Origin of the sequence: Pseudomonas ogarae (genome assembly GCF_014268695.2) — a bacterium.
GTDB lineage: Bacteria > Pseudomonadota > Gammaproteobacteria > Pseudomonadales > Pseudomonadaceae > Aquipseudomonas > Aquipseudomonas kilonensis.
In genome coordinates, this window is the sequence record NZ_CP077086.1 from 5,591,949 (window position 1) to 5,648,026 (window position 56,078).

A 56,078-nucleotide genomic window follows, 5' to 3' on the forward strand; every position below is an offset into this window, starting at 1 on the left:
TGCGCTGCGACGAAGCGGTTGCCAACCTTCTGATCTCTGGCACTTATCCGTTGGACAACAGCGAACGAATCCTCGATCTGCTGGAAGTCAGCCTGCCAGTAACAGTGCGCCGCTTTACCCGCTATTGGGTCTCGGTCGAGGCTCGCACTTGAACCTTGGCCGCACACCTGAAAAAAGTGACGCGCCAGTGAGCCGTTTTCCACACCTCGGGTGACAGAGAAGGAAAGCACTTCGATACAACCTTCTCGGGATTCTCATCCATGTCGCAGCAACCCACCCGTCTCACCCCGCTCGCCCGTACCGCGCGTCAATTGCTCCTTGGGGCCAGCTTGAGTTTCGTCGCACTGCCTCCCGCACAGGCGGCAGATGCCAAGGCCTATCACATCGCGCCGTCGTCACTGGAGAATGCCCTCAATCAGTTCGGACGCGAGGCCGGGGTGTTGATTTCCTTCGGCTCGCAGACGACCGCAGGCCTGCAAAGTCGCGGTCTGGAAGGCAACTACAGCCCGGAGCAAGGGCTGAGCGCGCTGCTCGAAGGCACAGGCCTGCAAGCCCGGCCCGAGGGAGACAACGCCTTCAGCCTGCAACCGGCCGCCAGCACCGCGCTGGACATCGGCACCACCACCGTGGTCGGTGACTGGCTCGGCGATGCCGCGCAAGCCAACGTATTCGAACACCCCGGAGCCCGTGACGTCATCCGTCGTGAGATGTTCGAACGCCAGGGCGCAACCCAGGCGCGAGATGTGCTCAATCGCATTCCCGGCGTCAACGCACCGGAAAACAACGGCACTGGCAGCCATGACATGGCGCTGAACTTTGGTATCCGCGGGCTCAATCCACGCCTGGCCTCACGCTCCACGGTGCTGATGGACGGCATCCCGGTGCCTTTCGCACCGTACGGCCAACCGCAGCTATCGTTCGCGCCGGTCAGCATGGGCAACATGGACGCGGTGGATGTCGTGCGCGGCGGCGGCGCGGTGCGCTACGGTCCGCAGAACGTCGGCGGCGTGGTCAACTTCGTGACGCGGGCGATTCCCGATGCGCCGACGGTAAAGGGCGGTTTCCAGACCGAGACCAGCCCGTCCTCCAGCCATGACGGCTTCAAGACGTCCTCCAACCTGCTGGCCGGCGGCACCGCCGACAACGGCCTTGGCGGCGCCCTGTTGTACTCCGGCACCCGCGGCGGCGACTGGCGCGAACACAGCGACACGCAAATTGACGACCTGATCCTCAAGGGCAATTACCAGTTGGACGAGGCCAACAGTTTCAACGCCATGGCCCAGTACTACGAAGGTGAAGCCGACATGCCCGGCGGTCTGAATGTGGCCGACTACGACGCCAACCCGTATCAATCCACGCGTCCGAACGACCGCTTCTGGGGGCGTCGCACCCTGGTCAATTTCGGCTACCGCTACCAACAGGACCGTCGAGAATTCACCGCCAGCACCTTCTTCACCAAGACCTTGCGCAGCGGCTACCTGGACCAGGGCACCTTCCTGTCCCTGTCGCCGCGCGAATATTGGGTCCGCGGCCTGGAAACCCGTTTCGCCCAGGGCTTCGACCTTGGTCCGACCAGCCATGAGGTTGGCGTCGGCTATCGCTACATCAACGAGGCCGGCCACGAACTGCGTTACCGCACGCCGATCGCCAGCAACGAATTGCCGACAACCTCCAGCCGCAACGATCGTGATACGCGTGGCGGCACTGAGGCCAACGCATTTTTCATCGATGACCGGATCGACATCGGCAAATGGACCATCACGCCGGGTGTTCGCTACGAAATGATCGAATCGCAGCAGACAAACAATTTGACGAACGTGAAGTACAAGGGCGACTACAACACTGCCCTGCCAGCACTGAACGTGCTGTATCACCTGACCGACGAGTGGAATCTGTATGCCAATACCGAAGGTTCGTTCGGCAGTGTGCAGTACAGCCAGATGCCCAACCGTGTCAGCAGCGGCGAAGTGAAGCCGGAAAAGGCCCGCACCTGGGAACTGGGTACCCGCTATGACAATGGCAACCTGCGGGCGGAGATCGGCGCGTTTCTGATCAACTTCGACAACCAGTACGAAAGCAACCAGACCAACGACTCGGTGATCGCCCGAGGCGAGACCCGCCACCAGGGCATCGAAACCAGCATCAATTACGCCCTCGACGACCTGAGCCCGGCGCTGGCCGGTTTTGACGTGTATGCCACCTATGCCTTCGTCGATGCCACCATTCGTGAAGATGGACCGAACAAAGGCAACCGAGTGCCATTCTCATCGAAGCACAAAGGCACACTGGGCGTGGGTTACACGGACGGGCCATGGAAGCTGAACCTGGACAGCACCTATCAGAGCGCGCAGTTTGCCGACAACGCTAACACCCGCGCCGAAAGCGCCGACGGCAGTACCGGCAATATCCCAGGCTATATGCTGTTCAGCAGCCGCGCCGCGTATGATTTCGGCCCGAAACTGTCGGACCTGAACGTGGCTGTGGGCGTGAAGAACATCTTCAATACCCAGTACTTCACCCGTTCGTTCGATGACAACAACCGGGGCAAATATGTCGGTGAGCCGCGCACGTTGTATGTGCAGACATCCGTGGCCTTCTGATTCAGGATCGCTAAACAAGACGGGCCTGCGATTGCAGGCCCGTCTGTTCGGTGAGTAAGTTTAAGTGATCGCGCTTAGCCGTTGAGTGCGGCCCGTTCGTTCTCCAGGAATTCTTCTTCCAGCATGGCATCAGCCAGGGCAATCGACTCGGTCGGACCGTTGACGGCGGCGCGCTTGACGCGCAGTTTGCCAAACAAATGCTCCAGGGCATTTTCAAGTTTGCTCGCCGCGCCTTCGATCGCCAGTTCCAGCGATTCGGCCTTGTGCGTCACGGAAATCGGCTGATGGCCCTTCGGCCGTGCTTCAAGCTGGCAACGCAGATCATGGGGACCGGGCTTGTCGCCGTTCTCGTCCCGCAAATGAACCTCGACCCGTGTCAGGTCCTCTTCATAACGTTCGAGCGTGCTTTCGATGGTAGTACGTACCCACTCCTCCAGTCGGATGCTGCTTTGAATATGGTTATCGCTGTTGACTTGGATTTGCATAGTTCATCCCTTATTTCAGCTAGCTCGCCGGGGGCCGTCGACGTTGATGCAACGGCCCCTTGAATACAGAGTCGGGCTGGCGGAAGAACAATTCAACCCCTGGAAAAAGATAAATATTCATACGCAAATAAAGCCAGACAACGGGCAAAAGCGCTGTTAATGTCGGGAGTTGCCCCGCCCTGCTACCCCTACGCAAATCGCCCCCCTTCCTGCACCGTCAACGAACATCCGCACGTCATTGCCCCGAAACGGGCAGGCGCATTCCAGAGCGTTCCGCGCTTGGACGCCGGAATCATTGTCCGACATTTTTTCCGGCATGCCCCTTGCTAACTCCCTGTAGGAGCTGCCGCAGGCTGCGATCTTTTGATTTTTGAAGCCTGCCTGGTCCCAGGAATCTTGAGATGAACACGATCATGGAATGGCCGATGGTCTGGTGTTGCGAACTAATCCCGATCACGGCCGGTCAACAACTGCACGTTCAATCAGGCGGTGACGCATCATGGACAACCCTTTTCAGATCATTACCGACGCTTTTGCGCCGCATTATCAAATCAACCTGAGTATCCAGGGCCTGGATGGCAGCATCATGCTGACCCTGTCCAAGAGCGGGCGCGTCGTCGCCAAACGCATGATCAGCGCCCAGCAGCGCAACGACCCGGAACGGCTCAAGCGCCTGGTGCAAAGTATTCAGTTCGGGATCGCCATCGAGCAGGGCCACAGTGCCGTGGCCATCCTCGAAGCCATGACTGGCGGTGACAACATCAAGCTGCCACCACCGCACGCCCAGGGGCCGGCGTCCTCGGCCGTCGGGATCTAGATTTCTCCTTTCTCCACTTCGGCATGCTCGCTGGTACCCGCACCGACCTTGCGGTGCGGATGCTCGATCTTCACCGAAGGGAACTGCGACGAAGCGTAGCGCACCACCAGGATCGAAAACGCCAGCAGCAGGATGCCACCGCACAGGTAAATGATCCCCAGGTCGGGCGGGCTGTGGTGGGAGACGTTGGAAATCAGCAGCCGCGTCAGCGCCGTGATCGCCACATAGATCAGAAACCGTACCGGCATGTGGTTGGTCTTGAAGTAGATCCCGACCATGGCCCCCAGTTCCAGGTAGATGAACAGCAGCAGGATGTCATCGATCTTGATGTGTCCTGCCTCGATCATCTGCAAGAACTCCATCACCGCCGCCCACGCGGTCACCGCACCGATGGCGAACAGCGCCAGGTAGTGGAAGGTCTCGACGAACAGGTTTCCCAGGGACTCGGCCAGTTGATGGACGTTCTGGCGCAGGTTCTCGGCCCAGTTGATTTTCACGATGTAGTTTCCTTAGGTCGACTCGACCGGATGATGCGGGTTGGACGTGACGGTTGTTCTGCATGCAGAAAAAAGGCCAGCGACTGAGGGTGAGATGGCGATAGGCTGGCATCCGGCACTTTGGAGAGTTTCATGCGGCCTGATCGCGAGCAAGCTTTGCTCCCACACAAGCTTTGCTCCCGCAAACTTTTCACCCACAAGCTTTGCCCTCACATGCCGAAATCGGTCTACATTAAAAAGCCACTATCCAAAGCAACAGGATTCGCTTATCCTTTTGCCTGTATATAAATACAGTAGTCACAAAGACAACCAATGTGAAGGCATGTGAGGTGGTGAATGGCCGTCGAAGTGGTATACCGCAGCAGCCGAGATCTGGAGCGCTTGTTCATGGATAAAGCCGAAGCTGACCGTCATGACAAAATGCTGGAACTCGCCGAATTGCTGGCCGAGGTGTTGCAAAAAGCCGTTCCATCGCTGAGCGAGAAACAGGTCGAGGAGGCCGGGATCTACATGGCGAAGAATCGTGATGTGTTCGCCAAGGCATTCAAGAGCCAACCGGACGCCTTATCCGAACTGCTCAATCCGTCGGACGAATAACTAAAAAAGATCGCAGCCTTCGGCAGCGCCTACACCACGTAGGCGCTGCCGAAGGCTGCGATCTTTTTCAGTAATAACGACGTGGGTCTGAATCGATCAGGCTGGCCAGCTTGGTCAGGGCGAACCGCAGTTCGTCCTGGCTGGTGGGGGACATCAACACCAGCCGCACGCACCGAGTGGTACCTGAACGCTCAGCCTGGAACTGGGTGCCGCTGAGCACCAGTACGCCGTTGGCCCGGGCGAGCATGGTGAACTCGTCGCTGGTCCATGGCTCCGGCAGCGTCAACCAGACGTGATAGGAATATGGCTGGGTCTTGAGCTCGAAATTGGCAAAGATTTCCCGGGCAATGGCTTGCCGCCCCGCCGCCTCGTTGCGCTGGATGCGGATCAGTTTCTTGTCCAGGCCTTCGGTAATCACATTGCTGGCCAACTGCGCGGTCAACGGCGACGGCATCCAGACACTGCTGCGCACCATCGAGGTCAGGCGCGACAGCAGTTTCGGCGGGCTGTAGATGTAACCGACGCGAAGCGCAGGCATGACCGATTTCGACAGGCTGGTCAGGTACACCGAACGGTCCGGCGCAAAAGCCGACAGCGGCTTGATCGACGGATCGGTGGCGAGGAAGCCATAGATGTCATCGTCCAGGATGATGAAGTCGAACTCCTCGGCCAGCGCGGCGATCTGGGCCCGACGCTTCTGCGACATGATCGCCGCCGTCGGGTTCTGGCAGGTCGCCACGCAAACCAGCATCGCCGGCTTCTCGCGCAGGCACAGTTCGCGCAAGGCTTCGGGAATGATGCCTTCGTCATCCATCGGCACGCCACGCAGGCGGCGCTCCAGGCCATGGGCCAGGGAAATGATGCCGGGGTAGCAAAGCGCTTCGCAGAGCACCAGGTCACCCGCGTTGGTCAGGGCGCTCATCGCGACCATCAAGCCATGCTGGGCCCCTGCGGTGATCACCACTTGCTGCCATTGCGCGTCGGGCAATGAATGACGCAACCATTGCGCCCCCGCCTCGCGATGCGCCGGGTGCCCGCCATCTGGCGCGTAATCCAGTGCGCGAGCGAAATCGGTGCTTTTTGCCATGCCCACCAGTGCGCCGCGCAGCCAGTACTCCAGGGTTTCGCTGTAGGGCTTGATGATCGAAAGATCGAGCAGTTCGGATTGCCCCAGGTTCAGCGGCGCGGAGGCGCTGTTGCTGGCCGGCAGTTCCAGTTGCTTCTGGTTGAGCACGTACGTGCCACGCCCCACTTCCCCCTGCACCAACCGACGCCGATGAGCCTCGCTATAGGCCCGGCTGATGGTGCCCGGCGTGACATTCAAGGTGGTGGCCAGCTCCCGCAAGGTCGGCAGGCGATCGCCCTCGTTCAGCACGCCGTTGTTGATATCGCGCGCCAACGCATCGGCAATCGACAAATACATCGGCTGGCTGAACTCGCTTAGCTGGGGAACCCACATGAATGATCACTGCCCATCGTAGAAATGATGAATATCCGAGCATATCACATGGAGGTTAGGCAACTAATAATTCGACACAATCAACCCATTGAATCGATTGATACGATTATTGAATCGTTTCTCGATGCGACATGGAGAATTTTTTGCAATAAGTAATATCCATTTAAATCAAATAGTTAATTCTTTGAAGGAGCGAAAATAGCCCGTCAGAGCAGAAAAATATCTCGTAACAATCCCGCCCCCTATTGAATCAACTCAATCCATTCAAATACACTGATCTCGAATCGAAGCAATCGACTCAATCATTCACTGCGCGCTCCTGTCGCGCCAAGTCGAGACATCATGGACACATTCAGAAAGGATCTATCCCTGTCGGCGATCATCGCGGGCTTCATCGCCGTGATCATTTCCTACGCCGGCCCGCTCATCATCGTGTTCCAGGCAGCCAAGGAAGCGCACCTGCCCAACGACGTGGTGTCTTCATGGATCTGGGCCATTTCCATTGGCAGCGGGATTACCGGCCTGTTCCTGAGCTGGCGCCTGCGTGTTCCGGTCATCACCGCGTGGTCGACACCGGGGGCGGCGTTGCTGGTGTCGATGCTGCCTACCGTGACCCTGCCCCAGGCCATCGGTGCCTATGTGGTGGCGTCGGTGATCATCGCGCTGGTCGGCCTGTCCGGTGCGTTCGACAAATTGATGAGCCGCCTGCCCAAGGCCATTGCCGCCGCCATGCTCGCTGGCATCCTGTTCCGCTTCGGCGCCGAGCTGTTCACCTCGATCAAGCTGCAGCCGGCGCTGGTGTTGGCGATGATCGCGGCGTACCTGATCTTCAAGCGCTTTTCGCCACGCTACGCGATCCTGTCGGTGCTGATCGTCGGTTGCGCGGTGGCCGCCTCGTTCGGTGAACTCAACAGCACCTCGATCACCATCGCCGTGGCCCAGCCGGTCTTCATCGCCCCTGAATGGAACTGGCACGCAATCATCAACATCGGCCTGCCACTGGCGCTGGTGACCTTGACCGGCCAGTACGTGCCAGGCATGGCCGTGTTGCGCACCTCGGGCTACAACACGCCAGCACGCTCGATTATTTCGGTCACCGCGATTGGCTCGATCCTGATGGCCCCGTTCGGTTCCCACGGTTTGAACCTAGCGGCCATTACCGCAGCGATCTGCACTGGCCGCGAAGCCCACGAAGACCGCGATAAACGCTACATGGCCGGGATCGCCTGCGGGGTGTTCTACATTCTGATGGGTACCTTTGGCGCCACCCTGGCCTCGGTGTTCTCCGCACTGCCGAAAGAATTGATCGCCTCCCTCGCCGGCCTCGCCTTGTTTGGCGCGATCAGTGCCGGGCTGACCGGTGCCATGGCTGACGAGAAACAACGCGAAGCTGCCCTGATCACTTTCCTGGTGACGGCTTCGGGCATGAGTTACCTCGGCCTGGCCGCCGCGTTCTGGGGCTTGATCTTCGGCCTCGTGGCGCACTTCGTGCTGACCTACACCCGCGAACGCAAAGCCGCCGTTATCGCCGAGGGCAGCCGACCATGACCGCTCGTTACGACTTCATTGTGGTCGGCGGCGGCATCGCCGGCGTCTCAGCCGCTTATGAATTGGCAGCCCATGGCAGTGTCTGCCTGCTCGAACAGGAACAGCAACTGGCCTACCACACCACGGGGCGTTCAGCCGCGATCTCGATGGAAAGCTACGGCAACCAACAGATCCGCTCACTGACCTGCGCGTCCCGGCGCTTTTTCGAGAACCCGCCCGAGGGCCTGGCCGAGCATCCGCTATGGTCGCCCCGCGGCGCGCTGATCGTGGCCCAGGCGGCACGGGTGGACAAACTCAAAGCGCGTTTCAGCGCGGTCTTGGGGCAAGTGCCCACGGCCGAGCTGCTCGACGACAAGCAAGTGCAGGAGCTGGTGCCCTACCTCGCCGAAGGCGCCTGGAGCGCCGGGATCTACGAGCCCAGCGCCTTCGATCTGGATGTGCATGGCATCCACGGCGCCTACCTCGGTGGGCTGCGTGCCCGAGGTGGTGTGATCAAGCGCGAGACCGAAGTGCTGCGTGGCGAATATCGCGACGGGCACTGGCGCTTGCACACCCAGGACGGCCAGCAACTGCAAACAGCCATAGTGGTCAACGCCGCCGGTGCCTGGGCCGATGAATTGGCCGAGCGTTGCGGCGTGCCCAAGGTCGGTGTCCGACCGTTGCGGCGTACCGTGCTGGCGGTCGATCCACAGTGCGACGTGCACCACACGCCCTACCTGGGCACGGTCGACGAGGACATTTTCATCAAGCCTGAAGCCGGGCGGCTGATCGTCTCCCCCTGCGATGAAAGCCCTTCGTTGCCCTGCGACGCACTGCCGGAAGAACTTGACCTGGCCATCACCATGGATCGCCTGCAAAACACCACGCGCCTGCGCCCGCGCTCGATCATCAACAAATGGGCGGGCCTGCGAACCTTCGTCGCCGATCGCTCGCCGGTGCTCGGCCAGGACCCACAGCAAGAAAGTTTTATCTGGCTCGCCGCCCTCGGTGGCTACGGCATCCAGGCCGCGCCCGCCATTGCACGCCTGTGCAGCCATGCGGCGCTGGGCATCGCCATGCCGGACGACCTGGCGGCGCTGCAACTCAACTACCAGCATTTTTCCCCGGCCCGTTGCCGCGACGAGGAATTTTCCAGCCTGGCCGTCAAGCAGGTTGCCGATTTGCACTAACCCCCATCCACTTAACAAGGAACGTCACTATGCAAACCACCGCTCAAATCCAGCCCGCCGCCAAACCTTTCCTGGGCGAAGAGAACGTCATTTTCACCGACAAGGCGCCACTGCCGCTGGGCACCTATTCCCAGGGCATCAAGGTCAGCCACGGGCAGACCATCTACCTGTCGGCGCAGACCCCGGTCTCGGCGCTGAACAACGAAGTGCTGGCCAAGGATTTCGAAGGCCAACTGCGCCAGACCCTCGACAACCTGGTGCAAATGGCCGAAGCGGCAGGTGGCACCCTGGCGAACGTGGTCAAGGTCACAGCGTTCATCACTGACTTGAGTGAGTTCCCGACCCTCAATCGCGTCATGGAAGAGTACTTCACCAAGCCCTACCCGGCCCGCACCACCGCCGGCGCCAGTGCACTGGCACGCAACACGCTGGTTGCCATTGACGCAATCATGGTGATCTGAAACACCTTCTGTCAGCGGAGTGCCCGTCGGTCCGGTGAGCTGGACCGACGTTGGCAAGGAAAGCACCAGCACAGCGTACTTTCAGAGGGTGACCATGAAAAATTCGTACAGAGAGTATGTATTGCAGTGCCTGGTTTGCGATCGAAGCTACCAGCCCCATGAGGTCAGCTACTACTGCCCTCATTGCAAAGTCGATGGTGCACTGGACGCGCTTTATGATTACCCGACACTCAAGCGCGAATGGTCCCGGGACAGCCTGGCCCATGACCACGCCCGTGGCATGTGGCGCTATGACCGCTTGATGCCGTTGAGCTCGACGCGGTTCATTCCACCGTTACTGGTGGGCAACACGCCGCTGTACTCGCGCCCGGAATTGCTCGGCAAAGGTGCCCGGATCAAAGTCTTCGTAAAAGACGAATCGCGGCAACCGACCGGGTCGTTGAAGGATCGCGCCAGCGCCCTGGCGGTGGCCCACGCCATGCAATCCGGCGCACGCACCGTGGCGGTGGCCAGCACCGGCAATGCCGCTTCGGCATTGGCTGGGATGAGCGCCAGCCTGGGCTTGCACAACGTCATTTACCTGCCCAGGAGCGCGCCTCGCGAAAAGCTCGCGCAGATGCAGGGCTACGGCGCCGAGATCGTGCTGGTCGACGGGCAATATGACGAAGCCTTCGAACAATGCCTCAAGGCCTGCGAAGAGCACGGCTGGTACAACCGCACCACCGGGATCAACTCCTACATGAGCGAAGGCAAGAAAACCGTCGCCTTCGAGATGTGCGAACAACTCAACTGGCAAGTGCCGGACCTGGTGTTCGTGCCCGTTGGCAACGGCTGCATCCTGGGCTCGGTCTACAAAGGCTTTTTCGACTTGCTGCAGTTGGGCTGGATCGAACGCATCCCACGCCTGATCGGCGTGCAGGCCGAGCACAGCAACTTCATGTACCGCGCCTGGTGCAACGACCGCTCGATGCAGAAAACCGAACGCCGCCCCCCCACCAGCCTGGCCAGCAGCATCAATGTGGCGCTGCCGCGTGATCGCCTCAAGGCCATGCGTGCGGTCACCGCCAGCGACGGTGAGTTCATCTGTGTCAGCGACCCGAGCATTGTCGCCGCCGCCTCGAGATTGGCCGCCAGCACCGGCGTGTTTCCAGAAGCCGGCGCTGCCAGTGCCTTCGCCGGTCTGCTCAAGTACGCCGAAACCCACCCCGACACACCGCAAACCGCCGTGATCCTTATCACCGGCAGCGGTTTGAAAGACACCTCCATTTTTCTATCCGACTCGACCAAAAACCAGCCGCGGGTGTTGCCACATCATGTGACTGCGCCGCTGGCCGAAGCGCTTACCTAAGGAATCACACCATGAGCCTGCAAAATTTCGACCCCGCCATTGCCCGCCTGATCGACCGCGAGCGCAACCGCCAGGAAACCCACCTGGAGCTGATCGCTTCGGAAAACTATGTCAGCGAGGAAGTGCTCCAGGCCCAGGGTTCCGTGCTCACCAACAAATACGCCGAAGGCTATCCGGGCAAGCGTTACTACGGCGGCTGCAAGGTCGTCGATGAAATCGAGAACCTGGCCATCGAACGCGCTCGCAAGTTGTTCAACTGCGAATACGTCAACGTGCAGCCGCACTCCGGCTCCCAGGCCAACCAGGCGGTTTTCCTGGCGGTACTTGAACCCGGCGACACCATCCTGGGCATGTCCCTGGCCCATGGCGGCCACCTGACCCACGGCGCCTCGGTGAATTTTTCCGGCAAGATCTACCGGGCATTTTCCTATGGCCTGGACACGGAAACCGAAACCCTCGACTACGAAGAAATGGAAGCCCTGGCCAGGGAACACCGGCCGAAGATGATCATCGCCGGGGCCTCGGCCTATTCGCGGACCATCGACTTCCAGCGCTTTCGCAAGATCTGCGATGAAATCGGCGCCTACCTGATGGTGGACATGGCGCACTACGCCGGGTTGATCGCTGCCGGCGTGTACCCGTCGCCGGTTGGCATCGCCGACTTCATCACCTCTACCACCCACAAGACCTTGCGCGGCCCGCGCGGCGGTCTGATCCTGGCCAAGGCGCAATATGCCGCCCTGCTCGACAAGACGATTTTCCCGGTGTACCAGGGCGGCCCGCTGATGCACGTCATCGCCGCCAAGGCCGTGGCATTCAACGAAGCCTTGGGCGACGGGTTCAAGCATTACCAGCAGCGGGTGATCGACAACGCCCGCGTCATGGCCGACGTCCTGACCCGACGCGGCTTGCGGGTGGTGTCCGGCGGTACCGACTGCCACATGTTCCTGCTCGATCTGCGCTCGATGAACATCACCGGCAAAGACGCCGAGGCGCTGCTGGAAAGTGCCCACATCACCCTGAACAAAAACGCGATCCCCAACGATCCGCAGAAACCAGCCATCACCAGCGGCATTCGCATCGGCACGCCGGCACTGACCACGCGCGGCTTTGGCGAAGCGGAATGTGCCGAAGTGGCGAACTTGATCGCCGACCTGCTGGAACAGCCGGACAACGCGGCGCGTCTGGAAAACACCCGACGCCGAGTGATGCATCTGTGCGAGTGCTTTCCGGTGTATCTGTTGAGGTAATTGCATCTGTGGGAGCAAAGCTTGCTCGCGATGAACGATGACTCGGTTAGCCTGAACAGTCGCGGCGCCTGCATCGCGGGCAAGCCTTGCTCCCACAGATAGGCTGCTTCACTGCTACCCATTACTTCCTTTTGATTTTCAGCGGTACAACAAACGCTCCGCCAGCTCATCGGCCACCCGGGCCGGTGAGCGCTTCTCCGCCTGGGCATGGGCAAAGACTTCCGTGAGCCGGGCACCGATCTTCGACAAATGCGCAGTGATCGTCGACAGTTCTTCGCCGCGATGCTTCAGCGCGACGTAGATCAGCCCGCCGGAGTTGATCACGTAATCCGGCGCATAGAGAATTCCACGTCTTTCCAACTGGTCGGCCACTTGCAGGTTGCTCAACTGATTATGGGCCGAGCCGGCAACGGCCGAGCAGCGCAGTTGCGCCACGCTTTGGCTGTTGAGCACCCCACCCAGCCCGCAGGGGGCAAGGATGTCGCAGGGCGTGCTGAGCAACGCGTCGTTGGCGATCGGATGGGCGCCCAGTTGCTCCATCGCCAATTGCACCTTGCCGGGGTCGATGTCACTGACCAGCAGTTCGGCACCCGCCGCGTGCAGTTGTTCGGCCAGGGCATAACCGACATTGCCCAGGCCTTGGATCGCTACCCGCAGGCTTTCGAGGTTATCGCTGCCCAGACGGGCCATGGCGGTGGCACGGATACCGGCAAAAACCCCCATTGCCGCATGGGGCGCGGGGTCTCCCGAGGCCGTGGTACTGGTGACATGACGAGTCTGCTGGGCGATGCAATCCATGTCGGCCACCGACGTGCCGCTGTCGATGGCCGTGATGTAGCGTCCGTCCAATTGCTCGATACAACGGCCGAAGGCTTCGAACAGCGCCGCCCGACTCTCGACATGGGCCGGACGCATGATCACCGCCACCCCGCCGCCCACGGGCAAGCCGGCCAGCGCCGCCTTGTAGCTCATGCCCTGGGCCAGGCGCACGGCATCGACCACGGCACTTTCGTCGTCGGGGTAGGCAAGGTAACGACAGCCCCCCAGGGCGGGCCCCGGACGACTGCAATGAATGGCAATCACCGCCTTCAACCCGGTTGCCGGGTCTACGCTTAGGTGCAGCGATTCAAGGCGGGAGCTTTGCATGAGAGCAAACATCGAAAGGCTCCCGAATCACTTTTGTTTGTTTCGCCAGTATAGGCGTGCGGTCGAAATTTGCTGGAGCACGCCGGAATAAGTATCCAGGGTGGTCAGTCTTTTTCGGCATAACCTGTTACAGCCTCTTTCCGAGACTGGACGAAAATCCATGGCAGGGCTAAAACGGGAACATAGCCCGGAGAGTTTGATGAAACCGCGCCAAGCCTTTTTTGATTGTCTGCACCGCTCGCCACCGGCGCTGTTCGAAGCGGCGCTGTGGATCGCTGCCGAACATGATCGCGAGGTCGACGTACCGGCCTTGCTGAAGGATTTCAAGGAGCTGCAACAGCGGGTCAGCCATGACCTGCCGATGCTGCCTGTCAGCGAACTGGGCCAACCCTTGCTGCGACGACTCAATGACTTGGGCTTCGCCCAGGACGACTTCACGCCTCTGCGACCACGAGCGGCGTTGCTGGACAAAGTCCTGGCACGCAAACGCGGGCAACCCCTGGCCCTCGGCCTGATTGCCCTGGAACTGGCCCGAGGCCTGGAAATTCCGATGGTCGGTGTCAATTTCCCCGGGCATTTCCTGTTGAAGGTACCCGGTGCCGATCACCTGCTCGATCCGTGCGGTGGCCGCCGGTTGTACCCCAATGACTGCCGGGAACTGCTACAGCGCCAATACGGCGCGAACATGCCGCTCAAGGCTGAACACCTGGTCAACGCCGAGCCGATGCAGATGCTGCAACGCCTGTCGCGCAACCTGCGTCAATTGCATCTGGCGAACGACGATTACATCGCGGCCCTGATCGACGCCGAACGAGTGCTGGAACTGGGCAACGCCAGCGCCGCCGACTACCTGGCCCGCGCCAGCCTGTATCAGCGACTCGATTGCCCCAACGCCGAACGCTTCGACCTGGAGCATGCCCTGATGCTCAGCGACGATCCGATCCAGCGGATCCGGCTGACGGAGCGGCTGGGGCATTTGCCGCCGAATTCGGTTGTGCATTGAGCGGTTGCAGGTGGTTAAATCGCTATCGCGAGCAAGCTCGCTCCCACAGTTGATCGCATTGAACTCAGGTTTTGTGCTTGTCACAGTCCAATGTGGGAGCGAGCTTGCTCGCGATAGCGGTGCAACGGCCTACATCAATGTCAGGCCGGGGTATCCGGCTGCTTCGCCGGGTGCGCCTGTTGGAACGCCACATGCCCGGTCGCCAAGGCCGCGACGCGACGGATCCGCGGATACGCCAGCAACGAAACATTGAACCGCTCGGCGGCGTACAACTGCGGGATCAGGTACACATCCGCCAGCCCCGGCACTGCACCGAAGCAATAGCCGTCGTCGCCAATCAACTGCTCCACCGCCGCCAATCCCTGGCTGATCCACTGCCCGATCCACTCCGTCACCTGCGTTTCATCGTGGCCCCACTGCCGCAGTTTGTTGAGCACGCTGACGTTGTGCAGGGGGTGTATATCGCAACCGATCAGCGCGGCGACGCCACGCTCATGGGCGCGCACCGCCAGGTCGGCGCTGAGCAGCGGCACATGTGGATAACGTTCCTCCAGGTACTCGATGATGGCGGGCGATTGCACCAGCAGCACGCCCTCATCGGTACGCAACGCCGGCACCCGGCCCTGGGGGTTGATCGCCAGGTAGGCCGGCTGGCGATGCTCGCCCCCAGGCGCAGCGATCAGGTTGACGGGCAAGGCTTGGTAATCCAGACCCTTGAGCGCCAACGCAATGCGTACCCGGTAGGACGAGGTGGAGCGGTAGTAGGTATAGAGTTCCATGCGCTGCCCCTCAACGCGCCGGCAGGATCTTGCCCCGGCACTCGCCGAAGCCGATGGACGCGAAACCCTCGCGGCGGCAGCGGGCTCGCAAGATAATTTCGTCACCGTCCTCGAGGAATCGGCGCACTTCGCCAGACGCCAGTTCGATCGGTTTTTTTCCGCCTTCGGTGATTTCCAGCAGGCTGCCGAATTGATGGTTTTCAGGGCCCGACAAGGTGCCCGAGCCAAACAGGTCGCCGGCCTGCAACTGGCAACCGTTGACGCTGTGGTGCGCAACCATTTGAGCCACGGTCCAGTACATGTACTGGGTGTTGCTCAGGGTCAGACGCTGGGCCGGCAGGTTTTGCTCGCCCATGGCCTCGGTCAGCAACAGGACTTCCAGTTCGATGTCGAAGGCACCGCCGGCCTGGTCACGCTTGTCCAGCAGATACGGCAGCGGTTGCGGATCGCCTTCCGGGCGTGCCGGTTGCGGGCGACGGAACGGCTCCAGGGCCTCAGCCGTCACCACCCATGGCGAAATACTGGTCAGGAAACTCTTCGACAGAAATGGTCCCAAGGGCTGGTATTCCCACGCCTGGATATCCCGGGCCGACCAGTCGTTGAGCAGGCAGAACCCGCCGATGTGCTCGGCGGCATCGCCGATGGGGATCGGTTCGCCCAGGGCATTGCCCTTGCCGATCCAGATGCCCAGCTCCAGCTCATAGTCCAGTCGCGCACACGGGCCGAAGGTCGGCTCGGTCTGGCCCGCTGGCAGGGTCTGGCCCTTGGGACGGCGCACGTCGGTGCCGGACGGGCGAATGGTCGAGGCGCGACCGTGGTAACCGATGGGGACGTATTTGTAGTTGGGCAGCAACGGATTGTCGGGGCGGAACAGCTTGCCGACATTCTGCGCGTGCTCGATACCGACGTAGAAGTCGGTGTAGTCGTTGATCCTGGCCGGCAAGTGCATTTGGCAGTCGGCTGCGAGGAGCAGCAATTTCGCGCCCTGGGCTTCGACCTTGCCCCTCAGGGGACTGTCCTCGCGCAGCAGTTCCAGCAGTCGTTCACGCAGGGCAACCCGGGCGCCTCGGCCCAGGTCGAAAAACCCATTCAACTGGCCGTCGGCCATGGCCTCGACAGCTTGGCGCGCCGCGCCGTCAAACAAGCCCGCGTGCAGCGCCGCCTGCAGATCGAAAATCCGCTCGCCAATCGCCACGCCGTTGCGCAGGGCACCGCCATCGACACTGAAGATACCCAATGGCAGGTTCTGCAACGGGAAGTCCGCATGGCCGTTGGCACAGGCGACCCAGCTACGGGCAGGGGAAAGTTGAGTCATGGGTTATCTCCGGGTCGGGTCGAACGTGACAGGCAGCGAGGCCCAACATGCATCGTAGTCGGTTTGCAATTGCGGGCAGTCCAGGGCGAAACGGCTTGGACGCAGCACTTGGCTGGTCTCGAACATGAACGCCATGGTGTTGTCGATTTTCACTGGCTGCAGTTCAGCGTTGATCGCCTTGGTACAGGTCTCGCCGTCCGGGCCATGGGCACTCATGCAGCTGTGCAAGGACGCACCGCCCGGCAGGAAACCTTCGGCCTTGGCATCGTAGGCGCCCTGGATCAGGCCCATGAATTCGTTCATCAGGTTGCGGTGGAACCACGGTGGACGGAAGGTTTTTTCCGCCACCATCCAGCGTGGCGGGAAGATCACGAAATCGAGGTTGGCCAGGCCGTGGACGCTGGTGGGCGAGGTCAACACGGTGAAAATCGACGGGTCCGGGTGATCGAAGCTGACCGTGCCAATGGTGTTGAAGCGGCGCAGATCATATTTATACGGCACGTTGTTGCCGTGCCAGGCCACCACGTCGAGGGGCGAATGATCCAGCTCGCAACCCCACAACTCACCGAGGAATTTCTGCACCAGCGGGGTCGGTTGCGCGAGGTTTTCGTAATGGGCGACCGGCGTCAGGAAGTCCCGCGGGTTCGCCAGGCCATTGCTGCCGATTGGCCCCAGGTCCGGCAAGCGTAGCGGCGCGCCATGGTTTTCGGCGAGGTAACCCCGGGCCTGCGGGTCGAGCAGTTCAATGCGGAATTTCAGGCCCCGGGGCAGCACGACGATTTCCAGCGGTGCCAATTCCAGCACGCCCAACTCGGTGGCGATCCGCAGCCGTCCCAGTTGCGGCACGATCAGCAACTCACCGTCGGCATTGAAAAATACTCGCTCCATGGAGCGGTTGGCCCGGTACTGATAAAGGCTGATGCCGGCCGGTTTGTCCGCACCGGCATTGGCCGCCATGCACACCAGCCCGTCGATGAAATCGGTGGGCTCGGCGGGGATCTCCAGCGGGCTCCAACGCAGGCGATTGGGCGTGACGTCGCCCAACGGCCCGCCCGCCAGTTGCCGTTCGAGCTTGGTGAAGGCCGGATGATTGGCCGACGGCCGGATGCGATACATCCAGGTACGCCGCGCTTCACTGCGGGCCATGGTGAACGCCGTGCCAGAGAACAACTCGGCATAGAGACCGTACGGGGCTTTCTGTGGCGAGTTCTGGCCGACGGGCAGTGCGCCAGGCAATGCCTCGCTGGCAAATTCGTTGCCCAAGCCTGATTGGTAAGCCAGGTCCGACGCTGGGGAATCGAGGTTCATGGAGCCTCCTGGAATGCGGCCCGTCACTCAACGGAGTGGTTGAGGCGCACCGGGTTATTTTTATCGTAATTCGATTACGCATAACGTAATTTGCTCGACAGCGACCGTCAAGCTATAAAGACGCCCATTCGCCTCTGGACCCTGCGCCTCCATGGAAACCCCGCTCAGCAACGGTAAACAGAAAGTCCGCTCGGCCGAAGTCGGCACCGACATCCTCAAGGCCCTGGCCGAACTGTCGCCCTCCACGTCGCTCTCGCGGCTGGCCGAACACGTGCAAATGCCGGCGAGCAAGGTTCATCGGTATCTGCAGGCCTTGATCGCCAGCGGGTTTGCCGAGCAGAACGCCGCCACCAACCACTATGGCCTGGGCCGCGAGGCCCTGCGCGTAGGCCTGGCTGCGCTCAACGGCATGGACGTGCTGCAAGTGGCCGCCCTGCCCCTGGCCGAACTGCGCGACGACTTGAACGAAACCTGCTTCCTGGCGGTGTGGGGCAACCATGGTGCGACCGTGGTGCGCATCGAACCCGCCGTGCGGGCCGTGACCGTGGTAACGCAACTGGGCTCGGTATTGCCACTGCTCAGCTCGTCCACCGGGCTGGTGTTCAGCGCTTATCTGCCGGAGCGCGAGACCATCGGCTTGCGCGAGCAGGAAGTACAAGGCACCGAGCGCCACGCCCTCGCCGACGACCGCGTCTATGCCGCCCTGTGCGAGCAGATCCGCAGTCGCGGCCTGCACCATGTGCATGGCCTGCTGATGCCGGGGGTGGATGCCTTGTCCGCTCCGGTATTCAATGCCGTCGGCGAGGTGAAGGCCGTGATGACGATCGTTGGTCCGACCTCGCTGTTCCACGCCGACGAAAACGGCCCGGCGGCGCAACGGCTGTTGGCGGCGACCCGGGCCGTGAGTTGGCGGATGGGGTATGAAGCGAGTCCAGGATCAGCCCAGTAAATCCGGGACAATCCTGATCACTAGATCATTGAGATGAGGGTGATCAGTTGCCGATGGGGACATTAGCCCATCACCCCCATGACCTTGGCTTTTGCCACCGCCTGCGTACGCCGCTGTACGCCCAACTTGCTGTGGATTCGCCGCGAATGGGTTTTCACCGTGTGCAGCGATATGAACAGCTTTTCGGCAATCTGTTGGTTTGAATGACCTTGCGCAATCAGCTCCAGGACCTCCAGTTCGCGATGACTGAGCAAGGTGTCCTCGGCGCTGGCAGGCAGCTCGACCGGCTCTGCCGATTGTGCCCAGCGCACCAGCTCGGGCTGGCGCAAGCGCAGCTCGCACAAGGCTTGCTGGGCCCGCCAGCAAGTGACTCGCTGGAGCCCCTCTTGCAGGAGTGTCCGGGCCTGGGAACGATCGCCGGACAACCAGACAACCTCCGTCAACACCAGGTGCAGTTCGGTTTCCAGGCTGTGCATTTCACTCTGCTGTGCCCGGTCGATCATGGCTTGCAGGCGCGCCTGCGGATCCTGTGCCCGTTGCAGGTAGACCTCGGCCAGCACCAGCAGGTATTCAAGCCGCGCGATCAACTCCAGGGTCGCGGGAGGCGCGTGCTTGGCCTGCGGTCCGTGAAAATGGCGCAAGACGCGGGTCAAGGCCTCATGGGCCAGCTCCGCCCGCCCCTGTTGCAACCAGAACTGGCAACTGGTTTGCAACAACACGCCACGGTAAACGGTGTCGGGGATGTGTCTCTGCTGCATGATCCGCTCGGCATCGCGCAATTGCATGAAAGCCTCGCCATAGTCGCCCTGGTTGGCCGCCAGGCCGGCCTTTCCGAGAAAGCCATAGAGCACCTGTTTGTCCTGGCTGTGCAGGCCCGTTTCCAGGCCCGTTTGAAACTGCTCGGCGGCCCGTTCCTCGAAGCCCATGCGCAATGCCAGGCGCCCGCGCCGCAGAGCAATACGTCCCAACAACGGGGAAAAATCCTGGCCCGGTTTATCCAGCAGCGCCTGAACGGCGGCCAGCAGATGATCTGCTCGGTGAGGCGCGCCACGTTGCTCCAGGACTTGGGCGTGGTCCAGTTCCAGCAATCCTTCGAATACCAGCGAGCCTTGCGCACGCGCCAGGCACAGTGCCTGGCGGTTGATCCATTGCGCAGAGGCCAGTTCGCCTGCAAGCAGCGCCTGCTGCGTCAGCCCTCCCAGGCACAGCACCCGCTGGGTCCAGGCGTCGGGGTCCAGACTGGCCTGGGCCTGGAGGAAATGCTCGCGCGCCGGTTCACCATTGCCCGAGAGGTGCAACAACCAGCCCTGCAAGACCAGCCACCTGGCCAGCACCTGCCGCTGCCGACAGGCCGAAGGCTGCGGCAGGAACCGGGCCATCTGCTCAATGCATATCGATGCCTCGTCGAAGCGTCCGGCGAACAACAGCGCAGCGGTGACCAACCCCACCGATTGCGGCGTACCGAGGGTCAGCGCTTCGCCTTGTTGATCGTGCAAGCCCAGCAACAGCACCACGTTGCGGCGCTGCAAGACGTGCTCGAAGCTCAGATGCTGCAAGAAACTCACGGCAGTCTCGAACTCCTCGGCCAACATGGCTTGCTCGAACGCCATTTGCCAGTCCTGCTCGGCAGCAAACCACTGACAGGCCCGTCGATGCCAGGAACGTCCCTGGGACCAGGGCTCTTCGCGTACCAGCCGGGCCAGGGCCGGGAAGATCTGCAACCAGTCCGAGGTCTGTTCCCACGGTTCGATGAAACACCCCAGCTCCAGCAACAGCGGCAGGCATTGCGCACCCACGGTGTCGCCGAACAGGTGCTCACACAACCGGGCATTGAAGCGCGGCAGATGCGCCAGCACACGCCAGGCCTGCGCCAGATCCGGGGTCAGGGTGCTGAACAGTTCGTACTCCAAGTAGTCGAGCAAGGTCCCCGGCCGTCCTGGCGTCGCCTGACTGCGCGCCCATTCGCAGCGCGAAAGCAAGGTGATGCGCACCCCGGCACACCAGCCACCGTTGCGCTGAATCACCTCGCGGGCGGTGCGGGCAGCCTGGGGGCCGGGCAGATGACGAAGCAGTGGCTGGATATCGTCAGGGGTGAAGAACAACGCCTGCGCATCAAACTCGTGCAGCTCGTCATCAAGCAACAGCCGCGGCCAGTTGCAGTGGGGACGGCGGCGGCCATTCAACCACAGGTGCAACGCCGGACTGCTGGTGTTCAACAGACGGTCGAGCAACTGGTCCAGTTCGGGATTCGGCGCCCGGCAGTAATCATCCAGGAACAACCATGTGGGGGTTTGCAAACGCGCCAGGTGGGCCAGCAGTCCCGCTTCGTCCAGCAGGGGCAGCCCGAGGGCCTGCGCCAGGTGCTCGCACATTTGCGCCGCGCTCAACGCCGCGCCCCCCAGTGGCAACCAATGCAGCCGACAGTCGGTGGGGGCCTGCAGGAAGCACTCGGCGAACAACGCACTCTTGCCACTGCCCGCTGGCGCGCAGAGCAGTTTTACCCGCGCTTCGGACGTCAGCAGCGGCTCACTCAGGGACCGCCGCGGCAGATGCGTCGAGGACAGGCGCGGCAGCAATCCTGGACGGTCTGGACACGGGGTCATGGCGGTCATGGGGGAAAATCCTGTTTATTGTTATCTCACCACCCTAGTCCTGTGTCGCCGAGCTTTGGAGAAGTATTCAGCGCGCTGATTGGCGCCCATAAAAAAACGACCGGCAGGAGCGCTGCCGGTCGATCACGATTATCAAGTCAGGCACAAGCTTGCGGGGAAAGGATTCTCTGTGGGAGCAAGGCTTGCCCGCGATGAACGATAACGCGGGCAAGCTTTCAGACCGCGGTGCAGCCATCGCGGGCAAGCCTTGCTCCCACAGATAAATCCCCTCGCCACAGTTATCTTTCCAACAGCCAGACTTATCGAACCCCCTCCGAACGCAGCGCCGCCGGCGTGTAGTCGGCTGCCTTGGCTTCGAAACCGTATTGGTAGCTGTGTTTCTCTTCGTTCTTCATCCCCAACGCAATGTAGCGACCGGCGATGATGTCGTAGAGCGCCTCGAGGGTGTAGCCCGGGTTCTGATGGTCATAGTAGAACTGGGCATGACCTTCGGCCACCCGCCACAGTTGGCCGCGACCGTCGTAGTGATCCACCAGCGCCGCCTGCCAGCTGTCCTCGTCGAAGTACATGTGGCGCTTGGCATAGATGTGCCGCTCGCTGGGCTTGACCGTACCTTCCACTTCCCAGACCCGGTGCAATTCATAACGGGTCAGGTCCTGGTTGATGTGGCCGGCCTTGATCACATCGTCGTACTTGAGGCTTGGCGAATCGAGCTTGTAGCTGTTGTACGGGATGTACATTTCCTTCTTGCCGATCAGCTTCCAGTCGTAACGGTCCGGCGCGCCGGAAAACAGGTCGAAGTTGTCGGAGGTGCGCAACCCGTCGGCGGCGGTGCCCGGGCCGTCGTAGGCCACTTGCGGGGCGCGACGCACACGGCGTTGGCCGGCGTTGTAGATCCAGGCCAGGCGCGGTTCCTTCACTTGGTCGAGGGTCTCATGCACCAGCAGCACGTTACCGGCCAGTCGTGCCGGAGCGGTGACCGACTGCTTGAAATAGGTCAGCACGTTGCTGGCCTTTTCCGGGTCGGCGTCCTTGATCAGGAACGGCACGGCGATTTCTTCTTCGAAGCGGATCGGCGTGAAGCTGCCATTGGTTTGCGGCGTGACCTGGGTGATGACCCGGCGCAGGTTGCCACCGTGATAACGGGTGACGTGGTTCCACAGCACTTCCACGCCGTTCTTCGGAATCGGAAAGGCGTAGTAGCGGTTGCCGGTGAAATTGGACAGGCCGTTACCGTCGTTGATGGACGTGACGTTGAGGGCGCTACGCTTGGCCGACTCGTAGATTTCCGGCGGCAGGCCCACGCTTCGATGGGTCGGGTAGACCGGGATCTTGTAGGTTTGCGGGTAGCGCTTGAACATCGCGACCTGACCTTCGGACAGCTTGTCCTTGTACTTGTCCACGGTCGCGGCGGTGATGGTGAACAGCGGTTTTTCATTGGCGAACGGGTCAGCCAAAAAACCCTTGCTGTCCACGGCCCCGGCGTTTTTCGCAATGCCGCCGGTCCAGGCCGGAATCGAGCCATCGGCATTGCCGGCTTTTTCCGCGCCCAACGGCGTCAGGCTGGTGCCCAGTTTGTTCGCTTCATCCGGCGAGACCGCCGCCATCACGTTCACGGCCAGCAGGCTCAAGGCCAGGGCACCGCATTGCAGGATCATCTTGCGCATTGGGTTTTCCTTGTCAGCCAGATCAGAAGTTCACGCCGAAGCTCAGCGCGAGGAAATCGCGGTCTTCGAGAACGTTGTAATCGCCGCCAAAAAAGTCGGTGTAGCTGAGGCTGGCGGTGTAGGTGTTGCGGTAGTCGGCATCGACACCGAGGCTGACGGCCTTGGCGCCTTCGTTGAACAAGCCGTTGGGACCGTAGCCAGCCACGTCATGGGACCAGGACACGTTGGGCTTGAAGTTCACCCCGCCGATCACGTTGGAGTAGTCGAGAATCGCCCGGGCGCGATAGCCCCAGGAGGTGGAAGTGACGAAGCCATCGGTGTCGCCGTTGAAGCCGTACTGGCCGTAGACCGAATCGCGGCCATAACGCAGCTTGTCCTTGGACTCCAGGCCACCGACATGCACCACCGCCGCCTCGCCCACCAGGGTCAGGCGATCGGCGCCCAGTACCTGATCGAAGAAGTGCGTCAGGGTGCTCTGGACCTGGGTGATTTCCTTGCGACGGTAGCCGGTGTTATCCGCCCCGGCCGAGGTCGCGATAGGTGAAGCCGCGCCACCGGCAATCGGGTTAAGCAGCGCCAGGGTCAGGTCGTTGGTATTGACCTGCACCGGTGCGTTGGGGCGGTAGCTGACTTCGCCGGTCCACGCGGTACCAGTGGGCAACGTCGTGGAGAAACTGGCGCCGTACAGGCGGATATCTTCCGGGTATTCAAGGTAATACTGACCGCGCCCCAGCATCACGCTTTGCGCCAGGCCCGCACCGCTGCCGGGGGCCAGGCCCTCGGCAATCGCGACCATTCCCGGCAACGCCGCCAGCGTCGAGAGCCCCGCCGTGGTGGTCCCGACGGTAGGTGTACGGCTGTGGTAGTTCATGAAGTACAGGCCATATTCGGTGTCATCGCCGAGCCAGCGCAACGCGGTGCCCCACTGGCCGGAATCACGGGCGTCACGGTCGCCGCTGCGAGCAATGACAACGCCTTCGTCATTCACCTCGATGCCCTGGCCAAAGGCCTGAGTCAATGGCACGAACGGCGCGATCGCCGGGCTGCCCACGGTGTAGCCACTGGTGCAACCATCGGCCACGACATCGTTGCCAAAGAACGTACCGCAGTTATCCACCACGGTCTGGTCCCACTCCAACTGGTAGAACCCTTCGATTGTCAGCTTGTCAGTCAAACCCTGGGAGGCGAACAGCATGTTCACCGGGATCAGGCCTTCCTTGATCTCCGCACCGGGGCGACGGAACGCGGACACGTCCACCGGGTTGATGCTGTTGATGGAGTTGCCGATGAAGGTACTTTCCCCCCAACTGACCACCTGCTTACCGGCGCGCACAGTGCCCGGCAAATCGGCGATGGAATAGTTGTGGTAGACGAAGGCATCGAGAATCTGCGCCCCCGAGGACTTGGCGCCTTCCTTGCGATTGCTGTCGCTGATGTCCTTGAACGGACGGCTCTCGTCCTTGAGTTCGAAGTCATACCAGTACTTGCCGCGCACGAACACGCCGGTATCGCCGTACTTGAGTTCGAGGTCGTGCAGGCCTTTGAAGATTTTGGAAAAAGTCTCGCCTTTCTTGAAGTTCTGCCGCCCATCGTCACCGGTGGAGGACTGGCCCGTACCGCCGTTGACCGTGCCGATCAGGTCCTTGTCGGCGTCGCGCATGCCCCAGCTCGCGCCCACGGACAGCGACGAATCGAACTGACCCTCGATCTCGCCAATGTTGAATGAGACGGCCTGCGCCTGGGCACAGCAACCCAAGGCCACCGCAACGGCCAGCGCCTGCGGCTTGAAGATGGCGCGCATTGTTATTGTTGTCATGCGTCTTCCCCGGTGAGTGACAGAGGCTTCACCCTACTGCCGCACGCCATGGGCGATAAGCGCACCAAGGAGGTATTCGCGTTGTACCTAAAAAGGATTACAGCCCATGCGGCGTGGGCCTTTGCGCCGTGCATGGATGGACTGGATGATGGGTCATCAGCGCCGCGCATACTCATGCCCGGACTTCGACTGTTACGCGCCCTGCAACGGTGCATGTCCGGATCCGGGCTGTTTCCCGCAAGGCTCGATGCCTATGCTGGCCGGGCTTTCAGGGCGCGGGCCTGCAAGCACAAGCCTCATGGCATCCCTCATGCCTGGCACACCGTCTTCGGATGGATTGGTGTATCGGTCCATCATCCCGTGTTTACCGACGTTGGTTTGTAGCTCCTTTGCAACGTCACGCTTAGGCCGCTGCTTTTTGCAGCGGCCTTTTTTATGTGGTTTATTTTCCCCGGATGAGTTTTTCAGGCTGTTGTTTAGTTATCCAAGAATCGCTTCTACCTTCTTACTTCTATGACCAGTTAATTCCTAGACATCCAAATGCCTGCTCCTACAACAAAGCAGGAAACTCACTACAAGCCCATGAAAAATCCACTGATAGGCTGAAAGTCAGGCCCAGCATTCTGCTTCGACTTTAACTCAGTGAACTTTCCATGATGCCAATCAACTACAACAGCTATCGATCAAAAAAAGCCCACAACAGCCGAATTCGTTTCCTGGTTTTCCATTACACCGCGGCTAACTTCTCATCCTCCGCCAACGCGCTGACCGGCGCCTCCGTCAGCGCCCATTACCTGATTCCGGACATCACCGATCCCAGTTATCTGGACGCCGGTTTCAACGACCAGCAGATTTTCAACCTGGTGGACGAAAACCAGCGTGCCTGGCACGCCGGGGTGAGCAGTTGGGGTGGTCGAACCAATCTGAACGACACTTCGATTGGCATTGAAATCGTCAATCACGCCACCGATAACCAAGGGCAGTTCAGCTTCCCGCCGTATCAATCCCGGCAGATCGAGGCGATCGAAGTGCTGGCGCTGGACATCCTCAAGCGTTATCCCGATATCGGCCCCGTCAATGTGCTGGGCCACTCGGACATTGCCGCCGGCAGAAAAAGCGACCCAGGCCCGATGTTTCCCTGGCAGGCGTTGTACGCCAAAGGCATCGGCGCCTGGTTTGATGAGTCCACGCAGAAGGCGTACAGGGAGGTGTACCAAGGCAACGGATTGCCGACTCGTGAACAACAAATTGGGCTGTTCAAGAAGTATGGCTATGACACGTCGGCCGCCACGACAGACACAGGTTTTCAGCGCCTGGTGCGCGCCTTCCAGCTGCACTTCCGTCCGGCCAGATATGACGGAGTGATGGATATCGAAACCGCCGCGAACCTGGCGGCCCTGGTGCAAAAATATTTTCCATGAGCACGGTTACCGCAGCGGGCGACAACCGGCCCAGGTAATGAGGCTTAAATGGCGTGGCGTTGCAGGTTCTCCATCATTTCTTTCAAGGCTTCCAGATTGTCGTTCGGGTGTACCGCGTTCTCGAAGTCGCAGATCTGCTGCCAATGAGCGGCGACGTCTTCGGGCGAAAAACCTTGGCGCGGATCAAAGCCCGCCCCCAGGCTGCGCTCCCAGCGCACCTTGCCCATCCAGCCGCCGCCCACTTCGAACAAGCCGGAGGTTTCCTGGCAATTCTCACTGGCCAGGTACACCACCAACGGGCTGACGAGTTCGGGCTTGAGTTGTTCGAACACCTGCGGCGGGATCAGGCCTTCGGTCATGCGGGTGCCACCGGTAGGGGCGATGGCATTGACCAGGATGTTGTTCTTGCGGCCTTCGATGGCCAGGGTCCGAGTCAAACCATAGAGGCCGAGCTTGGCCATGCCGTAGTTGGATTGGCCGAAGTTGCCGTAGATGCCCGAGGTGGAAGCGGTGAAGATCACCCGCCCGTAGTTTTGCTCACGCAGGTGCGGCCACGCGGCCCGGGTGACCTTGTAGGCGCCCTCGACGTGGACGCGGTAGACCAGGTCCCAATCGGCGTCGTCCATTTTGTGGAACGTCTTGTCCCGCAGGATCCCGGCGTTGTTGACCACCACATCGACGCGACCGAACGCGTCGAGGGCATTTTGTACCAGCTTATCGCCGTCGGTCACCGAGTCGTGGTTGGCCTCGGCGATGCCGCCCGCCTCGCGGATTTCGGCGACCACCCGGTCTGCTGCCGAGGCGTTGGCCCCTTCCCCTTGGGCCGAGCCGCCAAGGTCGTTGACCAGCACTTTCGCGCCTTGCTTGGCGAACAGCAGCGCATGGGCGCGTCCCAGGCCACCGCCGGCTCCCGTGACGATCACGACTTTATCTTCGAAGCGCACAGACTCACTCATGGCAGAACTCCAGCAGGCGATAGGACGATGGGCACGAGTGTCCGGCACAAGTCTGCCGGTCACAATCAACACGGTTGCAAGTGAATGGTGACCGATAAGGTGAGGGGATGATGCAGGCCCAAGCCACAGCGGCATATTCGATTTTCCTGCTGGCATAGGCACCGCTATCGCGAGCAGGCTCGCTCCCACAGGGGGATTTTTGTCGCCCACAAACTCTGTATTCACAATCGATCTACTGTGGGAGCGAGCGATAGCGGTCTTTCAGTCAGGATAGATGCTGGATGTGCTGACGCCTTCGCGAGCAAGCTCGCTCCCACAAGGTATCGTCATGAACAGGCCATTTGTCTGTGCGGCGCGGCGATGGCTTCGCGAAACGCCAGGTAATGCTTGAGCACCTGCACGGGTGCCTCGATGTGCGGGTAATGACCGATGTCGGGCAACAACACCGTGTCAGGGTTTGGGATCAGGGCCTCGTAGCGCGCCACCATGTGTTCACCGGAAATCGGGTCGAGCGCGCCGTCGATCACCCGCAACGGCACGTCGCCGCGCTGCATCGCCTGCAACCAGCGATCACGCTGCACACGGCGTTCGGGAATATAGGCGATGAGCTTGTGCATGATCCTCGGACCGTGATGGGCTTGCACCAGGCTCCAGAAATCATCCAACTCGCTTTCAGTGGGGGTGGTCCTGGGGCCGAAAATCTGCCGAAAGCTGCTGACCAGGCTTTCCCGGGAGAACGCCCGCCCCAACAGCCACCCCAGAGGGCTGAGCAAGAGTTTCTGGGCCCAGACCGGGCGGTGAGTTTCCGGGAACAGGCCGCCATTGAGAAAGACGCAACTGGCGAGGTGGATGCGCGCTTCGTAATGCCGCGCCAGCAGTTCCTGGGCCACGCTGTCGCCGTAATCGTGGGCCAGCACATGCAGCGCGCCCCGCACATTCAGGTGCGCCAACAAGGCCTGCTGCAAATCGGCCTGCTCCAGCAGGCTGTAGACGTGATCCGTCGGTTTCGCGGAGTCGCCAAAACCGAGCATGTCACACGCGATCACCCGGTAGCGTTGCGCCAACGGTTGCCACAGGTAATGCCAATCCCAACTGGCAGTGGGGAAACCGTGGATCAGCAGCAGCGGCTCGCCCTGCCCGGCCACCCAGTAACGAATGGCATGACCACGGAACATGAAGATCTGGCTGCGCTGGCGCCAGATACGCAGGGGAATCTGGGCCAGGGCCATCAACTTCTATACCCGGTATCTTGTTGATCGAGCTTGCGCAATAACGCCGGCCAGGCCAACGCGCCGCCCATGCCCTGGGCGCTTTTGGTCACCCCGGCGATCATCGCCCGGGCGCCAGCCAGGATCTGCGGCTCGATGGCAATCAGTTCGGCCCCGCCACTCTGCGCCAGGACCTGGATATCACAGGCCCGTTGAAAGGTGAACATCATCAGGAAGGTATCGGCGATCGTCCCGCCGCAGGTCAGCAAGCCATGGTTATGCAGCATCAGGAAGTTGCTCTCGCCCAGGTCCGCCTGCAAGCGAGCCTTTTCTTCGTGATTCAAGGCCACCCCTTCGTAGGCGTGATAGGCCAGGCTCGACAGCACGAACAGCGATTGCTGGCTGATCGGCAGCACCCCCTGCTTCTGGGCCGATACCGCCACGCCAGCGGCGGTGTGGGTGTGCAGCACACAGGCCACATCATGGCGCACCTCATGCACCGCGCTGTGGATGGTGTAGCCGGCCGGGTTGATCTCGTAGGGACTGTCCATCAACTTGTTGCCGGCCTGATCGACCTTGACCAGACTCGAGGCGGTGATTTCATGGAACATCATCCCGAATGGGTTGATCAGAAAATCCTCGGTACCGGGAACCTTCGCGGAAATATGGGTGAAGATCAGGTCATCCCAGCCATGCAGTGCGACAAGCCGATAACAGGCGGCAAGGTCCACGCGGGTTTGCCATTCGGCCGCACTGACCTGATCCTTGATGCTGAGTGTCGTTTGGATGGGCGCTACGCTCACGGCTCTGACCTCCTGGTTTCTTGTTATAGGTTTCGATCGAAACTTCGTACGCAAGAAAATCAGTCTAGTCAGCTCTTTCAGGGGCGGTAGTTGCATTGGCAGCCAGCTTACTGGCCGAACGAGTCAGCGCATCCGCTTCAAGGGCGCAACGTGTCGATCAACTCAGCGAGCCATGGCTCGGCGTCGGTTTCCGGTGTGACACTCTCGCTGGCATCCAGGCGCAGCATCGGCAGCACCTCGCGCACGCCCAATTCGGCGAACAGCTCGCACATCTGCTCGCCGCCGGCGCAGAAGGTATCCCCATAGCTGGCGTCGCCCAGGCCGATCACCGCGCCAGGCAAACCGCGAAAGAACCCTGGCAACTGGTCGCGGATGACCGAATACAACGGCATCAAATTGTCCGGCAACTCGCCCATGCCGGTGGTGGAAGTCACTGCCAGCACGGCCTCTGGTGCGAATGCCTGCACATCCGCCAGGGTCGCACGCGGGTCGTGCCAAGTTTCAAAGCCTGCCTCGCGAAGCAGTTTGGCGGCGTGCCGGGCGACTTCTTCGGCGGTGCCATACACCGAGCCGGAAAGGATGGCGACTTTCATCAATCTGATCCTGAACCTGAAAAAAGAGCCAGGATAGTAACAGTTGCACCTGCCAGGCTGCGAATGGCTCTCGACAACCCTAATGGCCAGTGGACAGCCTATCGATTTCTTTTAGAATGCTGCTCCAACAAGGACGTTTCAAAGGGCTCTCTCCATGATCAACGCTCAACTGATGCAACTGGTCATCAATGCTTCGAACGACGGGATTGTCATCGCCGAAAAAGAAGGTGAAGACAATATCCTGATCTACGTGAACCCGGCCTTCGAACGATTGACCGGTTATCACCGCGACGAAATCCTTTATCAGGATTGCCGGTTCCTGCAATCGGGTGATCGGGACCAGGCCTCGCTGGAGCCCATCCGCCAGGCCTTGAAAGAGGGCGGCGCCTGTCGTGAGGTGCTGCGCAACTACCGCAAGGACGGCACGCCGTTCTGGAATGAGTTGTCCTTGTCCACGGTAAAAAACCAGGCTGACGGGCATACCTATTTCGTGGGTGTGCAAAAAGACGTCACGACCCAGGTCAAGGCTCAACAACGCGTCGCCCAGCTGGAAAAGGAGCTGGCCGAAGCGCGGGAGACAATTGCCCGGCTCGAAGCGACGAACGGTTCAAACAAAACCACGAATTAATGGTCAGTCACTACAATCACCAGTGAACACGTAAATTATCATTTCGAGCAGATCATGCAGCGCGATGCCCTCCTGACGCAGGATGAACTGGATTTCATCCGGACCATGCAACACAACCCGCAGTTGAACGAGCGGGATGTCACGTCGAGCTTGCTGGTAAACGGTGGGTCGCAGATCCGTGACTTGCTGACACGTCTGGCGGCAAATGAGCAGGTTACGCTGCAAGCCAATTTCGAAAACCAGCAAATGACCTTTCCGCTGCATCTGGTGGAAGACGAATTCCATGCGATGCACCTGCGCCTGGGTGTGCCAAGCATCTACGAGGACGGACCGAAGATACGCCCATGGCGCCTGACACTCGAAGAGCCGGTGGCGCTGGAAAATATCAAGGGTCAACCGGGACCGCTGTGGGTCCACGAAGTCTCCTGCAAAGGCGTATTGCTGGAGAACCGCAGTCGGACCAAACCGCCAAAGCAGTTTGCCTTGTGGTTCAGCCCATCAGGCTACGAGAGAATTTCGTTGCGAGGCACCTTCGAACGGGAAACCGATCGCGGCCTGTTTGCCTACCACCTGAGCCAGAATGACCAGGACGAGACGGAGCGCCTGCGCCAGTACATCCTTCAGCAACATCGCCTGACCCATCCGACCATGCACCTCTGATTTAGGTATCCAGGTTGCCTGCCAGAAATTGACGCAGGCGCTGGCGCATCACTGTCCCCTCACTCCCCAGACAACCGATCGACGATCCAACCAGGCTCTCCTGTGCCAGATCGGATGCTTCACCGGCCAGCATCAACGGGCAATCCAGGCTCATTGCCAACTTCCCCAAGCGTTTAGGTAGATCGGCCGCTGGCGCATGATTGGAAACCAGCACCAATGCCACCGGCTGGATCTTCTGGCACACCAGGGTCAGTTCCTCGAACGGCAGGCCGATCGACAACAGCCTGACGCCCACTTCCGCCTTTGACAGGAACAGCCCTGTAACCAGCAACTCCAGTTCATGGCAATGATCGGCAATCGCACAGACCAGGACACGCGGCGACGCATCTTCGCGCTTGAGCAAAAGCCGCTGGATGATGCGCGAACGCAGGAAACCATCGAGAAACACCCATTCGCTGGCTTGCCCAAACGCTTGCTGGCGTTGCAGTAGCTGTCGCCAAAGCGGCATCAGGATGTCCTGGAAGACGATTGGCACGGTATAGGTGGAAAAGACCTGCCCGTATACGCGATCCAGCTCCACATCGTCAAAACTGCTAACCGCGTCCGCCACCTGTTGTTGCCAGCGGGCATGATCAGCCCTGATCAGATCGGATGAAATCAGCGTGGAGACCGGTTGCACCGACTCGGTCTTCGCCAGGATCTTTCCCACTTTGCTGACGGCCACCCCGCGTTCTATCCACGCCAGGATGCTGCGCACCTTTTCAATATCGCCCAACGAATACAGACGATGCCCGCTTTCGGTGCGGGTGGGCTGGATCAAACCGTAGCGCCGCTCCCAGGCGCACAGGGTCACGGGGTTAACGCCGGTCATGCGCGCGACTTCGCGAATAGGAAACAGGTCTTCCCGCTTCAAGGCACCTGATGCCTGGAAAACGAAGCCATCCTCTGTGATTACACTCATTTTGGCAGACAATTCCGGCTGGCAAATTGGATCCTAGTTTACCCCTCCCAGGACATGTCATGACAAGGATAAACGTACTCGGTGTGCGGTTTTGTTGTTTTACGCACAATCAGGAATAATCCTTGCCTGTTTTTTGGCGACCAGACGCTACCCACCACCCCGGGGCGTCCCCAGCGAACCTCCTACCCGGAGTGCCGCGCCTGTCTTACGGAGATACATGATGTCTACCTCACCCGTCACCCTGATGGTTGCCCGCCGCGTCGCCAATGGACGCTATCAGGATCTGATCGCCTGGTTGCGCGAAGGCGAAGAACTGGCGACCGACTTTCCCGGCTACCTGGGTTCGGGCGTGCTCGCACCACCGCCCGAGGACGATGAATTCCAGATCATCTTCCGTTTTGCCGACGAGCAGACGCTGCACGCCTGGGAACACTCGGCCTCCCGCACGGCCTGGCTGGGACGGGGCAGCGATCTGTTTGCCCATCCCTCCGAACACCGGGTGCGTGGCATCGATGGCTGGTTCGGCGCAGTCGGTCAGCGTCCGCCACGTTGGAAACAGGCCGTGGCCATCTGGCTGGCGTTTTTTCCCGTCTCGCTGTTGTTCAATTTCCTCTTGGGGCCGCTGCTGAGCGAACTGGGCCTGTTGAGCCGGGTGTTCATCAGCACGCTGATCCTGACGCCACTGATGGTCTACCTGTTTATCCCGATGTCGACCCATCTGCTGGCGAACTGGCTCAACGGCGCGCCACAGCGAACGTTGCCGGCTACGCAGAATCATTGATGTCGCCAGCTTCAACATTGATCCCCGTGGGAGCCTCAAACCTGTGGGAGCGAGCTTGCTCGCGATGAGGCAGGTACATCCACACCAGGTATTGCCTGTCAGTCCGCTATCGCGAGCAAGCTCGCTCCCACAGGGAAGCTCTGGATTCACCTTTGGACATAGGAGGCGCCCCGCGTCGCTGTTATAGTTTTGCTCTTGCCGTGAACCGAGCCGTCCTATGTCCAGCGCCACCGCTCCGATCCTGATCACTGGCGCAGCCCAGCGCGTCGGCCTGCATTGCGCCCGGCGATTGCTGGAAGACGGGCAACCGGTGATCGCGACCTATCGCACCGAACGCCCAGGCGTGCAAACGTTGCGGGACCTGGGCGCGGTCATGCTGTTTGCCGACTTCTCCGGCGAAGCGGGGATCCTGGCCTTTATCGAACAACTCAAGCAGCACACCGACCGGCTGCGGGCCATCGTGCACAACGCCTCGGCCTGGCTGGCCGAGGGCCCGGGCAGCGAAGCCGCGGCCTTCAACGCCATGTTCGGCGTGCACATGCTTGCGCCCTACCTGATCAACCTGCACGGCGCCGAGCTGCTGCAGCGTTCAACCCCGGCGGATATCGTGCACATCAGCGATGATGTGACTCGCAAGGGCAGCGCCCGGCATATCGCCTATTGCGCCACCAAGGCTGGCCTGGAAAGCCTGACCCTGTCGTTCGCGGCGAAGTTCGCCCCGGCAATCAAGGTCAACGGCATCGCCCCGGCCCTGCTACTGTTCAACCCCGAAGACGACGCGGCTTACCGCGCCAAGGCCCTGGCCAAGTCCGCGCTGGGCATCGAACCCGGCAGCGAAGTGATCTACCAGAGTCTGCGTTATCTGCTGGACAACCCTTATGTCACCGGCACGACCCTGACCGTCAATGGCGGGCGGCACGTCAAATAGCCTTGTTTCGAGGATGCACCATGACGCTATCCCTGCCCCAGAACTACCGCGAGATCCTTATAGGCCTGGGGGAAAACCCCGAGCGCGAGGGTCTGCTCGATACCCCGGTCCGTGCCGCCAAGGCCATGCAGTACCTCTGCCATGGCTATGAACAAAGCGTCGAACAGATCGTCAATGGCGCGCTGTTCGCCTCTGACAGCGATGAAATGGTGATCGTCGCCGACATCGAACTCTATTCACTCTGCGAACATCACCTGTTGCCCTTCATCGGCAAGGCCCATGTGGCTTATATTCCTACGGGCAAGGTCCTGGGGCTGTCGAAGATCGCCCGGCTGGTGGACATGTTCGCCCGCCGCCTGCAAATCCAGGAGAACCTGACCCGGCAAATCGCCGACGCGGTGCAGCAGGTCACCCAGGCCGCCGGCGTGGCGGTGGTGATCGAGGCCCAGCACATGTGCATGATGATGCGCGGTGTCGAAAAACAGAACTCGACCATGAACACCTCGGTGATGCTCGGCGCTTTTCGCGACTCCAGCACCACGCGCCAGGAGTTCCTGCAATTGATTCGACGGAGCAAGTAAATGCCACAACTTCAGCCAGCCATGGCACGCATCAAGGTCAAGGACCTGCGCCTGCGCACCTTCATCGGCATCAACGAAGATGAAATCCTCAACAAGCAGGATGTGTTGATCAACCTGACCATCCTCTACGCCGCCCAGGAAGCAGTACGCGACAACGACATCGACCACGCGCTGAACTACCGCACCATCACCAAGGCGATCATCGCCCACGTGGAAGGCAACCGCTTCGCCCTGCTCGAACGCCTGACCCAGGAATTGCTCGACCTGGTCATGGCCAACGAATCGGTGCTGTACGCCGAAGTCGAAGTCGACAAGCCCCACGCCTTGCGATTTGCCGAGTCAGTGTCGATTACCCTTGCGGCAAGCCGGGCGGCTTCGTAGCCGCTACACGCGTCAAGCGGTAAACTTCAAGCCTGATCAACGCCATCCAATTTGCAGCTCGAAGCCCGCCGCTTGTCGCTGCCCGTCAGGGAACACCATGAACGACCAACAACGCCTCGAACTCGAAGCCGCCGCTTTCCGTCAGCTGGTTGCCCACCTGGACAGCCGCAAGGATGTGCAGAACATCGACCTGATGAACCTCTCCGGTTTCTGCCGCAACTGCCTGTCCAAGTGGTACAAGGCCGCCGCCGATGAACGCCAGATCGAGGTCAGCCTCGACGACGCCCGCGAAGTGGTCTACGGCATGCCGTACGCCGAGTGGAAAGCCCAATACCAGAAAGAAGCCAGCGCCGAACAACAGGCGGCGTTCGCCAAAGGAAAACCCGATGCCTGATCTCAATACCCTGCGTACCCGCCTCAAGAGTGGCGAACATGCCTTCGCCGACACCCTGGCCTTCATCGCCGCCGGTTACGACTACCAGCCCCAGGCCTTCAACAACGGTGGCGTGCAAAACGCCGCCGGGCAGAACGAAGGCTCGTGCAAGACCCTGGGCCTGGCGCTGCTCGAAGGCTTGAGCGATGAAGAAGCACTGCTGGCGTTCGGCGAACATTACCGTTCGGTGCTGACCACGCCAGAAGGCAGCGATCACGGCAATATCCGCGCGCTGATGGCCCATGGGCTGGCCGGCGTGACGTTCGAGGCACAACCGCTGCAGCGGCGCTGATAGACCCCGCTTCTGTGGCGAGGGGATTTATCCCCTCGCCACAGGGACTCAAAAAAGCCAGACATTTACCCACATCCCGACTTTTAAGATTGACCCGGCAACTTTATTTCGTTTGCCGGGCCCCTCTGCTCGCGGCTTAGATAACGGAAATTTCTCCATCGTCCGAGCCGTCATCCATGAGCAGCGAAACCATCAGCCAATCGATCTCCATCGTGCATCCCGTCAGCCTCAGCCACGGCAAGAATGCCGAGGTTTGGGACACCGACGGTAAACGCTACATCGATTTCGTCGGCGGCATCGGTGTGTTGAACCTCGGCCATTGCCATCCGCGCATTGTCGAGGCAATCCGTGAACAGGCCACCCGGCTGACGCACTACGCATTCAATGCCGCGCCCCACGCCCCCTACATTGAATTGATGGAACGCCTGGCGGCGTTTGTCCCGGTGGATTATCCGGTCAGCGGCATGCTCACCAACAGTGGCGCCGAAGCGGCGGAGAACGCCTTGAAGATCGTACGCGGCGCCACGGGCCGTACCGCCGTGATCGCGTTTGATGGCGCCTTTCACGGCCGCACCCTGGCGACCCTCAACCTCAACGGCAAGGTCGCGCCTTACAAACAGAAGGTTGGCGTACTGCCCGGACCGGTGTATCACCTGCCGTACCCCAGCAAGGACAACGGCGTCACCGGCGAAGAAGCCTTGAAGGCCATGGAGCGGCTGTTCAGCGTCGAGATCGACGTGAATGACGTGGCCTGTTTCATTGTCGAGCCGGTGCAGGGCGAGGCCGGCTTCCTGGCGATGGACGCGCCCTTCGCCCGGGCCCTGCGACAGTTCTGCGACGACAAGGGCATTGTGCTGATCGCCGATGAGATCCAGTCCGGCTTCGGCCGCACCGGCCAGCGCTTTGCCTTCTCGCGACTGGGCATCGAGCCCGACCTGATTTTGCTGGGTAAAAGCATTGCCGGCGGCGTGCCCTTGGGTGCGGTGGTGGGACGCAAGGCGCTAATGGACAATCTGCCCAAGGGCGGCCTCGGTGGCACCTACTCGGGCAATCCCATCGCCTGCGCCGCCGCCCTGGCGACCCTGGATGAAATGACCGACGCCAACCTGCACGCCTGGGGCTCACAGCAGGAGGAGGCGATCGTCAGTCGCTACCAGTCCTGGCGCAACCGCGGGCTGACGCCCTATCTGGGCCGCCTGACCGGTATCGGCGCGATGCGCGGCATCGAGCTGACCCACGCCGACGGCACCCCAGCCTCGGCACAACTGACGCAACTGCTGGCCCTGGCGCGGGAATCGGGTTTGCTGCTGATGCCCAGCGGAAAATCGCGGCACATCGTTCGGCTACTGGCGCCGTTGACGACCGAGCCGGCCGTGTTGGAGGAAGGCTTGGATATCCTGGAGGCGTGCTTGGCGAAGCTGGCCTGAAATGCCCTGTTTCTGATCCCACAAGGTCCAGCATCCATCCGTTGATCTTGTGACAGGCACAAAAAAACCGGCCGAAGCCGGTTTTTTTGTGCCCGAGGAATCAGAACGAAGCGTTCTGCAGGCCATCCAGGTAGCGCTCGGTGTCCAGGGCTGCCATGCAACCGGCACCGGCCGAGGTGATCGCCTGGCGGTAGACGTGGTCGGCCACGTCGCCGGCCGCGAAAATACCTTCGACGCTGGTGGCAGTGGCGTTGCCGTCGCGGCCGCCCTTCACCACCAGGTAGCCGTCCTTGAGTTCCAGTTGGCCTTCGAACAGCGAGGTGTTCGGGGTGTGGCCGATGGCGATGAAGACGCCGTCAACCTTGATCTCGTCGAAGCTGCCGTCGTTGTTCTTCAGGCGGGCACCGGTCACGCCCATGTTGTCGCCCAGCACTTCGTCCAGGGTCGCGTTGAGCTTGAGGATGATCTTGCCTTCAGCGACGCGGGCATTGAGCTTGTCGATCAGGATCTTCTCGGCGCGGAAAGTCTCGCGACGGTGGATCAGGGTGACCGTGCTGGCGATGTTGGCCAGGTACAGCGCTTCCTCGACCGCGGTGTTGCCGCCGCCGACCACCGCCACTGGCTTGTTGCGGTAGAAGAAACCGTCGCAGGTGGCGCAGGCGGAAACACCTTTGCCCATGAAGGCTTCTTCCGACGGCAGGCCCAGGTAACGAGCGCTGGCGCCGGTAGCGATGATCAAGGCATCGCAGGTGTAGGTCGCGCTGTCGCCGGTCAGGGTGTAGGGCTTGGCGGCGAAATCCACGGCATTGATGTGGTCGAAAACGATCTCGGTCTCGAAGCGCTCGGCGTGTTCCTTCATGCGCTCCATCAAGGCCGGGCCGGTCAGGCCGTGGACGTCGCCCGGCCAGTTGTCGACTTCGGTGGTGGTGGTCAATTGGCCGCCGGCCTGCATGCCGGTGATCAGCAGTGGCTTGAGGTTGGCACGGGCCGCATAAACCGCAGCGCTGTAACCGGCAGGGCCGGAACCGAGAATAATCACTCGCGAATGACGCACTTCAGACATGACCTGCTCCTGTTGACCGGACCTTGCGGGCCGGAACGCCGGGTGAGCGGCGCGAATAAAAAAGGACCGTTGACGCACTTGGGGAAGGCTTGGGTTCGACAGTCCTGGAAAAGAATGGGTGCAGCGTATCGAGGGAGCGAAGATTAAGGAAATACGGTTTAACAATCCAGCTCATAGGTGAGCTCTATCCCCAGCGGTCCTTTCAATAGGCGTCTTCGCCTCAAGAAACGTTGTTACACGCCATGTCGCCGCTTTCCCGGGCAGGGCAAAGCCGGTAAGGTCGGCGCGTTCACCTTCGCTCGGAGTCACCTATGCCCGCCCCCGTCCTGTCCGGCCCGCAATATTTGCGAGAAGGCCTCAAGCTGGTCTTGAGCCCGGGCCTGCGCCTCTTCGTACTCTTGCCCCTGGCGATCAACCTGGTGCTGTTCGTCGGATTGATTTACCTGGCCGGCCATCAGTTCAGCCTGTGGGTCGATACGCTGATGCCGTCGCTGCCAGACTGGCTCAGTTTCCTCAGCTATGTGCTCTGGCCACTGTTCGTGGTGCTCGTCGTGCTGATGGTGTTTTTCACCTTCACCATGCTCGCCAACGTCATCGCCGCACCGTTCAACGGCTTTCTCGCGGAAAAAGTCGAAGTGGTCATCCGTGGCACCGACGACTTCCCGGCCTTCAGTTGGGCCGAATTGATCGCCATGATCCCGCGGACTCTCAGCCGGGAAGCGCGCAAGCTCGGCTATTTCCTGCCCCGTGCCCTGGGGCTGTTCGTGCTGTCGTTCATCCCCGTGGTCAATCTGGTGGCGGCACCGCTGTGGCTGCTGTTCGGCGTGTGGATGATGGCAATCCAGTACATCGACTACCCGGCGGACAACCACAAGCTGGGCTGGAACGAGATGCTCGCCTGGCTGCGGGAAAAACGCTGGCAGAGCCTGGGCTTTGGCGGCAGCGTGTACCTGGTGCTGCTGATCCCGGTGGTCAACATCCTGATGATGCCGGCAGCAGTGGCCGGCGCGACGTTGTTCTGGGTCCGTGAGCAAGGCGCCGAGACCGCGTTGGCCCGTCAGGGCTGAGCCGGTCACAAATCCATCATCTTGTCGTCACAATGACGAAATGGCCCCGGTCGACACTGGGGTCATGACCACACCTCTGCACATTACCCTGATCACCGAAACCTTCCCGCCGGAAATCAATGGCGTGGCCAATACCCTGGGCCGCCTGTACGAAGGCCTGCGCGCCCGCGGGCATCAGGTCGAGCTGATACGGCCGCGCCAGGTCGACGACCAACGCCAGGCCGGTGACGAGCAGTTGCTGCTGTGCCGGGGCTGGCCGCTACCGGGCTATCCGGGTTTGCAGTGGGGCCAGGCGTCCATGCATAAACTGCTCAGGCGCTGGAAACGCCAGCGTCCGGACGTGCTGTACATCGCCACAGAAGGACCGCTGGGTCTGTCGGCACTGCGCGCGGCCCGACGCCTGGGCATCTCGGTAGTCAGCGGCTTCCACACCAATTTCCAGCAATACACCCAACAGTACGGCCTCGGGCTGTTGAGTCGCGTGCTCACCCATTACCTGCGCTGGTTTCACAACCGCTCCAACCTGACCCTGGTGCCCAGCGTCAGCCAGCGCCTGGAACTGGAGCGACGACATTTCGAGCGCGTGGCGCTGCTGTCGCGCGGCGTGGACAGCCAACTGTTTCATCCGATCAAGCGCTCGGCGAGCCTGCGTGAGGCGTGGGGCCTGGGCGACGATGACATCGCCGTGATCCACGTCGGACGCCTGGCTCCGGAGAAAAACCTCGGGCTGCTCAAGCGCAGTTTCGCCACGCTGTGCAGCGCTTTCCCGGGGCGACGGATGAAACTGGTGGTGATCGGCGACGGCCCGCAGCGCTCCGCCCTGGAGCAGGAACTGCCCGAAGCGATTTTTTGTGGCTCGCAACGCGGCGAGGCTCTGGCCAGCCATTATGCGTCCGGGGATGTGTTTGTCTTTCCGAGCCTGACCGAAACCTTCGGCAATGTGGTGTTGGAAGCGTTGGCGTCCGGGCTGGGCGTGGTGGCCTACGATCAGGCCGCTGCGGCGCAACATATTCGCCACGGCTACAACGGCGTGCTGGCAATGCCAGGGGACGAGGACGCGTTCTGCGATGCCGCCCGTTGGCTACTGGAAGAGCGCGAGACCTTGCGCTGCGTGCGGCTCAATGCGCGCCAGCATGCCAGTCGCCAGGGCTGGGCGTCGGTGATCGAGCAGTTCGAGGCGCAGTTGCGGGGGGTTTGCCAGATCGAATCGTCGCTGCCCCAGGCCGTGTCGCAACGCTGAAAAACATCGCGGGCAAGCCTTGCTCCCACATTGACCTTCAGCGAACACATTATGCGTGAGCGACTGACAACTCTGTGGGAGCAAGGCTTGCCCGCGATGAGACCCTACAAGCCGCCGCTTAAACCAGGGTCATCAACGCCTCGCGACTGAACGGCAAGATCTCCTGCTCCCGCCCTTCGCGAACTTTCTGCGCCCAGTCCGGATCCACCAGCAGCGCACGCCCCACCGCCACCAGGTCGAACTCGTCGTTGTTCAAGCGCTCCAGCAGTTTCTCCAGACTGGCCGGCTGCGCGACTTTATCGGTGTTGACCATGAACTGCAGGAACTCGCCATCCAGGCCAACGCTGCCGACGGTAATGGTGGGCTTGCCGGTGAGCTTGCGAGTCCAGCCAGCCAGGTTCAGCTCGGAGCCTTCGAACTCCGGCTCCCAAAAGCGCCGTGTCGAGCAGTGGAAAATATCCACGCCGGCGTCAGACAATGGCTTGAGGAATTCTCCCAGGGCTTCAGGGGTCTGCACCAGACGCGCGGTGTAGTCCTGCTGTTTCCATTGGGAGAAGCGGAAAATGATCGGGAAACCTTCGCCCACCGCCGCGCGCACGGCACGGATCAATTCGATCGCAAAGCGCGAGCGGTTGGCCAGGCTGCCGCCGTAACCGTCGGTGCGCTGGTTGCTGCCTTCCCAGAAGAACTGGTCCACCAGGTAGCCGTGGGCACCGTGGATTTCCACTCCGTCCATGCCGATGCTTTTTGCGTCTTTTGCCGCCTGGGCGAACGCGGCGATGACGTCGTCAATGTCCGCCTGGGTCATGCCGTGGACCACCACCTGGCCGTCCTTGAGTTTTTCGCTCGGGCCATAGCCCGGCACGCTGGCGTCCGGCTCGGTGCCGATGCGCCGCACACTGCCCACATGCCAAAGCTGTGGAACGATCTTGCCGCCTTCGGCGTGTACCGCATCAACCACGTTCTTCCAGCCGGCCAGCGCGGCGTCGCCATAGAAATGCGGCACGTTCGGGTAGCCGTTGGAGGCCTTGTGCCCAACCGTCGTGCCCTCGGTGATGATCAGGCCGACCCCGGCCGCCGCGCGGCGACGGTAATACTCGATGACTTTGGCATTGGGCACACCGCCCGGCGAAAAGGAACGGGTCATTGGCGCCATCACCACCCGGGTCGGTAACTCGAGCGCGCCGAGGTGGAAAGGTTTGAACAGGGCTTTTGCAGGCATGAGGCACTCCACGGGACGAAGTCACAGGTCGGATATGACGACGATAATATGGAGCATGGTAAGCGCTGGGTAGCACTATTGATTTGAATGATTAAGGATCAAAAGGGAGTGATGCGTACCGTAGCCTCAAGCACGTCCCCTGTGGCGAGGGAGCTTCCCGCTCGGTTGCGCAGCAACCGCAAAAAAGCCAGGGCCGCTTCGCAGCCCAGCGGAGCAAGCTCCCTCGCCACAAAGGGATCGCTACAAATTCTTGGGATCAAGCCAGCGCTTTTTCGATCGCCTGGATCACGGCAGGATCATCCGGCGCCGTACGCGGTGAGAAACGCGCCAGTACCCGACCGTCCTTGCCGAGCAGGAATTTTTCGAAGTTCCAGGTAATGTCCCCGGGAAACTCGGCCCCCTCGCCCGCCAGCAGGCGGTACAACTGGTGACGCTCATGACCGTTCACGTCCAGCTTGCTGGACAGCGGGAAGGTCACGCCATAGTTGAGGCTGCAAAAATCCTGGATTTCCTGCTCGGTCCCCGGCTCTTGCCCGGCGAACTGATTGCAAGGCAGGCCCAGCACGCTGAAACCCTTGGCCTTGTATTGCTGATAGAGGTTTTCCAGCGCCGCGTATTGAGGCGTCAGGCCACATTTGGAGGCGACGTTGACCACCAGCACGACTTGCCCCTTGAACGGCGCCAGAGCAAGCTCCTGACCATCCAGGGCTTTGAGTTTAAGGTCGTGGAAAGCACTCATGACGAACTCCAGGTTTGCGGATCTTTTCGAAACAGCCATGCTTGATGCTAACAGCAACCGACTAAAAAGGCGCCGTATGGCGCCTTTCCAGTTCACTGGTCATTTGAGCGTAGCGCACAAATCAGTGGTGATGGCCGCCTTCGCCATGGACGTGACCATGGGCAATTTCTTCTTGGCTGGCGTCACGGATGTCGACGATCTTGACCTTGAAGTTCAAGCGCTGGCCGGCCAACGGGTGGTTGCCGTCAACGGTGACGTCGTCGCCTTCCAGGTCGCGGATGGTGACGATCTGCATCTGGCCATCGGGGGCAGAAGCGTGGAACTGCATGCCCACTTCCAGCTCATCGACGCCTTCGAACATGCTGCGGCTCAGGGTGCTGACCAGTTCGGCGGAGTATTCACCGTAAGCGTCTTCCGGCTCGACGGTAACGTTCAGGTCGTCACCGACCGTTTTGCCTTCCAGGGCTTTTTCCAAGCCCTGGATGATGTTGCCTGCGCCATGCAGGTAGACCAGCGGAGCGCCGCCGGCAGAGCTGTCGATGACCTCACCAGCGTCGTTGGTCAGGGTATAGTCGATGGAGACAGCCTTATTGGCGGCGATCAGCATGGGGCGAGACCTTTTGCATAAGAATGAAGAACGGACAAGTCTAAACAAGGATTTGCCCGAAAGCGAACGGAACCCGGACAAACGGGCTAGCTCGAACAGACCGACGGTCACCGGTTTCCATCAGGACGAGGACGGGCACTGGGTGGCCGAGCTGTCCTGTGGCCATACCCAGCATCTGCGCCACCAGCCGCCATGGCAGTCCCGCGCCTGGGTGCTGGACCCGGCGCAACGTATTGAAAAAATAGGCCAGCCCTTTGATTGCGGCTGGTGCGCTCAAGGCCCGGTTAGCGATAACCTTGGCAACTGAATTGTGGGTAGATGACCAGTCATAGGTCACGCCATCGGCCCCCCTAGAGAATCCGCATGCAAACTTTTTTTATCGCGCCCACCGATTTTGGTGTGGGCCTGACCTCCATCAGCCTCGGGCTGGTGCGTACCCTTGAACGGGCCGGGCTGAAAGTCGGCTTTTTCAAACCCATTGCCCAACCTCACCCCGGCGACACCGGGCCGGAACGTTCCACCGAGCTGGTGGCCCGCACCCATGGCCTCAAGCCACCGCAGCCCCTGGGCCTGGCGCATGTCGAGCGCATGCTCGGCGACGGCCAGCTCGATGAGCTGCTGGAAGAAATCATCACCCTTTACCAGCAAGCGGCCATCGGCAAGGACGTGCTGGTCGTCGAAGGCATGGTCCCGACCCGCAACGCCAGCTACGCCGCCCGGGTCAACCTGCACCTGGCCAAGAGCCTGGACGCCGAGGTCATCCTGGTGTCGGCGCCGGAAAACGAAGTACTGACCGAACTGTCTGGCCGGGTAGAGTTGCAGGCGCAGTTGTTTGGTGGGCCGAAGGACCCGAAAGTTCTCGGGGTAATCCTGAACAAGGTCCGCACCGACGAAAGCATGGAGGCGTTTTCCGCACGGCTCAAGGAGCACTCGCCCTTGCTGCGCAGCGGCGATTTCCGCCTGCTCGGTTGCATCCCGTTTCGCCCCGAACTCAACGCCCCGCGCACCCGCGACGTGGCCGACCTGATGGGCGCGCAGGTGCTCAATGCCGGCGACTACGAAACCCGGCGCATGAGCAACATCATCATTTGCGCCCGCACCATGCGCAACACCGTGGAACTGCTCAAACCCGGCGTGCTGGTGGTGACCCCCGGCGATCGTGACGACATCATCCTAGCCGTGAGCCTGGCGGCGATCAACGGCGTGCCACTGGCCGGCCTGCTGTTGACCAGTGACACCCTGCCCGACCCGCGCATCATGGATTTGTGTCGCGGCGCCTTGCAGGCGGGGTTGCCGGTGCTGTCGGTGAGCACCGGCTCCTATGACACTGCCAACCTGCTCAACGGTTTGAACAAGGAAATCCCCATTGATGACCGCGAACGTGCGGAGATCATCACCGATTTTGTCGCCAGTCACCTGGACGCCAGATGGCTGCACCAGCGCTGCGGCACGCCACGGGAAATGCGCCTGTCGCCAGCGGTGTTCCGCTATCAGTTGATCCAACGCGCCCAGGCCGCCAACAAACGCATCGTGCTGCCCGAAGGCAGCGAACCGTTGACCGTCCAGGCCGCCGCCATTTGCCAGGCCCGGGGCATTGCCCGCTGCGTGTTGCTGGCAAAACCGGCCGACGTCGAGGCAGTGGCCCGCGCCCAAGGTATCGAACTGCCACCGGGGCTGGAGATTCTCGATCCGGATTCGATTCGCGAGCGTTATGTCGAACCGATGGTGAGGTTGCGCAAGAGCAAGAGCCTGAACGCGCCGATGGCCGAGCAGCAATTGGAAGACACCGTGGTCATCGGCACCATGATGCTGGCCCTGGATGAAGTGGACGGGCTGGTATCCGGCGTCATCCATTCCACCGCCAACACCATCCGCCCGGCCCTGCAACTGATCAAGACCGCGCCAGGATGCTCGCTGGTGTCCTCGGTGTTTTTCATGCTGTTTCCCGAAGAAGTGCTGGTCTACGGCGACTGCGTGATGAACCCGCACCCCAGCGCTGCGGAGCTGGCGGAAATAGCCCTGCAAAGTGCCGACTCGGCCGCCGCGTTCGGCATCACGCCGCGAGTGGCGATGCTCAGCTACTCCAGCGGTGAATCGGCCAGTGGCGAAGAGGTGGAAAAAGTTCGCGAAGCCACCCTGCTGGCCCACGAGGCCCAGCACGGCCTGTTGATCGATGGTCCGTTGCAATACGACGCCGCCGCCAACGAAACCGTGGCACGGCAATTGGCGCCCAACAGCCAGGTGGCCGGCCGGGCGACGGTGTTCATCTTCCCGGACCTCAACACCGGCAACACCACCCACAAGGCCGTGCAGCGCAGCGCCGATTGCGTCAGCCTCGGGCCGATGCTGCAAGGCTTGCGCAAACCGGTGAATGACTTGCCCCGCGGCGCCCAGGTCGACGACATCGTGTACACCATCGCCCTGACCGCGATCCAAGCCGCCAACCGACCTTTGGACATTTAAATGCTGGACTTCTTGCCTGCCTCCTTGCGCGGCGTCATTGCCTCGCTGCTGTTGGCGCTGAACACCATCGCCTGCTGCACGCCGCTGTTCATCGTGGCGATCTTCAAGCTGTTGCTGCCCTTCCCCACCGCCCAGCGCTTCACCGACTGGCTGATGGGGCACATCCACGAGGCCTGGATCAGCAACAACAAGGCCTGGATGAACCTGCTGCGTCGTACCCGCTGGCACCTCAGCGGCCTGGAGGGCCTGGACTACCAGCATTCGTACCTGATCACCAGCAACCATCAGAGCTGGGTCGACATCATGGTGTTGCAGTACGTGCTGAACCGACGCATCCGGCCGCTGAAGTTCTTTCTCAAGCAGGAACTGATCTGGGTGCCGGTGATCGGCCTGGCCTGGTGGGCGCTGGGGTTCCCGTTCATGAAACGCTACTCCAAGGCTTACCTGGAAAAACACCCGGAAAAGAAAGGCAAGGACTTGGAAACCACCCGCAAGACCTGCGCGAAGTTTCGCGACAACCCTGTGGGCATTTTCAACTTCGTCGAAGGCACGCGCTTCACCGACAGCAAGCATGCCCAGCAGCAGTCACCGTTTCGCTACCTGCTCAAGCCCAAGGCCGGCGGCATCGCGTTTGTACTGGATGCCATGGGTGAGCAACTGGAATCGATCATCAACGTGACCATTCATTATCCGGGCGGTCGTCCGGGGTATTGGGATTTGCTCTGCGGCAACGTTGGAGAGGTGGTGGTGCATTTCCAGGAACTGAAGATCCCAGCGCAGTTCATTGGCAAGAACTACGACCAGGACGGCGTGTATCGCCTGGAGTTCCAGGGCTGGATCAACCAGTTGTGGCAGGACAAGGATGCGTTGCTTGAGCAGATGCATCGGGAGTATCCCAGCCAGCACTGATCCCCTTGTGGGAGCGCCTGGATCGCGAGCAAGCTTTGCTCCCACACAGCCCGCTTGTGTCTTGCGCTGCGATTAGACTGAAGGTGAGAGCGGTGGGCGGCAAGCTGAACGCCCGAAGTGCTTAAAGCACGTGTGGGAGCCCATGCTGCCACTCACCTCTCCGCTCTGGTCATTGAGCCCGAACAGTTGAACGAGCCCACCTCGAACAGTTACAAGCGTGGGCCAAGCCAGAGCGCTCTCACCTTGAGTGTAAGAGGGTTTGGCTATGTTTTCCTATCCAGCAGGTATTGATGTTTCCAAAGACAGTCTTCAGGTTCAGGTTGATCTGTTAGATGTCGGGGTGAGTTGCCCTAACGCCGAGGGTGATTTTCCTGGATTAATTGGTTGGCTACTGCTCCATCAGGTCGGTCGCGTGTTGCTTGAAGCCACAGGCGGTTACGAACGAAACGTCATGAAAGCGCTTCAGGCTGCAGGCTTTGAGGTCATTCGGATCAACCCTTGCCGTGCCAAGAACTTTGCCAAAGCAATGGGACAACAAGCTAAAACCGACCCGATAGATGCGCGCCTCCTGGCACAATTTGCAGCGGTTATTAAATCTGCTAACAGCCGGGTCACAAGTGCCGAACAGGACGACTTACGCGCACTGGTCCAGCAACGGGAAAACTTTGTTCAGCAGAGAGATGACGACAAGCGCAGACTTAAAACGGCCTCGTCTGAGGCAGTCAAGCCCGCGTTGCAGAGTCATATCGACTATCTATGTGAAGCCGTTAAGCTGATAGAAAAATTGATCCATCAAAGCGCTGAAAGCCTGGACCGTGAAAAAGTTACTCGTCTGCGCTCGGTCAAGGGGATCGGTCTCGTTACGGCGGCTAGTGTAATGGCCTATCTTCCAGAGCTCGGCGAGGTTGGCCGGCATCAGATCGCTGCATTAGCAGGTATCGCCCCCTACAACGACGACAGCGGTACGCACAAAGGCAAACGCTACATCAGTGGCGGTAGGTTCGCCGCCAGGCGCGCTCTGTATATGGCCTGCTGGTCTGTAATCAGGTTTCAGCCTGACTTCAATGCGCGGTACAAGGCGCTGCGCGAGAAAGGTAAATGCGCCAAGGTTGCGCTCATCGCATGTATGCGAGTCTTGTTGGTACGTCTAAACGCAATGATCCGGGATGGTTCTGAGTGGAAGGGCCGCATCGCCTGAATTGTGATTATGGGAATCCCCTTCAGACTTGCATAGCCCAGAGCTGTGGGAGCCTCGCTGCCCCTGGAAAAGATGGCTAAATAAATCATCCAAGACAGTTGCTCCCACAGTTGACCGAGTTGTTCTGGAAATGAAAAAGCCCGCGGATGATCACTCATCCGCGGGCTTTTTTATTTACAGCAGCGAGACTTAGATCGCCCCACGCTTGCGCAGCAGATCCAGCACCTGCTTGACGCTCTCTTCCAGGGTCAGCGACTGGGTGTCGATCACCAGGTCGGCATCCAGTGGTACGTCATACGGGAAGGACTCACCCGGGATGTTGTCGCCAGCGGCGGCATACAGCCCTTGCGGATCACGCTGGGCACACACCGTTGGCGAGGCCTGGACGTAGACCGTCAGCAGACGCTCCTTGCCGATCAGCGCCTTGGCCTGTTCGCGGCCTTCGGCATCCGGGGCGACAAACGCGGCGAGGGTCAGCAGGCCGGCTTCGTTGAACTGACGGGCGACATGAGCCGCCCGGCGCCAGTTCTCGGTACGCCCGGCGCGATCCTGCGGCAAGCCCTTGTTCAGGTCATGGCGCAGGTTCTGGCCATCGAGGACAAAGACCGCACGGCCCGAGTCGAACAACTTGCGCTCGACCGCATAGGCCAGCGTGCTTTTGCCAGCGCCCGACAGGCCACTGAACAGGACCGTGGCCGGTTGTTGGCCGAAGCGCTGGGCGCGTTCTTCCACCGACACATGGGCCAGTTTGCCGTGGTGCGTGCTGCTGCCGTGAGCCAGCGGCTGGGCGACGATCATGCCGGCACCGACCGTGCCGTTGGTCAGGCGATCGATGACGATGAACGCACCAGTGGTGCGGTTGCTCTCGTAACCGTCCAGGGCGATCGGCGCATCCAGGGCGATCTTCACCTGGCCGATTTCGTTGAGCTGCAACGCGCTGGCCGGACCTTCTTCAAGGGTGTTCACATCCACCTTGTTGACGATGCTGGCAATCGAGCCCGGCACGTAGCTGGTGGCACGCTTGATGTCGTATTTCTTGCCCGGCAGCATCGGCTCTTCGGCCATCCACACCAGCATCGCTTCGAAGCTGTCGGTGACCGGCGGCACGTTGTCGGCATGCACCAGCAAGTCGCCACGGGAGATGTCGATTTCGTCTTCCATGGTCAGCGTTACAGCCTGGCCAGGACCTGCATGCTCCAACTCGCCTTCGAAGGTGACGATGGATTTCACGCGGCTGCTCTTGCCCGACGGCAGCACCACCACTTCGTCGCCCTTGTGCACGATGCCACTGGCGAGGGTGCCGGCGAAACCGCGGAAGTTCAGGTTCGGACGGTTGACGTACTGCACCGGGAAACGCAGGTCGGTGAAGTTACGGTCGCCCGCCACTTCCACCGTCTCGAGGATTTCCATCAGCGACTGGCCGGTGTACCACGGCGAACGCTCGGACTTGTTCACCACGTTGTCGCCCTTGAGGGCAGACATCGGCACGAAGTGCATGGTGGTGGGCTTCATCTTCAAGCCTTCGGCGAACTTCAGGTAGTCGGCCTTGATCGACTCGAACACGCCCTGGTCGAAGTCCTTGAGGTCCATCTTGTTGATGGCCACGACGATGTGCTTGATGCCCAGCAACGAGGCAATGAAGCTGTGGCGACGGGTCTGGGTCTGCACGCCGTAGCGGGCGTCCACCAGGATGATCGCCAGGTCACAGGTGGAGGCACCGGTGGCCATGTTGCGGGTGTACTGCTCATGGCCTGGGGTATCGGCGATGATGAATTTACGCTTGGCGGTGGAGAAATAGCGGTAGGCGACATCGATGGTGATGCCTTGCTCGCGCTCGGCCTGCAGGCCGTCGACCAGCAACGCCAGGTCGATATCGTCGCCGGTGGTGCCGACTTTCTTCGAATCGCGGGTGATGGCTTCCAGGTGATCTTCGTAGATCATCTTGGAGTCGTGCAGCAGGCGCCCGATCAGGGTGCTCTTGCCGTCGTCGACGTTACCGCAGGTCAAAAAGCGCAGCAGCTCTTTACGCTCGTGCTGGCCCAGGTAGGCGAGGATGTCCTCGCTGATCAAATCAGATTGATGCGACATGACAGCCCCTTAGAAATAACCTTGACGTTTTTTATCTTCCATCGAGCCTGCGCCATCGTGGTCGATGACCCGGCCCTGGCGCTCGGAAGTTCGCGTCAGGAGCATTTCCTGGATGATGTCCGTCAGGCTTTCGGCCTCGGACTCCACCGCGCCCGTCAACGGGTAGCAGCCAAGGGTACGGAAACGCACTTTCTTCTTGACGATACGGGCTTTGTCTTCGTCGGACAGGTGCTCGAGGATGCGCTCGTCGTCGATCATGATCAGCGTGCCGTTCTTCTCGATCACTTCACGCTCGGCGGCAAAGTACAGCGGCACGATCGGGATGCCTTCAAGGTAGATGTACTGCCAGATGTCCAGCTCGGTCCAGTTCGACAGCGGGAATACCCGGATCGACTCGCCTTTGTTGACCTTGCCGTTATAGACGTTCCACAACTCCGGGCGCTGGTTCTTCGGGTCCCAGCGGTGCTTGCTGTCGCGGAACGAGTACACGCGCTCCTTGGCGCGGGATTTCTCTTCATCGCGACGGGCACCGCCGAACGCGGCGTCGAAACCATATTTGTCCAAGGCCTGCTTGAGGCCTTCGGTCTTCATGATGTCGGTGTGCTTGGCACTGCCGTGGGTGAATGGGTTGATGCCCTGCGCCACGCCGTCCGGGTTCACATGGGTGATCAAATCCAGGCCCAGTTCCTCGACCATGCGGTCGCGGAACTTGTACATTTCCTGGAATTTCCAGCGGGTGTCGACGTGCATCACCGGAAACGGCAGCTTGCCGGGGAAGAACGCCTTGCGTGCCAGGTGAAGCATCACGGCGGAGTCTTTACCGATGGAGTACAGCATCACCGGGTTATCGAACTCGGCGGCCACCTCGCGGATGATGTGGATGCTTTCCGCCTCCAGCTGTTTCAGATGCGTCAGTTTGTCGACCATGGCTACTCACGAAAACTTTCTTATGAACGGCCAGCGGGCCGTGTTCGAGCGGGGAATCCTAGCACAGCGACCTATTCTAATCAGGGCGCCAACTAGATCGAAACAGCATATGGATATGCCCAGTGGTTCGGGCATTGCGGTGAGTTCTGGGGGAGCCAGTGAACTCTGTGGGAGCAAAGCTTGCTCGCGATAGCGGCGTTGCATGTGCCGACGTCATCGCGAGCAAGCTTTGCTCCCACAGGCCCACTTCCACATTTGGTTCAGCGTTAGTCAGATGGGATTCGGGCAATCGATGAAGATGTGCTCCAGGGCGAAGCGTCGCGCCAGGTAGTCGCCCAGCGCCTGGACGCCATAGCGCTCGGTGGCATGATGCCCGGCGGCGATGAAGCTGATGCCATTTTCCCGCGCGCTGTGGAACGTCTGCTCCGACGCCTCGCCGCTGAGGTACAGGTCGACGCCGGCCAGCACCGCCTGATCGATATAGCCCTGGCCACCACCGGTGCACCAACCGACCCGGCGGATCATCTGCTCGCCTTCGATCAACAACGGCTCTCGCCCCATGACTTCCTGGACCTTGCGCGCAAAATCCCGCGCCGTCATCGCTTCGGACAGGGAGCCGACCAGGCCGACGATCTTGGGGTTGTCCGGATCCAGCGGTCCCTCGACGGTGATGTCCAACTGGCGGGCCAACTGCACGTTATTGCCCACCTCAGGGTGCAAGTCCAAAGGCAAGTGATAGGCCAACAGGCTGATGTCATGCTTGAGCAACGTCTTGAGGCGACGCTGTTTCATGCCGGTGATGCAAGGGTTTTCGCCCTTCCAGAAATAACCGTGATGCACCAGCACCAGGTCGGCCTCGGCCTCGACGGCAGCGTCAAGCAACGCCTGGCTGGCAGTGACGCCACTGACAATGCGCATCACCTGGGGCGCACCTTCGACCTGCAGGCCGTTGGGGCAGTAATCGGCAATCCGGCTGCTGGCCAGGTAACGGTCCGCTTCTTCAACCAGGGTGTTCAGGGCTACGGCCATGAAAAGACTCCTAAATATCCCGTTCAGAGGCGCGCGCGGCCTCGTATAATGCGCGACATTATGGGCGGTCTCATACCGCCTGCAACCTTTGTAGGACGTGCTTAATGCTCAAGGCGCTGCGTTTTTCCGGCTGGCCGCTGTTGGCCGGCGTGCTTGTCGCTCTACTGATTATCCAGCGCTACCCGGAATGGGTTGGCCTGCCGAGCCTCGACGTCAACTTGCAGCAGGCGCCGCAAACCAAGGCGGTGCAACAGGGGCCGGTGTCCTATGCCGACGCCGTGACCACCGCCGCACCAGCCGTGGTGAACCTGTACACCACCAAGGTCATCAACAAACCCAGCCATCCGTTGTTCGAAGACCCGCAATTCCGGCGCTTCTTCGGCGACAACTCGCCCAAGCAGAAGCGCATGGAGTCGAGCCTGGGATCGGGCGTGATCATGAGCCCGGAAGGTTATATTTTGACCAACAACCACGTCACCAGCGGTGCCGACCAGATCGTGGTGGCCCTCAAGGACGGTCGTGAAACCCTGGCCCGAGTGATCGGCAGCGACCCGGAAACCGACCTTGCGGTACTGAAGATCGACCTCAAGAACCTGCCGGCCATCACCATCGGCCGCTCCGACAGCATCCGCATCGGCGACGTGACCCTGGCCATCGGCAACCCGTTCGGCGTTGGCCAGACCGTGACCATGGGCATCATCAGCGCCACCGGGCGCAATCAGTTGGGCCTGAACAACTACGAGGATTTCATCCAGACCGACGCCGCGATCAACCCCGGCAACTCCGGCGGCGCGCTGGTGGATGCCAACGGCAACCTGACCGGGATCAACACGGCGATCTTCTCCAAGTCCGGCGGCAGCCAGGGCATCGGTTTCGCCATTCCGGTGAAGCTGGCGATGGAGGTGATGAAGTCGATCATCGAACACGGCCAGGTGATTCGCGGCTGGCTGGGCATTGAAGTCCAGCCGCTGACCCAGGAGCTGGCGGAGTCGTTCGGCTTGTCCGGGCGGCCCGGCATCGTGGTGGCGGGGATTTTCCGCGACGGCCCGGCGCAGAAGGCCGGCCTGCAACTGGGCGATGTGATCCTGAGCATCGATGGCGAGCCAGCCGGCGATGGCCGCCGCTCGATGAACCAGGTGGCGCGGATCAAGCCCACCGACAAGGTGACGATCCAGGTCATGCGCAACGGCAAGGAGCTCAAGCTCACCGCTGAAATCGGCCTGCGCCCACCGCCGGCGCCGGTGGTGCTCAAGGAAGAACAATAAGCGCACCATACCATCGAGGGCCTTGCAATTCGGCAAGCCCTCCTCGCCACAAAAACAATGCTTGATTGGCGAATCAGGAATAGCATAAATTCTCATTAGTAGTGTTATATTGTTTCAATACTAAAAATTGGAACAACATAACATGTCATCCCTGAAACGGATTTCCGTTGCCAGTCTCGCCCTGGGCTTGCTCGCCGATCCCGCCTACGCCGAAGAAGTCCAGCCTCTGGAACTGGACGCCATCACCGTGACGTCCGACTACGAATCCGCCACCGGGCCTGTCACAGGCTATCGCGCCACGCGCTCTGCCAGTGCTACCAAAACCGACACGGCCCTGCGCGACATCCCGCAATCGATCAGCGTGATTCCCGCCAGCGTGCTCAAGGACCTGGGCAGCACCAACGTCGAACGGGCATTGGAATACGCCGGCGGTGTATCGAAGCAGAACAATTTCGGTGGCCTGACGCTCTACGAATACAGCGTGCGCGGCTTCACCACATCAGAGTTCTACAAGGACGGCTTCAGCGCCAACCGCGGTTATCCGAGTACCCCGGACGCGGCGAACATCGAACGCATCGAAGTGCTCAAGGGGCCGGCAGCCAGCCTGTATGGCCGGGGCGATCCCGGCGGTACGGTGAACATAGTCACCAAGAAACCCCAGCCCGAAGCCTTCACCACCTTGCAAACCAGCGCCGGCAGCTGGGATCGCTACCGCACCGCGCTGGACGTCAACACGCCACTGGACACCGAAGGCAACCTGTTGTCGCGGGTCAACCTGGCGGTCGAGGATAATCACAGCTTTCGCGATCACGTCGACAGTAAGCGCGTCTTCGTCGCGCCTTCTATCAGTTGGCAATTGAACCCTGACACCCGGTTACTGGTGGAAAGCGAAATCGTGCGCCACAGCTCGACGTTCGACCGAGGCATCGTCGCCCCGAACAATCGCTGGAGCGGCGTTTCCCGCTCGACCTTTTTGGGCGAGCCCAACGACGGCGACATCGACAATCACAACAACATGCTCCAGGCCGCCCTCGAACATCAGCTCAACGACACCTGGCAGCTGCGCCTGGCCAGCCATTACAAGCAGGGTGAACTCTGGGGCTTCGCCTCCGAAGCACGACCACTGAATGCCGACGGCCACACGGTGAACCGCCGCTATCGCGAGCGCGACAACAATTGGCACGACAGCATCACCCAGTTGGAATTGCGTGGTCTGTTCGACCTCGGCCCGTGGCAGCACGAACTGCTGATCGGCAGCGAATACGAGGATTACCGCAAGAACGAGCGCGTGACCAACATCGCCGGCGCTTACCCCATCGACATCTATCAGCCGGTCTACGGCCAGCCGAAACCCAATGGCGATCGTACCGGCACGGATTTTTTCGAGCGTGTGCAAAGCCGCGCATTGAACCTGCAGGACCAGATCGTCTTCACCGACAAGCTGCGGGGCATGCTCGGGGTGCGCTATGAGCATTTCGAGCAGAGCATCGACGATCACACCACCGGGGTCTCCAGCGACCAGCGTCATGACGCGTTCACGCAACGGGCTGGCCTGTTGTATCAGTTGACGCCCGAGGTCGGCCTGTTCGCCAACGCCTCTACATCGTTCAAACCCAACAACGGCCTGGATGCCGACAGCAAAACCTTCGAGCCCGAGGAAGGGGTCGGCTATGAGGTGGGGATCAAGAGCGAGTTGTTCGATGACCGCCTGAGTACCACCCTGGCGGCGTTCCATATAGAAAAGGAAAACGTCCTGGCCCAGATCGCCGGGACTGATTTCTACAGTGCCATGGGTAAGGCCCGCAGCCAGGGCATCGACCTGCAATTCACCGGGCAGGTGACCGACGCGGTGCGGGTAATCGGCGCCTATGCCTACATCGATGCAGAAGTGACCAAGGGTGACGAGCAAATTCCCACCGGCAGCCGGATCCTCGGCGTCGCCAAACACAGCGCCAGCCTGCTGGGGGTCTACGAATTCCAGGATGGCCACCTGCGCGGTTCGGATGTCGGCGCGGCGTTCACGTACGTCGGCGATCGCTCGGGCGAAGCCGGCAAGGATTTCGAACTCCCGGCTTATCACACCGTGGACCTGCTGGCCCATTACAAGGCCAGCGATGACGTCACCGTGGGCCTGAACCTGAACAACGTCTTCGACGAAAAATACTACGAGCGCTCCTACAGCAACTACTGGGTCACCCCCGGCGAGCCGCGCAACTTCACCGTCAGTCTTACCCTTGCTCTGTAAAAGGAAAATCGGCATGAAACACCCCAAGACCTTCGCCCTGCTCGGCCTGCTTTTGGCCACACAAGCCTCGGCCCATGGCCTGTGGACCGAACAGCGTCGCGGCAACATCGAAGTGATCTACGGCCACGGCGCCGAAGACAATGCCTTCAAGGCGCAGAAAGTCAGCGGCGCCTGGGCCTATGACCTGGGCGGCAAGATGATCCCGGTCACGGTAGAGCGCCTGCCGGACCACGCCCGCCTGCAACCGCTCAAGCCGCCAGCGGTGCTGGCCGTGGCGCTGGACAACGGCATGTGGTCCCAAACGGCCGACAAGAAGTGGATCAACGAAGGCCGCAGCAAAGTGTCCGGGGCGATCGAGTCGACCCACACGTTCAAGTACAGCCTGGCAATCTATGAGCCGGGGGCGAAACTGCCGACACTGGCACCGATCAAGTTCGTGATCCTGCCGGAAGTCGACCCGATGACCGTTGGCCCGGGCCAGTCATTGCCGGTACGGGTGCTGCTGGATGGCAAACCGGTGGCCGGTGTGAAACTGGTGGGCGACTACCGCAGCGCACCGAACACCGTATCGACTGAAACCGACGCAGAAGGCCGGGCCAAGGTGCTGGTGCGCAACGAAGGCTTGAATGTGATCGCGGCGCAAATGGAAATTGCCCTCAAGGACAACAAGGACGTGGCCACCCGCGGCGTGTTCACCTCGTTGACCTTCCTGGGCGAACCGCATCACGAGTAACGCCCAAAATCTATTGTGGGAGCGAGCTTGCTCGCGATGACGGCAGATCAGCCAGCATCGAGGTTGACTGACATGACGCCATCGCGAGCAAGCTCGCTCCCACAGGGGATAGGCGGTGAACACATTTTTTGTGAACACCCGCAGCCTATTGCGGGAGCGAGCCTGCTCGCGATGAGGCTGGTACAAGCGCCGCAAAACTCAAGCCGGGGTCAAGCACTCCGGCCCATTGAGTTTCGGATCATTGACCATGTTGGCCAACACCCGCTCGCGCAATGGCGCCGGCTCGCTTGCCAGCAGCCCTTGCAAGGCATGCAGCGGTGTCTCGGGGTCGAGCCACAGGCGCTGGCCTTCTTCGTCCAGGATCAACGGCCGGCGCTGGCCCGCTGCCGGCTGGGTGATGACCG

The 56,078-nt window shown here is 60.9% G+C and carries 53 protein-coding genes (2 of these 53 cut by a window edge); 30 read left to right on the plus strand and 23 right to left on the minus strand.

The genetic code is table 11. The features are described 5' to 3' along the window. A protein-coding gene (locus HU749_RS24635) for a FecR domain-containing protein (protein ID WP_095962311.1) crosses the window boundary here: on the plus strand, positions 1 to 152 show its end. Its footprint begins 796 nt before the window's first position; the window shows 152 of its 948 coding nt (coding positions 797-948); its start codon lies beyond the left edge, outside the window; it ends in the stop codon at positions 150 to 152. Between the two features lie 108 nt (positions 153 to 260). Beyond that, complete coding sequence (fecA, locus tag HU749_RS24640) at positions 261 to 2,600, plus strand: TonB-dependent Fe(3+) dicitrate receptor FecA (protein WP_095962310.1); 2,340 nt, start codon at positions 261 to 263, stop codon at positions 2,598 to 2,600. Positions 2,601 to 2,674: 74 nt separating this feature from the next. Here fecA and HU749_RS24645 read toward each other — a convergent pair whose 3' ends face one another. Then, the gene (locus HU749_RS24645; protein WP_014340118.1) at positions 2,675 to 3,085 is read right to left on the minus strand and encodes an HPF/RaiA family ribosome-associated protein; all 411 of its coding nucleotides are present in this window, start codon (positions 3,083 to 3,085) and stop codon (positions 2,675 to 2,677) included. 499 nt (positions 3,086 to 3,584) lie between these two features. Here HU749_RS24645 and HU749_RS24650 point away from each other — a divergent pair, with 499 nt between their 5' ends. Then, positions 3,585 to 3,902, plus strand: coding sequence for a DUF3509 domain-containing protein (locus tag HU749_RS24650; RefSeq protein WP_014340119.1), 318 nt, complete (start codon positions 3,585 to 3,587; stop codon positions 3,900 to 3,902). Here the strand turns inward: HU749_RS24650 and HU749_RS24655 are convergent. Beyond that, complete coding sequence (locus tag HU749_RS24655; RefSeq protein WP_014340120.1) at positions 3,899 to 4,399, minus strand: phosphate-starvation-inducible protein PsiE; 501 nt, start codon at positions 4,397 to 4,399, stop codon at positions 3,899 to 3,901. The genes HU749_RS24650 and HU749_RS24655 overlap by 4 nt on opposite strands. Positions 4,400 to 4,735: 336 nt before the next feature. Here HU749_RS24655 and HU749_RS24660 point away from each other — a divergent pair, with 336 nt between their 5' ends. Beyond that, positions 4,736 to 4,996 (plus strand): YebG family protein, encoded by a 261-nt coding sequence (locus tag HU749_RS24660; RefSeq protein WP_014340121.1) that lies wholly within the window; start codon positions 4,736 to 4,738, stop codon positions 4,994 to 4,996. A gap of 67 nt (positions 4,997 to 5,063) precedes the next feature. Here HU749_RS24660 and HU749_RS24665 read toward each other — a convergent pair whose 3' ends face one another. Further along, complete coding sequence (locus HU749_RS24665) at positions 5,064 to 6,455, minus strand: aminotransferase-like domain-containing protein (RefSeq protein WP_003205412.1); 1,392 nt, start codon at positions 6,453 to 6,455, stop codon at positions 5,064 to 5,066. A 342-nt stretch (positions 6,456 to 6,797) separates the two neighbouring features. Here HU749_RS24665 and HU749_RS24670 point away from each other — a divergent pair, with 342 nt between their 5' ends. The 5 genes from HU749_RS24670 to glyA all read left to right on the plus strand — a co-directional run bounded on the left by HU749_RS24670 (position 6,798) and on the right by glyA (position 12,231). After that, positions 6,798 to 8,003 carry a benzoate/H(+) symporter BenE family transporter gene (locus HU749_RS24670; protein ID WP_079302599.1) on the plus strand — a complete coding sequence of 402 codons (1,206 nt, stop codon included), beginning with the start codon at positions 6,798 to 6,800 and terminating at the stop codon, positions 8,001 to 8,003. Continuing rightward, the gene (locus tag HU749_RS24675; RefSeq protein ID WP_095962309.1) at positions 8,000 to 9,172 is read left to right on the plus strand and encodes an NAD(P)/FAD-dependent oxidoreductase; all 1,173 of its coding nucleotides are present in this window, start codon (positions 8,000 to 8,002) and stop codon (positions 9,170 to 9,172) included. The genes HU749_RS24670 and HU749_RS24675 overlap by 4 nt, the downstream gene beginning before the upstream one ends. Before the next feature lie 29 nt (positions 9,173 to 9,201). Further along, entirely contained in the window at positions 9,202 to 9,633 is a 432-nt protein-coding gene (locus HU749_RS24680) for a Rid family detoxifying hydrolase (protein WP_003205417.1), read from the plus strand. A 94-nt stretch (positions 9,634 to 9,727) separates the two neighbouring features. After that, on the plus strand, positions 9,728 to 10,981 hold the full coding sequence (gene thrC / locus HU749_RS24685) for a threonine synthase (protein ID WP_186651843.1): 1,254 nt from the start codon (positions 9,728 to 9,730) through the stop codon (positions 10,979 to 10,981). 11 nt (positions 10,982 to 10,992) lie between these two features. Beyond that, on the plus strand, positions 10,993 to 12,231 hold the full coding sequence (glyA, locus tag HU749_RS24690; RefSeq protein ID WP_079302601.1) for a serine hydroxymethyltransferase: 1,239 nt from the start codon (positions 10,993 to 10,995) through the stop codon (positions 12,229 to 12,231). A 138-nt stretch (positions 12,232 to 12,369) separates the two neighbouring features. On the opposite strand, the gene HU749_RS24695 is transcribed toward glyA, so the two are convergent. After that, positions 12,370 to 13,389: a Glu/Leu/Phe/Val dehydrogenase family protein gene (locus HU749_RS24695; protein ID WP_018604214.1), complete on the minus strand. Its 1,020-nt coding sequence runs from the start codon at positions 13,387 to 13,389 to the stop codon at positions 12,370 to 12,372. Between the two features lie 187 nt (positions 13,390 to 13,576). Between HU749_RS24695 and HU749_RS24700 the strand changes: the two genes are divergently transcribed. Further along, positions 13,577 to 14,380, plus strand: coding sequence for a SirB1 family protein (locus HU749_RS24700; RefSeq protein ID WP_079302602.1), 804 nt, complete (start codon positions 13,577 to 13,579; stop codon positions 14,378 to 14,380). A gap of 140 nt (positions 14,381 to 14,520) precedes the next feature. Here the strand turns inward: HU749_RS24700 and maiA are convergent, their stop codons facing one another. From maiA to hmgA, 3 genes are read right to left on the minus strand one after another with little or no spacing between them, the layout of a single operon-like run. Beyond that, entirely contained in the window at positions 14,521 to 15,159 is a 639-nt protein-coding gene (gene maiA / locus HU749_RS24705; RefSeq protein ID WP_186651845.1) for a maleylacetoacetate isomerase, read from the minus strand. 10 nt (positions 15,160 to 15,169) lie between these two features. Then, the gene (gene fahA, locus HU749_RS24710; protein WP_186651846.1) at positions 15,170 to 16,474 is read right to left on the minus strand and encodes a fumarylacetoacetase; all 1,305 of its coding nucleotides are present in this window, start codon (positions 16,472 to 16,474) and stop codon (positions 15,170 to 15,172) included. Positions 16,475 to 16,477: 3 nt separating this feature from the next. Then, positions 16,478 to 17,782, minus strand: coding sequence for a homogentisate 1,2-dioxygenase (gene hmgA, locus HU749_RS24715; RefSeq protein ID WP_186651849.1), 1,305 nt, complete (start codon positions 17,780 to 17,782; stop codon positions 16,478 to 16,480). 151 nt (positions 17,783 to 17,933) lie between these two features. On the opposite strand from hmgA, the gene HU749_RS24720 reads away from it, so the two are divergent. Beyond that, on the plus strand, positions 17,934 to 18,731 hold the full coding sequence (locus HU749_RS24720) for an IclR family transcriptional regulator (protein ID WP_079302605.1): 798 nt from the start codon (positions 17,934 to 17,936) through the stop codon (positions 18,729 to 18,731). A gap of 62 nt (positions 18,732 to 18,793) precedes the next feature. Here HU749_RS24720 and HU749_RS24725 read toward each other — a convergent pair whose 3' ends face one another. From HU749_RS24725 to HU749_RS24735, 3 genes are all read right to left on the minus strand, one after another. Next, positions 18,794 to 21,343 carry a helix-turn-helix transcriptional regulator gene (locus HU749_RS24725; protein WP_186651851.1) on the minus strand — a complete coding sequence of 850 codons (2,550 nt, stop codon included), beginning with the start codon at positions 21,341 to 21,343 and terminating at the stop codon, positions 18,794 to 18,796. A gap of 299 nt (positions 21,344 to 21,642) precedes the next feature. Further along, positions 21,643 to 23,010, minus strand: a complete 1,368-nt coding sequence (locus HU749_RS24730; protein WP_053189837.1) for a DUF1329 domain-containing protein — start codon at positions 23,008 to 23,010, stop codon at positions 21,643 to 21,645. Between the two features lie 22 nt (positions 23,011 to 23,032). Continuing rightward, positions 23,033 to 24,826 carry a DUF1302 domain-containing protein gene (locus HU749_RS24735; protein WP_079302607.1) on the minus strand — a complete coding sequence of 598 codons (1,794 nt, stop codon included), beginning with the start codon at positions 24,824 to 24,826 and terminating at the stop codon, positions 23,033 to 23,035. A gap of 653 nt (positions 24,827 to 25,479) precedes the next feature. Here HU749_RS24735 and HU749_RS24740 point away from each other — a divergent pair. Continuing rightward, the gene (locus HU749_RS24740; protein ID WP_172436043.1) at positions 25,480 to 26,247 is read left to right on the plus strand and encodes an N-acetylmuramoyl-L-alanine amidase; all 768 of its coding nucleotides are present in this window, start codon (positions 25,480 to 25,482) and stop codon (positions 26,245 to 26,247) included. A gap of 44 nt (positions 26,248 to 26,291) precedes the next feature. Here the strand turns inward: HU749_RS24740 and HU749_RS24745 are convergent, their stop codons facing one another. From HU749_RS24745 to HU749_RS24760, 4 genes are all read right to left on the minus strand, one after another. Continuing rightward, complete coding sequence (locus tag HU749_RS24745; protein ID WP_079302608.1) at positions 26,292 to 27,203, minus strand: SDR family oxidoreductase; 912 nt, start codon at positions 27,201 to 27,203, stop codon at positions 26,292 to 26,294. A 326-nt stretch (positions 27,204 to 27,529) separates the two neighbouring features. After that, positions 27,530 to 28,432 carry an alpha/beta fold hydrolase gene (locus tag HU749_RS24750; protein WP_186651853.1) on the minus strand — a complete coding sequence of 301 codons (903 nt, stop codon included), beginning with the start codon at positions 28,430 to 28,432 and terminating at the stop codon, positions 27,530 to 27,532. After that, positions 28,432 to 29,214: a class II aldolase/adducin family protein gene (locus HU749_RS24755; RefSeq protein ID WP_046063565.1), complete on the minus strand. Its 783-nt coding sequence runs from the start codon at positions 29,212 to 29,214 to the stop codon at positions 28,432 to 28,434. Before HU749_RS24755 ends, HU749_RS24750 begins: the two co-directional genes overlap by 1 nt. Before the next feature lie 137 nt (positions 29,215 to 29,351). Continuing rightward, positions 29,352 to 29,807, minus strand: a complete 456-nt coding sequence (locus HU749_RS24760) for a flavodoxin (RefSeq protein ID WP_079302609.1) — start codon at positions 29,805 to 29,807, stop codon at positions 29,352 to 29,354. A gap of 154 nt (positions 29,808 to 29,961) precedes the next feature. Between HU749_RS24760 and HU749_RS24765 the strand changes: the two genes are divergently transcribed. Then, positions 29,962 to 30,435: a PAS domain-containing protein gene (locus HU749_RS24765; RefSeq protein WP_079302610.1), complete on the plus strand. Its 474-nt coding sequence runs from the start codon at positions 29,962 to 29,964 to the stop codon at positions 30,433 to 30,435. A 54-nt stretch (positions 30,436 to 30,489) separates the two neighbouring features. Continuing rightward, the gene (locus tag HU749_RS24770; protein WP_014340144.1) at positions 30,490 to 31,095 is read left to right on the plus strand and encodes a hypothetical protein; all 606 of its coding nucleotides are present in this window, start codon (positions 30,490 to 30,492) and stop codon (positions 31,093 to 31,095) included. Between the two features lies 1 nt (position 31,096). On the opposite strand, the gene HU749_RS24775 is transcribed toward HU749_RS24770, so the two are convergent. Then, positions 31,097 to 32,056: a MerR family transcriptional regulator gene (locus tag HU749_RS24775; protein WP_186651855.1), complete on the minus strand. Its 960-nt coding sequence runs from the start codon at positions 32,054 to 32,056 to the stop codon at positions 31,097 to 31,099. Positions 32,057 to 32,276: 220 nt separating this feature from the next. Between HU749_RS24775 and HU749_RS24780 the strand changes: the two genes are divergently transcribed. From HU749_RS24780 to HU749_RS24810, 7 genes are all read left to right on the plus strand, one after another. After that, the gene (locus HU749_RS24780; protein WP_186651857.1) at positions 32,277 to 32,837 is read left to right on the plus strand and encodes an antibiotic biosynthesis monooxygenase; all 561 of its coding nucleotides are present in this window, start codon (positions 32,277 to 32,279) and stop codon (positions 32,835 to 32,837) included. 217 nt (positions 32,838 to 33,054) lie between these two features. Then, the gene (gene folM / locus HU749_RS24785; protein ID WP_079302612.1) at positions 33,055 to 33,765 is read left to right on the plus strand and encodes a dihydromonapterin reductase; all 711 of its coding nucleotides are present in this window, start codon (positions 33,055 to 33,057) and stop codon (positions 33,763 to 33,765) included. A 20-nt stretch (positions 33,766 to 33,785) separates the two neighbouring features. Continuing rightward, positions 33,786 to 34,346, plus strand: coding sequence for a GTP cyclohydrolase I FolE (gene folE, locus HU749_RS24790; protein WP_014340148.1), 561 nt, complete (start codon positions 33,786 to 33,788; stop codon positions 34,344 to 34,346). Further along, complete coding sequence (folX, locus tag HU749_RS24795; RefSeq protein ID WP_014340149.1) at positions 34,347 to 34,727, plus strand: dihydroneopterin triphosphate 2'-epimerase; 381 nt, start codon at positions 34,347 to 34,349, stop codon at positions 34,725 to 34,727. Between the two features lie 97 nt (positions 34,728 to 34,824). Continuing rightward, the gene (locus HU749_RS24800) at positions 34,825 to 35,121 is read left to right on the plus strand and encodes a DUF1244 domain-containing protein (RefSeq protein WP_186651859.1); all 297 of its coding nucleotides are present in this window, start codon (positions 34,825 to 34,827) and stop codon (positions 35,119 to 35,121) included. Further along, positions 35,114 to 35,452 carry a HopJ type III effector protein gene (locus tag HU749_RS24805; RefSeq protein ID WP_046063558.1) on the plus strand — a complete coding sequence of 113 codons (339 nt, stop codon included), beginning with the start codon at positions 35,114 to 35,116 and terminating at the stop codon, positions 35,450 to 35,452. Before HU749_RS24800 ends, HU749_RS24805 begins: the two co-directional genes overlap by 8 nt. Before the next feature lie 176 nt (positions 35,453 to 35,628). Then, positions 35,629 to 36,879 (plus strand): 2-aminoadipate transaminase, encoded by a 1,251-nt coding sequence (locus HU749_RS24810; RefSeq protein ID WP_079302613.1) that lies wholly within the window; start codon positions 35,629 to 35,631, stop codon positions 36,877 to 36,879. A gap of 100 nt (positions 36,880 to 36,979) precedes the next feature. On the opposite strand, the gene trxB is transcribed toward HU749_RS24810, so the two are convergent. Beyond that, positions 36,980 to 37,942 carry a thioredoxin-disulfide reductase gene (gene trxB / locus HU749_RS24815; protein ID WP_003205459.1) on the minus strand — a complete coding sequence of 321 codons (963 nt, stop codon included), beginning with the start codon at positions 37,940 to 37,942 and terminating at the stop codon, positions 36,980 to 36,982. A gap of 311 nt (positions 37,943 to 38,253) precedes the next feature. On the opposite strand from trxB, the gene cysZ reads away from it, so the two are divergent. Both cysZ and HU749_RS24825 read left to right on the plus strand, forming a co-directional pair. Next, entirely contained in the window at positions 38,254 to 39,009 is a 756-nt protein-coding gene (gene cysZ / locus HU749_RS24820) for a sulfate transporter CysZ (protein ID WP_014340153.1), read from the plus strand. 40 nt (positions 39,010 to 39,049) lie between these two features. Next, the gene (locus tag HU749_RS24825; RefSeq protein ID WP_095974499.1) at positions 39,050 to 40,249 is read left to right on the plus strand and encodes a glycosyltransferase family 4 protein; all 1,200 of its coding nucleotides are present in this window, start codon (positions 39,050 to 39,052) and stop codon (positions 40,247 to 40,249) included. A 118-nt stretch (positions 40,250 to 40,367) separates the two neighbouring features. On the opposite strand, the gene HU749_RS24830 is transcribed toward HU749_RS24825, so the two are convergent. The 3 genes from HU749_RS24830 to HU749_RS24840 all read right to left on the minus strand — a co-directional run bounded on the left by HU749_RS24830 (position 40,368) and on the right by HU749_RS24840 (position 42,817). Beyond that, entirely contained in the window at positions 40,368 to 41,471 is a 1,104-nt protein-coding gene (locus tag HU749_RS24830; protein WP_079302615.1) for an NADH:flavin oxidoreductase, read from the minus strand. Between the two features lie 256 nt (positions 41,472 to 41,727). Continuing rightward, positions 41,728 to 42,210, minus strand: coding sequence for a glutathione peroxidase (locus HU749_RS24835; RefSeq protein ID WP_079302616.1), 483 nt, complete (start codon positions 42,208 to 42,210; stop codon positions 41,728 to 41,730). A 121-nt stretch (positions 42,211 to 42,331) separates the two neighbouring features. Further along, positions 42,332 to 42,817, minus strand: coding sequence for an FKBP-type peptidyl-prolyl cis-trans isomerase (locus HU749_RS24840; protein ID WP_003205467.1), 486 nt, complete (start codon positions 42,815 to 42,817; stop codon positions 42,332 to 42,334). Here HU749_RS24840 and HU749_RS24845 point away from each other — a divergent pair. From HU749_RS24845 to HU749_RS24860, 4 genes are all read left to right on the plus strand, one after another. Beyond that, the gene (locus HU749_RS24845; RefSeq protein WP_186651861.1) at positions 42,786 to 43,124 is read left to right on the plus strand and encodes a DUF3565 domain-containing protein; all 339 of its coding nucleotides are present in this window, start codon (positions 42,786 to 42,788) and stop codon (positions 43,122 to 43,124) included. The two genes, HU749_RS24840 and HU749_RS24845, sit on opposite strands and share 32 nt — an antisense overlap. A 56-nt stretch (positions 43,125 to 43,180) precedes the next feature. Then, positions 43,181 to 45,280, plus strand: coding sequence for a phosphate acetyltransferase (gene pta / locus HU749_RS24850; protein WP_046063552.1), 2,100 nt, complete (start codon positions 43,181 to 43,183; stop codon positions 45,278 to 45,280). Then, positions 45,281 to 46,189, plus strand: coding sequence for a 1-acylglycerol-3-phosphate O-acyltransferase, YihG family (gene yihG, locus HU749_RS24855; RefSeq protein WP_186651863.1), 909 nt, complete (start codon positions 45,281 to 45,283; stop codon positions 46,187 to 46,189). It begins immediately after the preceding gene. A 265-nt stretch (positions 46,190 to 46,454) separates the two neighbouring features. Then, on the plus strand, positions 46,455 to 47,387 hold the full coding sequence (locus tag HU749_RS24860; RefSeq protein WP_186652569.1) for an IS110 family transposase: 933 nt from the start codon (positions 46,455 to 46,457) through the stop codon (positions 47,385 to 47,387). Between the two features lie 189 nt (positions 47,388 to 47,576). On the opposite strand, the gene cysN is transcribed toward HU749_RS24860, so the two are convergent. The 3 genes from cysN to HU749_RS24875 form a co-directional block, all read right to left on the minus strand. Then, entirely contained in the window at positions 47,577 to 49,475 is a 1,899-nt protein-coding gene (gene cysN, locus HU749_RS24865) for a sulfate adenylyltransferase subunit CysN (protein ID WP_014340160.1), read from the minus strand. Between the two features lie 9 nt (positions 49,476 to 49,484). Then, a complete protein-coding gene (gene cysD / locus HU749_RS24870) occupies positions 49,485 to 50,402 on the minus strand; it encodes a sulfate adenylyltransferase subunit CysD (protein ID WP_003178041.1) in 918 nt (305 codons plus the stop codon). A 270-nt stretch (positions 50,403 to 50,672) separates the two neighbouring features. Beyond that, positions 50,673 to 51,431 carry a Nif3-like dinuclear metal center hexameric protein gene (locus tag HU749_RS24875; RefSeq protein ID WP_046063549.1) on the minus strand — a complete coding sequence of 253 codons (759 nt, stop codon included), beginning with the start codon at positions 51,429 to 51,431 and terminating at the stop codon, positions 50,673 to 50,675. A gap of 104 nt (positions 51,432 to 51,535) precedes the next feature. Here HU749_RS24875 and algW point away from each other — a divergent pair, with 104 nt between their 5' ends. The 3 genes from algW to HU749_RS24890 all read left to right on the plus strand — a co-directional run bounded on the left by algW (position 51,536) and on the right by HU749_RS24890 (position 55,674). Beyond that, positions 51,536 to 52,696: a Do family serine endopeptidase AlgW gene (gene algW, locus HU749_RS24880; protein ID WP_014340162.1), complete on the plus strand. Its 1,161-nt coding sequence runs from the start codon at positions 51,536 to 51,538 to the stop codon at positions 52,694 to 52,696. 142 nt (positions 52,697 to 52,838) lie between these two features. Further along, positions 52,839 to 54,941: a TonB-dependent siderophore receptor gene (locus HU749_RS24885; protein WP_095974501.1), complete on the plus strand. Its 2,103-nt coding sequence runs from the start codon at positions 52,839 to 52,841 to the stop codon at positions 54,939 to 54,941. Positions 54,942 to 54,954: 13 nt separating this feature from the next. Then, on the plus strand, positions 54,955 to 55,674 hold the full coding sequence (locus HU749_RS24890) for a DUF4198 domain-containing protein (protein WP_186652095.1): 720 nt from the start codon (positions 54,955 to 54,957) through the stop codon (positions 55,672 to 55,674). Positions 55,675 to 55,872: 198 nt separating this feature from the next. On the opposite strand, the gene HU749_RS24895 is transcribed toward HU749_RS24890, so the two are convergent. Then, positions 55,873 to 56,078 carry the final stretch of an SOS response-associated peptidase gene (locus HU749_RS24895; protein WP_046063546.1) on the minus strand. 418 nt of this gene lie beyond the right edge of the window, so only the last 206 of its 624 coding nucleotides appear in the window; its start codon lies beyond the right edge, outside the window; the stop codon is at positions 55,873 to 55,875.

What these genes read in the sequence shown, in the direction of transcription:
- algW (WP_014340162.1), top strand. Translation starts at nt 51,536, where the DNA reads ATGCTCAAGGCGCTGCGTTTTTCCGGCTGGCCGCTGTTGGCCGGCGTG.
- HU749_RS24735 (WP_079302607.1), bottom strand. Translation starts at nt 24,826, where the DNA reads ATGACAACAATAACAATGCGCGCCATCTTCAAGCCGCAGGCGCTGGCC.
- glyA (WP_079302601.1), top strand. Translation starts at nt 10,993, where the DNA reads ATGAGCCTGCAAAATTTCGACCCCGCCATTGCCCGCCTGATCGACCGC.
- HU749_RS24775 (WP_186651855.1), bottom strand. Translation starts at nt 32,056, where the DNA reads ATGAGTGTAATCACAGAGGATGGCTTCGTTTTCCAGGCATCAGGTGCC.
- cysZ (WP_014340153.1), top strand. Translation starts at nt 38,254, where the DNA reads ATGCCCGCCCCCGTCCTGTCCGGCCCGCAATATTTGCGAGAAGGCCTC.
- HU749_RS24720 (WP_079302605.1), top strand. Translation starts at nt 17,934, where the DNA reads ATGGAAACCCCGCTCAGCAACGGTAAACAGAAAGTCCGCTCGGCCGAA.
- HU749_RS24725 (WP_186651851.1), bottom strand. Translation starts at nt 21,343, where the DNA reads ATGACCGCCATGACCCCGTGTCCAGACCGTCCAGGATTGCTGCCGCGC.
- cysN (WP_014340160.1), bottom strand. Translation starts at nt 49,475, where the DNA reads ATGTCGCATCAATCTGATTTGATCAGCGAGGACATCCTCGCCTACCTG.
- HU749_RS24875 (WP_046063549.1), bottom strand. Translation starts at nt 51,431, where the DNA reads ATGGCCGTAGCCCTGAACACCCTGGTTGAAGAAGCGGACCGTTACCTG.
- HU749_RS24650 (WP_014340119.1), top strand. Translation starts at nt 3,585, where the DNA reads ATGGACAACCCTTTTCAGATCATTACCGACGCTTTTGCGCCGCATTAT.
- HU749_RS24765 (WP_079302610.1), top strand. Translation starts at nt 29,962, where the DNA reads ATGATCAACGCTCAACTGATGCAACTGGTCATCAATGCTTCGAACGAC.
- HU749_RS24695 (WP_018604214.1), bottom strand. Translation starts at nt 13,389, where the DNA reads ATGTTTGCTCTCATGCAAAGCTCCCGCCTTGAATCGCTGCACCTAAGC.
- HU749_RS24730 (WP_053189837.1), bottom strand. Translation starts at nt 23,010, where the DNA reads ATGCGCAAGATGATCCTGCAATGCGGTGCCCTGGCCTTGAGCCTGCTG.
- HU749_RS24845 (WP_186651861.1), top strand. Translation starts at nt 42,786, where the DNA reads ATGGAGACAGCCTTATTGGCGGCGATCAGCATGGGGCGAGACCTTTTG.
- HU749_RS24805 (WP_046063558.1), top strand. Translation starts at nt 35,114, where the DNA reads ATGCCTGATCTCAATACCCTGCGTACCCGCCTCAAGAGTGGCGAACAT.
- HU749_RS24780 (WP_186651857.1), top strand. Translation starts at nt 32,277, where the DNA reads ATGTCTACCTCACCCGTCACCCTGATGGTTGCCCGCCGCGTCGCCAAT.
- HU749_RS24770 (WP_014340144.1), top strand. Translation starts at nt 30,490, where the DNA reads ATGCAGCGCGATGCCCTCCTGACGCAGGATGAACTGGATTTCATCCGG.
- HU749_RS24675 (WP_095962309.1), top strand. Translation starts at nt 8,000, where the DNA reads ATGACCGCTCGTTACGACTTCATTGTGGTCGGCGGCGGCATCGCCGGC.
- HU749_RS24835 (WP_079302616.1), bottom strand. Translation starts at nt 42,210, where the DNA reads ATGAGTGCTTTCCACGACCTTAAACTCAAAGCCCTGGATGGTCAGGAG.
- HU749_RS24750 (WP_186651853.1), bottom strand. Translation starts at nt 28,432, where the DNA reads ATGGCCCTGGCCCAGATTCCCCTGCGTATCTGGCGCCAGCGCAGCCAG.
- folM (WP_079302612.1), top strand. Translation starts at nt 33,055, where the DNA reads ATGTCCAGCGCCACCGCTCCGATCCTGATCACTGGCGCAGCCCAGCGC.
- trxB (WP_003205459.1), bottom strand. Translation starts at nt 37,942, where the DNA reads ATGTCTGAAGTGCGTCATTCGCGAGTGATTATTCTCGGTTCCGGCCCT.
- HU749_RS24810 (WP_079302613.1), top strand. Translation starts at nt 35,629, where the DNA reads ATGAGCAGCGAAACCATCAGCCAATCGATCTCCATCGTGCATCCCGTC.
- HU749_RS24680 (WP_003205417.1), top strand. Translation starts at nt 9,202, where the DNA reads ATGCAAACCACCGCTCAAATCCAGCCCGCCGCCAAACCTTTCCTGGGC.
- HU749_RS24700 (WP_079302602.1), top strand. Translation starts at nt 13,577, where the DNA reads ATGAAACCGCGCCAAGCCTTTTTTGATTGTCTGCACCGCTCGCCACCG.
- folE (WP_014340148.1), top strand. Translation starts at nt 33,786, where the DNA reads ATGACGCTATCCCTGCCCCAGAACTACCGCGAGATCCTTATAGGCCTG.
- cysD (WP_003178041.1), bottom strand. Translation starts at nt 50,402, where the DNA reads ATGGTCGACAAACTGACGCATCTGAAACAGCTGGAGGCGGAAAGCATC.
- HU749_RS24890 (WP_186652095.1), top strand. Translation starts at nt 54,955, where the DNA reads ATGAAACACCCCAAGACCTTCGCCCTGCTCGGCCTGCTTTTGGCCACA.
- HU749_RS24760 (WP_079302609.1), bottom strand. Translation starts at nt 29,807, where the DNA reads ATGAAAGTCGCCATCCTTTCCGGCTCGGTGTATGGCACCGCCGAAGAA.
- pta (WP_046063552.1), top strand. Translation starts at nt 43,181, where the DNA reads ATGCAAACTTTTTTTATCGCGCCCACCGATTTTGGTGTGGGCCTGACC.
- folX (WP_014340149.1), top strand. Translation starts at nt 34,347, where the DNA reads ATGCCACAACTTCAGCCAGCCATGGCACGCATCAAGGTCAAGGACCTG.
- maiA (WP_186651845.1), bottom strand. Translation starts at nt 15,159, where the DNA reads ATGGAACTCTATACCTACTACCGCTCCACCTCGTCCTACCGGGTACGC.
- HU749_RS24840 (WP_003205467.1), bottom strand. Translation starts at nt 42,817, where the DNA reads ATGCTGATCGCCGCCAATAAGGCTGTCTCCATCGACTATACCCTGACC.
- HU749_RS24670 (WP_079302599.1), top strand. Translation starts at nt 6,798, where the DNA reads ATGGACACATTCAGAAAGGATCTATCCCTGTCGGCGATCATCGCGGGC.
- HU749_RS24740 (WP_172436043.1), top strand. Translation starts at nt 25,480, where the DNA reads ATGATGCCAATCAACTACAACAGCTATCGATCAAAAAAAGCCCACAAC.
- thrC (WP_186651843.1), top strand. Translation starts at nt 9,728, where the DNA reads ATGAAAAATTCGTACAGAGAGTATGTATTGCAGTGCCTGGTTTGCGAT.
- HU749_RS24830 (WP_079302615.1), bottom strand. Translation starts at nt 41,471, where the DNA reads ATGCCTGCAAAAGCCCTGTTCAAACCTTTCCACCTCGGCGCGCTCGAG.
- HU749_RS24745 (WP_079302608.1), bottom strand. Translation starts at nt 27,203, where the DNA reads ATGAGTGAGTCTGTGCGCTTCGAAGATAAAGTCGTGATCGTCACGGGA.
- HU749_RS24825 (WP_095974499.1), top strand. Translation starts at nt 39,050, where the DNA reads ATGGCCCCGGTCGACACTGGGGTCATGACCACACCTCTGCACATTACC.
- HU749_RS24645 (WP_014340118.1), bottom strand. Translation starts at nt 3,085, where the DNA reads ATGCAAATCCAAGTCAACAGCGATAACCATATTCAAAGCAGCATCCGA.
- fahA (WP_186651846.1), bottom strand. Translation starts at nt 16,474, where the DNA reads ATGACTCAACTTTCCCCTGCCCGTAGCTGGGTCGCCTGTGCCAACGGC.
- HU749_RS24860 (WP_186652569.1), top strand. Translation starts at nt 46,455, where the DNA reads ATGTTTTCCTATCCAGCAGGTATTGATGTTTCCAAAGACAGTCTTCAG.
- fecA (WP_095962310.1), top strand. Translation starts at nt 261, where the DNA reads ATGTCGCAGCAACCCACCCGTCTCACCCCGCTCGCCCGTACCGCGCGT.
- yihG (WP_186651863.1), top strand. Translation starts at nt 45,281, where the DNA reads ATGCTGGACTTCTTGCCTGCCTCCTTGCGCGGCGTCATTGCCTCGCTG.
- hmgA (WP_186651849.1), bottom strand. Translation starts at nt 17,782, where the DNA reads ATGAACCTCGATTCCCCAGCGTCGGACCTGGCTTACCAATCAGGCTTG.
- HU749_RS24665 (WP_003205412.1), bottom strand. Translation starts at nt 6,455, where the DNA reads ATGTGGGTTCCCCAGCTAAGCGAGTTCAGCCAGCCGATGTATTTGTCG.
- HU749_RS24800 (WP_186651859.1), top strand. Translation starts at nt 34,825, where the DNA reads ATGAACGACCAACAACGCCTCGAACTCGAAGCCGCCGCTTTCCGTCAG.
- HU749_RS24660 (WP_014340121.1), top strand. Translation starts at nt 4,736, where the DNA reads ATGGCCGTCGAAGTGGTATACCGCAGCAGCCGAGATCTGGAGCGCTTG.
- HU749_RS24885 (WP_095974501.1), top strand. Translation starts at nt 52,839, where the DNA reads ATGTCATCCCTGAAACGGATTTCCGTTGCCAGTCTCGCCCTGGGCTTG.